The organism is Tamlana sp. 2_MG-2023, assembly GCF_030548465.1.
GTDB lineage: Bacteria > Bacteroidota > Bacteroidia > Flavobacteriales > Flavobacteriaceae > Pseudotamlana.
This window is the reverse complement of sequence record NZ_JAUOSF010000013.1, coordinates 1-55,993: the sequence shown is the minus strand read 5'-3', so window position 1 is coordinate 55,993 and position 55,993 is coordinate 1. Positions and strand designations below refer to the sequence as shown.

34 protein-coding genes, 2 tRNA genes, 1 other RNA gene and 1 pseudogene are annotated in these 55,993 nt (G+C 34.4%); 14 read left to right on the top strand and 24 right to left on the bottom strand.

Features of this window, described 5'->3' with window-relative positions; genetic code table 11:
- Positions 1 to 740, top strand: a 740-nt coding sequence (locus Q4566_RS15325) for an IS3 family transposase (protein ID WP_303423125.1), incomplete at its 5' end; no start/stop codon positions are given.
- A gap of 178 nt (positions 741 to 918) precedes the next feature.
- On the opposite strand, the gene Q4566_RS15320 is transcribed toward Q4566_RS15325, so the two are convergent.
- From Q4566_RS15320 to Q4566_RS15295, 6 genes are all read right to left on the bottom strand, one after another.
- A protein-coding gene (locus Q4566_RS15320) for an IS3 family transposase (protein WP_303423129.1) occupies positions 919 to 2,129 on the bottom strand; the annotation gives its coding sequence in 2 pieces (ribosomal slippage) (positions 919 to 1,844 and positions 1,844 to 2,129; 1,212 coding nt in all).
- 124 nt (positions 2,130 to 2,253) lie between these two features.
- Positions 2,254 to 3,573, bottom strand: a complete 1,320-nt coding sequence (locus Q4566_RS15315; protein WP_303423123.1) for a hypothetical protein — start codon at positions 3,571 to 3,573, stop codon at positions 2,254 to 2,256.
- Between the two features lie 35 nt (positions 3,574 to 3,608).
- Entirely contained in the window at positions 3,609 to 4,487 is an 879-nt protein-coding gene (locus Q4566_RS15310; protein ID WP_303423121.1) for a hypothetical protein, read from the bottom strand.
- Positions 4,488 to 4,797: 310 nt separating this feature from the next.
- Positions 4,798 to 4,872: transfer RNA gene (locus tag Q4566_RS15305), tRNA-Pro, on the bottom strand.
- A 25-nt stretch (positions 4,873 to 4,897) separates the two neighbouring features.
- Positions 4,898 to 4,981: transfer RNA gene (locus tag Q4566_RS15300), tRNA-Ser, on the bottom strand.
- 94 nt (positions 4,982 to 5,075) lie between these two features.
- Entirely contained in the window at positions 5,076 to 7,130 is a 2,055-nt protein-coding gene (locus Q4566_RS15295; RefSeq protein ID WP_303423118.1) for an HD family phosphohydrolase, read from the bottom strand.
- A 208-nt stretch (positions 7,131 to 7,338) separates the two neighbouring features.
- On the opposite strand from Q4566_RS15295, the gene Q4566_RS15290 reads away from it, so the two are divergent.
- The 3 genes from Q4566_RS15290 to Q4566_RS15280 all read left to right on the top strand — a co-directional run bounded on the left by Q4566_RS15290 (position 7,339) and on the right by Q4566_RS15280 (position 9,799).
- Positions 7,339 to 8,517 carry an acetyl-CoA C-acyltransferase gene (locus tag Q4566_RS15290; RefSeq protein ID WP_303423115.1) on the top strand — a complete coding sequence of 393 codons (1,179 nt, stop codon included), beginning with the start codon at positions 7,339 to 7,341 and terminating at the stop codon, positions 8,515 to 8,517.
- Between the two features lie 9 nt (positions 8,518 to 8,526).
- Positions 8,527 to 9,276: a C40 family peptidase gene (locus Q4566_RS15285; protein WP_303423111.1), complete on the top strand. Its 750-nt coding sequence runs from the start codon at positions 8,527 to 8,529 to the stop codon at positions 9,274 to 9,276.
- 79 nt (positions 9,277 to 9,355) lie between these two features.
- The gene (locus tag Q4566_RS15280; protein ID WP_303423109.1) at positions 9,356 to 9,799 is read left to right on the top strand and encodes a hypothetical protein; all 444 of its coding nucleotides are present in this window, start codon (positions 9,356 to 9,358) and stop codon (positions 9,797 to 9,799) included.
- Positions 9,800 to 9,893: 94 nt separating this feature from the next.
- On the opposite strand, the gene Q4566_RS15275 is transcribed toward Q4566_RS15280, so the two are convergent.
- Positions 9,894 to 11,147 (bottom strand): tetratricopeptide repeat protein, encoded by a 1,254-nt coding sequence (locus Q4566_RS15275; protein ID WP_303423107.1) that lies wholly within the window; start codon positions 11,145 to 11,147, stop codon positions 9,894 to 9,896.
- Positions 11,148 to 11,183: 36 nt separating this feature from the next.
- Entirely contained in the window at positions 11,184 to 13,727 is a 2,544-nt protein-coding gene (gene gyrA / locus Q4566_RS15270) for a DNA gyrase subunit A (protein ID WP_303423104.1), read from the bottom strand.
- A gap of 261 nt (positions 13,728 to 13,988) precedes the next feature.
- On the opposite strand from gyrA, the gene Q4566_RS15265 reads away from it, so the two are divergent.
- Positions 13,989 to 16,541 (top strand): ATP-dependent Clp protease ATP-binding subunit, encoded by a 2,553-nt coding sequence (locus Q4566_RS15265; protein WP_303423101.1) that lies wholly within the window; start codon positions 13,989 to 13,991, stop codon positions 16,539 to 16,541.
- 180 nt (positions 16,542 to 16,721) lie between these two features.
- Here Q4566_RS15265 and Q4566_RS15260 read toward each other — a convergent pair whose 3' ends face one another.
- Positions 16,722 to 17,180, bottom strand: coding sequence for an Lrp/AsnC family transcriptional regulator (locus Q4566_RS15260; RefSeq protein ID WP_303423098.1), 459 nt, complete (start codon positions 17,178 to 17,180; stop codon positions 16,722 to 16,724).
- A gap of 161 nt (positions 17,181 to 17,341) precedes the next feature.
- Between Q4566_RS15260 and metE the strand changes: the two genes are divergently transcribed.
- Positions 17,342 to 19,645: a 5-methyltetrahydropteroyltriglutamate--homocysteine S-methyltransferase gene (metE, locus tag Q4566_RS15255; protein ID WP_303423095.1), complete on the top strand. Its 2,304-nt coding sequence runs from the start codon at positions 17,342 to 17,344 to the stop codon at positions 19,643 to 19,645.
- Between the two features lie 189 nt (positions 19,646 to 19,834).
- Here metE and Q4566_RS15250 read toward each other — a convergent pair whose 3' ends face one another.
- Both Q4566_RS15250 and Q4566_RS15245 read right to left on the bottom strand, forming a co-directional pair.
- Positions 19,835 to 21,151 carry an MFS transporter gene (locus Q4566_RS15250; protein ID WP_303423091.1) on the bottom strand — a complete coding sequence of 439 codons (1,317 nt, stop codon included), beginning with the start codon at positions 21,149 to 21,151 and terminating at the stop codon, positions 19,835 to 19,837.
- A 70-nt stretch (positions 21,152 to 21,221) separates the two neighbouring features.
- On the bottom strand, positions 21,222 to 22,043 hold the full coding sequence (locus Q4566_RS15245; protein ID WP_303423088.1) for a M48 family metallopeptidase: 822 nt from the start codon (positions 22,041 to 22,043) through the stop codon (positions 21,222 to 21,224).
- Between the two features lie 158 nt (positions 22,044 to 22,201).
- On the opposite strand from Q4566_RS15245, the gene msrB reads away from it, so the two are divergent.
- Positions 22,202 to 22,681 carry a peptide-methionine (R)-S-oxide reductase MsrB gene (gene msrB, locus Q4566_RS15240; protein ID WP_303423085.1) on the top strand — a complete coding sequence of 160 codons (480 nt, stop codon included), beginning with the start codon at positions 22,202 to 22,204 and terminating at the stop codon, positions 22,679 to 22,681.
- A gap of 7 nt (positions 22,682 to 22,688) precedes the next feature.
- On the opposite strand, the gene Q4566_RS15235 is transcribed toward msrB, so the two are convergent.
- Complete coding sequence (locus Q4566_RS15235) at positions 22,689 to 23,978, bottom strand: NAD(P)/FAD-dependent oxidoreductase (RefSeq protein WP_303423081.1); 1,290 nt, start codon at positions 23,976 to 23,978, stop codon at positions 22,689 to 22,691.
- A gap of 105 nt (positions 23,979 to 24,083) precedes the next feature.
- Here Q4566_RS15235 and lpdA point away from each other — a divergent pair, with 105 nt between their 5' ends.
- Positions 24,084 to 25,475, top strand: a complete 1,392-nt coding sequence (gene lpdA / locus Q4566_RS15230) for a dihydrolipoyl dehydrogenase (protein ID WP_303423079.1) — start codon at positions 24,084 to 24,086, stop codon at positions 25,473 to 25,475.
- A 175-nt stretch (positions 25,476 to 25,650) separates the two neighbouring features.
- Here lpdA and aroQ read toward each other — a convergent pair whose 3' ends face one another.
- Both aroQ and Q4566_RS15220 read right to left on the bottom strand, forming a co-directional pair.
- The gene (aroQ, locus tag Q4566_RS15225) at positions 25,651 to 26,082 is read right to left on the bottom strand and encodes a type II 3-dehydroquinate dehydratase (RefSeq protein WP_303423076.1); all 432 of its coding nucleotides are present in this window, start codon (positions 26,080 to 26,082) and stop codon (positions 25,651 to 25,653) included.
- A 265-nt stretch (positions 26,083 to 26,347) separates the two neighbouring features.
- The gene (locus Q4566_RS15220; RefSeq protein WP_303423073.1) at positions 26,348 to 26,842 is read right to left on the bottom strand and encodes a hypothetical protein; all 495 of its coding nucleotides are present in this window, start codon (positions 26,840 to 26,842) and stop codon (positions 26,348 to 26,350) included.
- A gap of 194 nt (positions 26,843 to 27,036) precedes the next feature.
- Between Q4566_RS15220 and xerD the strand changes: the two genes are divergently transcribed.
- Positions 27,037 to 27,933 carry a site-specific tyrosine recombinase XerD gene (xerD, locus tag Q4566_RS15215; protein ID WP_303423070.1) on the top strand — a complete coding sequence of 299 codons (897 nt, stop codon included), beginning with the start codon at positions 27,037 to 27,039 and terminating at the stop codon, positions 27,931 to 27,933.
- A 265-nt stretch (positions 27,934 to 28,198) separates the two neighbouring features.
- Here xerD and rny read toward each other — a convergent pair whose 3' ends face one another.
- The 4 genes from rny to Q4566_RS15195 form a co-directional block, all read right to left on the bottom strand.
- The gene (gene rny, locus Q4566_RS15210) at positions 28,199 to 29,773 is read right to left on the bottom strand and encodes a ribonuclease Y (protein WP_303423067.1); all 1,575 of its coding nucleotides are present in this window, start codon (positions 29,771 to 29,773) and stop codon (positions 28,199 to 28,201) included.
- Positions 29,774 to 29,832: 59 nt separating this feature from the next.
- Positions 29,833 to 29,958: non-coding RNA, 6S RNA (ssrS, locus tag Q4566_RS15205), on the bottom strand.
- Positions 29,959 to 30,022: 64 nt separating this feature from the next.
- Positions 30,023 to 30,310 carry a cell division protein ZapA gene (locus Q4566_RS15200; RefSeq protein WP_303423064.1) on the bottom strand — a complete coding sequence of 96 codons (288 nt, stop codon included), beginning with the start codon at positions 30,308 to 30,310 and terminating at the stop codon, positions 30,023 to 30,025.
- Positions 30,311 to 30,325: 15 nt separating this feature from the next.
- Positions 30,326 to 30,616, bottom strand: a complete 291-nt coding sequence (locus tag Q4566_RS15195) for a hypothetical protein (RefSeq protein WP_303423061.1) — start codon at positions 30,614 to 30,616, stop codon at positions 30,326 to 30,328.
- A gap of 178 nt (positions 30,617 to 30,794) precedes the next feature.
- On the opposite strand from Q4566_RS15195, the gene Q4566_RS15190 reads away from it, so the two are divergent.
- Both Q4566_RS15190 and Q4566_RS15185 read left to right on the top strand, forming a co-directional pair.
- Entirely contained in the window at positions 30,795 to 32,480 is a 1,686-nt protein-coding gene (locus tag Q4566_RS15190) for a M23 family metallopeptidase (RefSeq protein WP_303423058.1), read from the top strand.
- A 12-nt stretch (positions 32,481 to 32,492) separates the two neighbouring features.
- Positions 32,493 to 34,952 (top strand): TonB-dependent receptor, encoded by a 2,460-nt coding sequence (locus Q4566_RS15185; protein ID WP_303423055.1) that lies wholly within the window; start codon positions 32,493 to 32,495, stop codon positions 34,950 to 34,952.
- Here Q4566_RS15185 and Q4566_RS15180 read toward each other — a convergent pair.
- The gene (locus tag Q4566_RS15180) at positions 34,949 to 36,094 is read right to left on the bottom strand and encodes a cysteine desulfurase family protein (protein WP_303423052.1); all 1,146 of its coding nucleotides are present in this window, start codon (positions 36,092 to 36,094) and stop codon (positions 34,949 to 34,951) included. The genes Q4566_RS15185 and Q4566_RS15180 overlap by 4 nt on opposite strands.
- 109 nt (positions 36,095 to 36,203) lie before the next feature.
- Here Q4566_RS15180 and Q4566_RS15175 point away from each other — a divergent pair, with 109 nt between their 5' ends.
- Complete coding sequence (locus Q4566_RS15175; protein ID WP_303423048.1) at positions 36,204 to 37,121, top strand: hypothetical protein; 918 nt, start codon at positions 36,204 to 36,206, stop codon at positions 37,119 to 37,121.
- On the opposite strand, the gene Q4566_RS15170 is transcribed toward Q4566_RS15175, so the two are convergent.
- Positions 37,118 to 37,678, bottom strand: coding sequence for a Smr/MutS family protein (locus Q4566_RS15170; RefSeq protein ID WP_303423045.1), 561 nt, complete (start codon positions 37,676 to 37,678; stop codon positions 37,118 to 37,120). The genes Q4566_RS15175 and Q4566_RS15170 overlap by 4 nt on opposite strands.
- A complete protein-coding gene (locus Q4566_RS15165; protein WP_303423042.1) occupies positions 37,675 to 37,872 on the bottom strand; it encodes a hypothetical protein in 198 nt (65 codons plus the stop codon). Before Q4566_RS15165 ends, Q4566_RS15170 begins: the two co-directional genes overlap by 4 nt.
- Positions 37,873 to 38,222: 350 nt before the next feature.
- Between Q4566_RS15165 and Q4566_RS15160 the strand changes: the two genes are divergently transcribed.
- Entirely contained in the window at positions 38,223 to 38,507 is a 285-nt protein-coding gene (locus Q4566_RS15160; protein ID WP_368506605.1) for a DUF2752 domain-containing protein, read from the top strand.
- 10 nt (positions 38,508 to 38,517) lie between these two features.
- Complete coding sequence (locus tag Q4566_RS15155) at positions 38,518 to 38,850, top strand: CCC motif membrane protein (protein WP_303423039.1); 333 nt, start codon at positions 38,518 to 38,520, stop codon at positions 38,848 to 38,850.
- Between the two features lie 126 nt (positions 38,851 to 38,976).
- Here Q4566_RS15155 and Q4566_RS15150 read toward each other — a convergent pair whose 3' ends face one another.
- The 3 genes and pseudogenes from Q4566_RS15150 to Q4566_RS15140 form a co-directional block, all read right to left on the bottom strand.
- Positions 38,977 to 39,957, bottom strand: a complete 981-nt coding sequence (locus tag Q4566_RS15150; RefSeq protein ID WP_303423036.1) for a type IX secretion system membrane protein PorP/SprF — start codon at positions 39,955 to 39,957, stop codon at positions 38,977 to 38,979.
- A 35-nt stretch (positions 39,958 to 39,992) separates the two neighbouring features.
- Positions 39,993 to 54,086 (bottom strand): T9SS type B sorting domain-containing protein, encoded by a 14,094-nt coding sequence (locus Q4566_RS15145; RefSeq protein WP_303423033.1) that lies wholly within the window; start codon positions 54,084 to 54,086, stop codon positions 39,993 to 39,995.
- Between the two features lie 451 nt (positions 54,087 to 54,537).
- A pseudogene (locus Q4566_RS15140) lies at positions 54,538 to 55,993 on the bottom strand (hypothetical protein); the annotation flags it as partial.

Sequence of the window (55,993 nt, the reverse complement as noted above, 5' to 3'; positions counted from 1 at the left end):
TAAAAACAGAGCAACAAATCATTAAAATAGTAAAGAAAAGGCGCAAATCCCTACCTAGAGAAGGTGTGCGTAAACTTGAAAAATCTTTATATGATGAGTTTACCAAAGCTAATCTTAAAGTAGGCAGAGACACATTGTTTAACGTCCTTAGAAAGCACAATATGCTAACACTTAGAAAGAAATATAGTTCCAGAACAACCAACTCTTTACATCGATTTTATAAATACAAAAACATTATAAAAGATCTAGAAGTAAATAGACCTAACCAAGTATGGGTAAGCGACATAACTTACATTAGAACCATAAAAGGCTTCTGTTATTTAGCACTAATTACAGATATGTATTCTAGAAAAATTGTTGGTTATGACCTTAGTGACAGCCTGGAATTAAACGGATGCGTAAGAGCGCTTAAAAAAGCCTTATATCAAGCAAAAAACACTGATGGACTTATTCATCATTCAGACAGAGGCATACAATATTGTAGCAATGTATACACACAAACATTAAAAAGAAATATGATAGATATTAGCATGACTGAAGAAAATCATTGTTATGAAAATGCAATGGCTGAAAGAGTTAACGGGATACTCAAAGATGAATTTTATTTAGATCAAACATTCAGCACTATAGCTCATGCTAAAAGCGCTACAAAAAATGCTATTAATTTATACAACCAAGTTAGATTACATTTATCTTTAGACTTTAAAACACCTGAAATGGTATATAAATTAACAGCTTAATTTCAATTTTAACCTGTAGCCATATTTCAGGACGAGACATTACCAAACTGTGTGGAAAACCGAGGTTTTAAATATTGAAAGTTAAAAAAATGGGAGTGAGTAATAGTATTATTTCAATTTCTGAAATAGAAAACAATCCTTGGACTTGCAACAAAAAACTGGACAATTAGTTGAATGACTATGCTGCTAGTTCATGATTATACGTATCTATTTCAAATTCTCTAATGCTTCTGTTTCCTAATAAGGAATGCCTTCGTTTATTATTGTACCATGTTTCTATCCATTCAAAGATAGATAATTCGGCTTCAGAACTTAGTTTATAATTGTGTCTATATACCCATTCTACTTTTAATGATTTAAAAAAGGATTCTGCTACAGCGTTATCCCAACAGTTTCCTTTGCGACTCATAGATTGCATGACTAACCCTTCATAACTTTTAATAATAGAGGTAAACCTTTGGCTTGCATATTGTACACCTCTATCAGAATGAAAAATTAGAGGTTCTTGCAAGGTTGTGTTTTTAATAGCCATGCTCCAAGCTCTTACAATAGTGTTATCTGTAGTAAGATCTTTACTTAAAGACCACCCAACCACTTTTCTATTAGGTAAATCGATAATAACCGTAAGATACAGCCAACCTTGTTTGGTTTGAATATAAGTGATGTCACTTACCCAAACTTGTTTTTCTCGATTAACATCAAAGCATCGGTTAAGTAAATTAGGAGCTATTGGATAATTATGGTTACTATCTGTGGTTGTTTTAAATTTACGTTTTCGTTTAGCAAACAAATAATTAGCTCTCATGATACGGGCTACTCTGGGTTTAGACACCTTATAGCCTAATGCTTCCAATTCTGATTTTATCCTTGGAGAACCATAGCTTTGAAAACTCTTCTCAAATATGCTTCTAACAAGCGAGTTTATCTTTTGGTTTTCTATCCACAACTTACTTGGTCCTGATCGTAACCAATGATAATAACCGCTTTTGCTTACCTTTAATACTTTGCACATCGCCTCAATAGGAAATTTTAATAGGTGTTGTTTTATAAACCTGTATTTTTCTTGTCGCTCACGGAGAAGATGCCAACTGCCTTTTTTAAGATATCACGCTCTAATTCTGCTTCTTTTAAAGCCTTTTTTAAACGATCTATCTCTTTCTCTTCATCAGTCATTTTAGGCTTACCCCGACCAGGAAAACTATTTTTACCGTAATCTTTTAACTCTTTACGCCAACGATAAAGCACAGATGGAAATATACCTAAGTCTTCACAGACTTGCTTTACATTGTCTTTGGCATAACTTAATTCGACTGCTTTTTGCTTAAACTCTAATGTGTAATGTTTCGGTTTACTTCTCACAATTGCTAAATTAATAACTAGAAAACAAATTCTCTCAACTTAGCGTCTAGTCTAATGTAGTAATTCCACAATCCACTTGTAAAAGACGAAGTACAGGAAGATGAAATAAATTACGTGATTTTAGTTTTGGTTATTTATCAAAAACCTATAAATATTAATTTTTTGCTGGTTCGGAAACATTGTTCATTGCTATCATATTATGGGTCCTCAACCTATAGTCTACTTTTTTATTTGAACTTAAATCTATAAAAAGTTCTGAATGATTAATTTTAGAATAATCATTGAAAAAAATGGGCTTTTTATACCTGATTTCCAAATCAGTATTGCCTTTATTTAAATTCGAAAAAATATTCCCACTACAATTGTTAAAACATATGTTTCTTAGCTTTATTTTAGATAGATTAGTCGCATTAATTTTGATGTTTTCGTCAATTACTACGGCGTTATTAAAACCGGAAACAACACTACTTTCTAAACTAAAATAAGTATCCTTACCAATGAAAATAGATTCCTTTATCAAACCCGCCTTAATATCATAATCTAAGTCTTCAGAATCTGTTAAAAGCGTCATGTTTTTGGCTACTACCACTGTTCCTTTTTTCGTAACATCCAATTCATTAGTATTTGTATAAGACGAAACCGCCATACATTTAGATCCAATTGATGAGATATAAGGTGAACGAACAGCCAATGAGTTGTTTATATTACATACTGCACCATATTTAAAGTCATAATCATTTCCTTTAGATTTGTTCGAAACCATTTGGTTCATATTAATTTCTCCTCCAATAACACCAAAGGAATTGCCAGCTGAATAGCTAACCATTACATTATTTATTGTTGTTTTAGCACCTACCCCAGCTAATAACAACCCATTGGAAAAACCTGAATTGTTAGATGCCCCTCCTGCAAATTCAATTCTTACATAAGATATAAATCCAGAGTTTTTTTTCACATTTTCTCCACCAAAATTTGTGTATTTATAGTTTGAGGGTTTAATATTAGCGTATAAAGAAGTTACAGAACTTTTTCCTAATTTATTAGTATAGCCATCTCCAAGTATTATAACACCACCCCAATCTCCAGCTTTTTTCCTTGTATTATTTGAAGTAAAAACAATAGGATCGGATGAAGTCCCTTCTGCTATTATAGCAGCTCCTAATGTTATGGTAAGTGTCGCTTTAGTTTTAAAATCTCCCATAATCACAGTTCCTGGTTCAATACTAAGAATGGCGTTATTTATAACAAATACGTTACCTAACAACAAATAAGTGTGTTTTTTATACAGTATTGTATCTTCGCTAATGTTACCCGTTAATATCTGAACTTTCTCTCCGTAATTAACTCTACTTGGCATAAATTCTGTCCAGTTATTTAGCCAGTTATTTGCACCCGTTATACCTCTTTCCTCTTGAGCGCTAAGACTCCCAGAAACGACTATTAGCAAATATATTATTGAAATAAAATTTTTCATGCCAAAATTATTTTAATTAAACCTAATAGAACTTTTTAACCTTTAACAGAAAAGTTATCTAAAAAACTATTATCAACCAAATACATATCTTCAGTTCTCTTATTTTGAATTAACATTTTCTCATTACTGGAGAATAACTTTTTTCGTGCTATGCCGAACCTATAAACCATTTTTTTCGTTATTAATTGATTTTTTATGAGGCCATTAGTTGGCATTTTCAAAACAAAATATTTATTTACAAACCTAAAATCACCTGTAATGTCTTCAGGAGGTACTATGCTATTCTGTAAAATGTAACCTTTTGTCTTTTTGGCGTCATTATCATTATTTAATTTTTTAGTGTTAGATATTTTCCTTCTTAAAGCAACAGTAGAAGTATATACTGGTTCTTCTGGGGTTTTAATATTATTATCCAGTCTCTCTAAAACTCTATTTAAATGGGCTTCCAAATCATTTATATTTAACCTTAGAAGTAAAAATCCAGCTTTCATTTCCTTATTGATATCATTGTCTGAATACAAAAGCTCTTTGATATTATGCTTTGAGGCAAGAATTTGGGCTTCTTTTAAAAGTATCACTTTATTACCAAAAGGTTCGGCTGAACTATTAAATGCTACGACCTTACTTTTAATTGTAGACATATCAGTGAATTTAATAAAAGCCTTCTTGTATTTTGTGTTTATAGAAATACTATCGGCTAATACATTGTTTAATTCACTAATCAATTTGGTGTATTCTGGGTTTATTACCTCCTCTGTTTTTACATAAGAGACAGCATAGATATCAGATGTAGATTGCCCTTTTAATGTTTGTTTTCTTGTATTAAGTCGGTTAAATTTATAATCTTTTTCTTGAGAATATAAACTACAAACTGAGAGGAATACAAGGACTGATAATAATAATGAAGTCTTCATAATTAATAAATTAAGTTCGATAAATGAGGGGATATTCAAATGTAAAGACGAACCTATTATAACTTCAAAAAAAATCGTTTAACTCCTGTTTTATTAGTTTTAATTGCTCATAATATGAATTCACTTACATTGAATAGATGAAAAAACAATCTAACATTTAATTAGTAATTGAAAAGCAACTTTAAAAATTAACTAACCAATCTTGATGTAAGGCTACTACTTTAAAACACTTAATAAATTATAACCTATTACTTGTAGAAATAAAAAACAAAAAACCTCATAAATCAGAAGATCTATGAGGTTTTTTTTGTCGGGGTGGCAGGATTCGAACCTGCGACCTCCGCGTCCCAAACGCGGCGCGATAACCGGGCTACGCTACACCCCGATAATAGGTTATCTAAAAAATATTGCGGAGAGACCGGGACTCGAACCCGGGCAACACTTACGCGTTGACAGATTAGCAATCTGCTCCATTACCACTCTGGCACCTCTCCTAAAATTTTAATAAGAACTTGCAATAATTTGCGGTTGCAAAAATATATTAAAGAAGCGTATCTCACAACTTTTTTACACCCTTTTTTGAAAAAATTATTCCGGATACTCTATACGTAAATGGTAAATATTTGCAAGCTTGTGTTTTAGCACCTTTTTAATGGATTCTATTTCTTTAAAAGTTATGTTTGCATTAAGAAATTGACCTTCCTCTATTTGCTTATTTATAATATTTTCTACAAAAGCTTCTATTTTTGTGGATGTTGGCTCTTTTAAACTTTTAGAAGCTGCTTCGATACTATCGCACATCATTAAAATAGCCGTTTCTTTACTAAATGGTTTAGGGCCAGGATAACTAAAGTCTAGCTTATCGATATTCATATCTGGAAATGCATTTTTTTCTTGCATATAGAAATAATAAACAACACTGGTTCCGTGATGTGTTCTAATAAAATCGATAACACGATCAGGAAGATTATTTTTTCGAGCTATTTCTACTCCATTAATAACATGATCGGTAATAATTCTTGCACTTTCTTTTGATGATAATTCATCATGTGGATTGATTCCTGTAGACTGATTCTCGGTATAATACGTAGGCTGCTTCATTTTTCCTATATCATGATATAAAGCCCCTACCCTAACCAACATCGCATTAGCTCCAATTTCATTTGCTGAAGATTCTGCTAAGTTCGCCACATTTAAAGAATGATGAAAAGTTCCTGGAGCTTGATTCGCAAGTTCCTTGAGTAGTTTTGAATTTGTATCCGACAACTCTAAAAGCGACACATCTGAGACGAGTCCGAATAGTTTTTCATAAGCATAAATCAAAGGCTGAACAAAAAGCGTTGCCAACCCACATAAAATAAACCAAATAAAAGTTTCCCACTTTAAATCGTCAACACTACCTTCATGAATCACAAAAAATGCAAAATAGGCAATAATATAAATTAAGGTAATTTGTCCTACTGAAATAAATAAATTGGCACGTTTATACAATTCGGAAACTGTTAAAATGGTAACAATACCTGCTATAATTTGAAGAAACATATACTCATAACTATTCGGCACAATAAAACCAATTAGAAGTACTGTAAGCACATGTGAAAACAAACCTAATCGTGCATCGAAAAAAGCTTTAAAAATCAAAGGTAAGATGCAAATCGGAACAATATAAATGTACTTGGAATTATAATTAGCAACTAATGTTGTTATAAAAATGATTAATGAAATATTAAAGAAGATGAAAGTTACTTTAGTATTATTCTCAAAAACTTCCATTCTATATTTCCTTAAAAACAACAGTAACATCAATAATGCTAAGGCTACTAATAATGTATAGGCAAATAAAACCCAATTGTAATTGGCTTCATTCCAAACTTGAGATTCGTATTCAGATTGTAAAGACTTTAAAATTTGATATTTCCCTCCTTCTACAACCTCTCCTTTAGAAACGATAAGGGTTCCTTTTACTACACTTCCTCTTATGTAGGCAATTTTCTCTAAATCACCTTGAAGCGCCTTATCGGTAAATACTTTATTAAACTTAAGATTAGGATGAACAATATCAAAAAACAATGCTACAAACTCTGTTTTAAACTCAGATAAATCGTTTTTGTTTAATACTTTATTTATAATTGGAGTAATGTCATTTTGACCAACCAAGTTAGAATAAAAACCATCTTGAATTTTCTCTCTACCATCCAAAATAGCAATAGCCTGACCTTCAGCATAATCATAATTTTCATCTAATACCCCATACTCATAAAGTTCAGAAATAATGGTTTCACCCGCTTGCAATAATTTTTTAGCTTCAAACCTGTTTAATGAATCAACCAATCTAACTTCAAATTCAGTAAGATAAGTGTCTATCACACTTTTTTCAATGGAATCATTAAGATCAAAATACAATATAGAATGTTCCTTGATTATCTTTTTTTCTTCAGAAATTTCAGCCTCTGTTTTTCTTATCGCAAAATCAAAAGGAGCATATAAATTCTCTGATTGCCAAGGTTTTCCTTTTTCAAAATTGTATTTAAATTTTCCACTTTTAGGAAATAAATACACGATTAAAAAAGTAGTAAAAATGAATAATAGTCCTTTATAAATAAGGGAATGATTTCGGTATAATTTATTTATAAAGTCTTTCATATAGTGCTATGCATTCCTAATTTTATATGAACCTGTAGTATCCATATAATCATTTCGTTAAACATCAAATTTCAAATCTGAATGTGGCTTATAGGAATCAAATGTAATAAATTTATAAGCTTTTATCGTTTTTTATAATAACTGAATCATTCAAAATTCTGCTAAAAAATTGCTATTTTCGCAAGTACCTAAATTAATAATTTCATCCATGGAACAAGAAGTCGTTATAGTTTCTGCCGCAAGAACACCAATTGGAAGTTTTATGGGGAGTTTATCTACCATTTCAGCACCTAAATTAGGAGCTATTGCTATCACAGGAGCTTTGAACAAAATTAATTTAAAGCCTGAATTAGTTGACGAAGTTTTAATGGGAAATGTTATTCAAGCTGGAACTGGGCAAGCACCAGCAAGACAAGCGGCAATTTATGCAGGCATCCCTAACACGGTACCTTGCACAACAGTAAACAAAGTTTGTGCTTCTGGAATGAAAGCTGTTATGCAGGCTGCACAATCAATAGCACTTGGTGACACGAAGATTGTTGTTGCTGGTGGTATGGAAAACATGAGTTTAATTCCGCACTATTTATACACCCGTACTGGAACTAAATTTGGCCCTTCAACGCTTATTGATGGGATGCAAAAAGATGGATTGGTTGATGCCTTTGACCAGAATGCCATGGGAGTTTGCGCAGATGCCTGTGCATCCAAATATGATTTTAGTAGAGAAGCCCAAGACGCATACGCTATACAATCTTATAAACGCTCTCACAAAGCTTGGGAAAGCGGTAAATTTAAGAATGAAGTTATACCTGTAGAAGTGCCTCAACGTCGCGGCGAACCTATAATGGTATCTAAAGACGAAGAGTTTACTAATGTTAAGATAGATAAGATTCCGCAATTACGTCCGGCTTTTACAAGAGAAGGAACGGTAACTGCAGCTAACGCTTCAACTATAAATGATGGTGCTGGAGCCATCGTTTTAATGAGTAGAGCAAAAGCAGATGAATTAGGCCTAAAACCTCTAGCGACTATCAAAAGCTATGCTGATGCTGCACAAGAACCTGAATGGTTTACAACAGCTCCTGCAAAGGCACTTCCAAAAGCTTTAAATAAAGCTGGAATAACCTTAGATGATGTAGATTTCTTTGAGTTTAATGAAGCCTTTTCTGTAGTAGGTTTAGCGAACATGAAATTATTAGGTCTAACCGATAAAAACGTAAATGTAAATGGCGGAGCGGTTTCTTTAGGGCATCCACTTGGTTGTTCTGGAGTTAGAATTATCATTACATTACTTAATATATTAGAACAGAATAATGCAAAAATTGGTGCAGCCGCTATTTGTAATGGTGGTGGTGGCGCATCTGCAATTGTAATAGAACGAAATTAAAAGTATTTAATGCAATACGGTATTTGTCACTTAAGCATTGTTCCGCTACGAAATGAACCTACAGATCCCAGTGAATTGGTTTCACAGGTACTTTATGGTGAAATTTTTAAAATCATAGAACAACGTAAAAAATGGAGTAAGATCAGATTGGCTTTTGATAACTATGAAGGCTGGATAGATAATAAGCAATACATAGAAATTTCCGAAGAAAACTATAAAACCATAAGTTCTGAAAAAATCAAACTTTCTACAGATTTAGTTGAATTTATTGAAGATAAAAATCAGCAAATATTCCCTATTTCTATTGGTTCAACATTAAATGGCCTTTCACTTTTAAATCATATTTATGAAGGGAGTTCTATTCAAAACCAAATAGAAAAGTCTAACATCATTCAAACAGCATTTCTATATTTGAATTCTCCTTATCTGTGGGGCGGAAAAACACCCTTTGGAATTGATTGTTCTGGTTTTACCCAAATGGTGTATAAACTCAATGGTTATAAATTATTACGTGATGCGTCTCAACAGGCTACTCAAGGTGAAGCGTTAAGCTTTATTGAAGAAAGTGAACCTGGGGATTTGGCCTTTTTTGATAATAGTGAAGGTTCTATTATTCATGTAGGTATCATCATGGAAGATAATTATATTATTCACGCTCATGGTAAGGTGCGTATTGATAGACTCGACCATTCTGGAATTTATAACGTTGATAAAAACGAGCATACCCATAAATTACGTGTTATAAAGAAGATCATCTAAACAGGACTCATTTACTAACCTCTTTCATTAAATATTTCTTATATTTAATGAACGTTAATTAATTAAAAATGAGACCATCATGAGAAAAAAATCCCTTTATTTATTTACGACACTAATAGCAATGCTCTTTTGCTTTCAATTTGCGACCGCGCAATACAGAACAAGAGTACATACCACTAACCACAATCAAAGTGTGGGTAAATGGGTGAACCTTGGAACCACTCACGCAAATCATGCTGCCGATCATGATAAAATAAATGTTCCAGGCCCTTATGATTATTATCGAAAACTTAAATTTAAAGTAAGGGATTCACCGTTAAACATACAACGAATGGTTGTGACATATGATGGTGGTGGTGCACCTGAAAAAATAGAAACACGTTTTTCAATCCCTAAAAATGGAGAAAGTCGTATTATTGATTTAAGAGGAGGTAAGCGTAAGTTAAGAAGTATTGAGTTTTGGTACGATACCAAAGGCATATTAAATGGAAAAGCAGATGTTACTGTTTATGGTCTTAGATAAGTAAACCACATTTAGATTAACATCTCATATTAAAAACACAAAAAAAGGACACTTTTCAAAGTGTCCTTTTTTTGTGTTTTTAAGAAAATCATAATTAATTTCCTGCAGCTTCAAGCGCTTCTACCTTCTCTTTCATAGCCTTAGACTTCTCAGTTTCTCCAAGAATACTATAGATATTCATTAAGGTTTTTGCAGCATTGATGTTCGTTTCATCTATTTCTAATGCTTTTGACAAATAAGGAACTGCTTCTTTATACAACTCTTGACGCTTCTCTCTTAATTCATCATAACGATCATTATCTTTCTTAGAAGTCCCTAAACCATTCATTTCTTCAATTAGTGGTTTTTCTTCGGCTAATATTAACGCTGCTAAATTAATATATGCATTCACATAATTAGGATCTAACTCCAATGCTTTCTTGTAGTACATTTTAGCTTCATCAGCTTGATTACTCTCAGCAGCAATTACACCTAAGTTATATTGCAATTCAGGGTTTTTAGGATCCATTGCAATCGCTTCCTTTAAAAGGGACTTAAACTCTGCAGTATTTCCCATTTTATAGTGCACATTAGCCTCAGATAAAATTAAATTAACATCGTTAGGACTTTCAGCTCTAGCATCTTTCATTGCAGCAAGGGCTTTTTCATCTTTCCCTTGACTCACATAAATAAGTGCAATATTTTTTACAATTTCTGGTTTTTTAGACTCTGTCATACGTTCACCTGGCTTAATATGCGTTTTTGATTTCACATATAAATCTCTAGTGTTTTTATCTAAAACCTCTTCTTTCCCAGTTTCTACATTAGTCGCATAGTATTCTTTAGCTACACCTGTATATCCTAATGTCTTAAGTTCTTCATATAAAGTTAAAGCTCTATCATACTCAGGTACACTTACAGACATAGTAGCTGCATAATATAAATAAACAGTATCCTTTGTACTTAATCTATAAGTTTTTTCAAAATAATTTGAAGCTTTTGAAAAATCCTTACCCTCGTAGGCCTTATTACCTGTTGTAACTAAACTAGTTACCATTTTCTGTTTCAAATCTTCAGACTCCTGAATATAATCACCTTCTACTTTAGACAAACTTTCAATAGCTGCATCAATATCCTTCATTGATCCCTTACCATTGGCGTAAAGCGCTTCGGCATTTAGGTAGTAATATTTAGCTTTAAGCTTACCATCCATTTCGTCTTTTAACGCCTCTGCTTGACTAAGTGCGGTTTTAGCTTCTGAAAAATTGCTTGATTTAATAGCTTTTTCGGCTGTTTTCAATTCCTTTTTTTGTGCAAATGAAAATGCACTAATTGAAATAACTAAAGCTACAATAACTTCTTTCTTCATTTTATAATATATTTAATTTTATAATTTTGATTTTAATTAATCATCAAGAGTTGTGCCACCGTCATTAGTGTCAGTGTTTTCAGGAGTTTCTTCCCCTTCTATTAACTCTACTTCATCTTCGTCATGCATCACTTTCGCAACAGCAGCAATCGAATCGTTACCTTTTAAGTTTATCAACTTAACACCTTGAGTGGCTCTTCCCATAACTCTTAAGTTTGCAATAACCATTCTAATTGCGATTCCAGACTTATTGATAATCATTAAATCATCATTATCTGTAACACTTTTGATAGCTACTAAGCTCCCTGTTTTTTCTGTTATAGAAATCGTTTTTACACCTTTACCTCCTCTATTAGTAACTCTGTATACTGGCTCACCATCTTCTGGATCATCAATATAAGTACGTTTACCGTAACCATTTTCAGAAACTACCAAAACAGATTCTTCTTGAGAATTCTCAATAGTAACCATGCCAATAACTTCATCTTTGTCATGAGCTAATGTAATACCACGAACTCCAGATGCACCACGACCCATTGGACGTGTTTTAGCTTCCTCGAAACGAATGGCTTTACCTGATTTTAGGGCCAACATCACTTGACTGTTTCCAGTCGTTAATTTAGCTTCTAATAACTCATCATTATCTTTAATTGTAATCGCGTTGATTCCATTGGTTCTCGGACGAGAATATTGCTCTAATGCGGTTTTCTTAACCTGACCATTTTTAGTAGCCATTATCACATAATGACTGTTGATATATTCTTCATTCTTTAAATCTTGAGTACAAATAAACGCCATAACTTTGTCGTCTTGCTCAATGTTTATAAGATTCTGAATCGCTCTACCCTTAGATGTTTTACTTCCTTCTGGAATTTCGTAAACACGCATCCAGAAACACTTACCTTTTAAAGTGAAAAATAACATGTATTGGTGGTTAGTACCCACAAATAAATGCTCTAAAAAGTCCTCATTACGAGTGGTTGAAGCTTTTTGCCCTACGCCACCTCTATTTTGAGTTTTGTATTCTGTAAGTGAAGTACGTTTTATGTAACCGGCATGAGAAATAGTAATAACAACCTGCTCATCTGGAATCATATCTTCAATACTTAAATCGCCGCCTGCGTATTCAATAGTTGAACGACGCTCATCACCGTATTTATCTCTTACAACCTCTAATTCATCTTTAATGATATTCATTCTACGCTCTTTGCTAGCTAAAATATCTTTAAGATCTGTTATGGTTTTCATGATTTCTTCATACTCTGCACGCAATTTGTCCTGTTCTAAGCCAGTTAATTGACGAAGACGCATTTCAACAATCGCTTTAGCTTGAATTTCAGAAAGTTTGAAACGCTCAATTAAATTCGCGCGGGCTTCATCAGCATTTGAAGAGGCTCTAATAATCTTAATAACTTCATCAATATGATCAGAAGCGATAATTAATCCTTCTAAAATGTGTGCTCTTTCTTCCGCTTTGCGTAATTCGTAAGTCGTACGTCTCACGACAACTTCATGTCTATGCTCAACGAAATAATGAATTAATTCTTTAAGGTTTAACAACTGCGGACGCCCTCCTACAAGTGCAATGTTATTAACACTAAATGAGGATTGTAACGCTGTATACTTAAACAAAGTATTTAATACAATGTTTGGAATTGCGTCACGCTTTAAAACATATACGATACGCATTCCGTTTCTATCAGATTCGTCTCTAATAGAAGCAATACCTTCAAGTTTTTTATCGTTTACCAAGTCAGCAGTTTTTTTAATCATATCTGCTTTGTTCACTTGGTACGGAATCTCATTTACAATAATACATTCACGACCATTAACCTCTTCAATATTGGTTTTTGCACGCATAACAATACGTCCGCGACCTGTATGAAAAGCTTCCTTTACACCATCATACCCATAAATAGTTCCTCCTGTTGGAAAATCTGGAGCTTTAATATGAGTAATAAGCTCATCTATTTCAATGTCATTATTTTCAATATAAGCGATGGTTCCGTTTACAACCTCCGTTAAGTTATGAGGTGGCATATTTGTTGCCATACCTACTGCGATACCTGAGGCACCATTAACTAAAAGTCCCGGAATTCTAGTTGGTAAAACTGTTGGTTCCTGAAGCGTATCATCAAAGTTGAGCTTATGATCTACAGTTTCTTTGTCAATATCTGCCAACATGTCTTCCGATATCTTACGCATACGGGCTTCCGTATAACGCATTGCTGCAGGACTATCACCATCAATTGAACCAAAGTTTCCTTGTCCGTCTACTAACATATAACGTAAACTCCATTCCTGAGCCATACGCACCATAGCATCGTAAACCGATGTATCACCATGCGGGTGATACTTACCTAAAACTTCTCCAACTATTCTTGCGGACTTCTTATGTGCTGAATTTGCTCTAACACCCAGTTCATGCATACCATAAAGTACACGTCTATGAACCGGTTTTAACCCATCTCTTACATCTGGTAAAGCACGAGACACAATGACTGACATTGAATAATCAATGTAGGCCGACTTCATCTCATCCTCAATATTAATAGGGATCAATTTCTCTCCTTCTGCCATAAATATTCTTATTTAATTTTATGTCTTTTTCAAAACATGCTAATATAAGACTTTCATGAGTCATGGCAGGACAATCGAGCGTATTTTTTCATGTAATTTATTAACAATTATAACGACTATATTATTAATAAGTTATGACGAGTAAAATTTTGATATTATGAAGTTTTTTTCGTCAATTAGCAATTTACAGACAAAAAAAGGTACAGTTTTTGTCTTTGGTAAAATGTTTTATTATTTTTAATGCAGAAAGGACAGAGATTTATGGATGATAATTTTTCCCCAAGAGTAAAAGATGTGATTGCTTACAGCAAAGAAGAAGCCCTGCGTTTAGGCCATGATTTTATTGGTACAGAACATTTAATGCTTGGACTTCTACGAGACGGAAACGGAAAAGCGATTAACATATTAAATGCTTTAGACATTGATTTAAACCATTTAAGAAGAAAGGTTGAAATACTAAGTCCTGCAAACCAAAACATAGTCGTAGCTTCAAATCAAAAAAAGAACTTACACCTAACAAGGCAAGCAGAACGCGCTTTAAAAACAACATTTTTAGAAGCGAAGTTATTTCAAAGTACCTCAATAAATACAGCGCACTTACTACTTTGTATTTTAAGGAATGAGAATGACCCCACTACTAAGCTTTTAAATAAGCTGAAAGTTGACTACGACAATGTTAAAGAACAATTTAAACTTATGATTACAAACGACAACGACGATTATATAGACCCAAAAGCCGAATTTCAAGATGATGATGCACATACTGAAGACGATTCTGCAAAAGATAATATTTTTAACACACCTACAGGAAGCAAAACGAATAAGAAGTCTAAAACCCCTGTTTTAGATAATTTTGGACGTGATTTAACCGCTCTTGCGGAAGAAGGAAAGCTTGACCCTGTTGTAGGAAGAGAAAAAGAAATACAACGCGTTTCTCAGGTTTTAAGTAGAAGAAAGAAAAACAACCCACTCCTTATTGGAGAACCTGGTGTTGGTAAATCTGCCATTGCTGAAGGTTTAGCCCTTAGAATCATAAAACGTAAAGTCTCTAGAATTCTATTCAACAAACGTGTAGTTACTTTAGATTTAGCCAGTTTAGTTGCAGGAACGAAGTATCGCGGACAGTTTGAAGAGCGTATGAAAGCCGTTATGAACGAGCTTGAGAAAAACGATGATGTCATTCTATTTATTGATGAAATTCACACCATTGTTGGTGCCGGTGGCGCTACTGGAAGCTTAGACGCTTCTAACATGTTCAAACCTGCTTTAGCACGTGGCGAAATTCAATGTATTGGTGCCACAACCTTAGATGAGTATAGACAGTATATTGAAAAAGATGGTGCTTTAGAGCGTCGTTTTCAAAAAGTGATTGTAGAACCAACCACGGTTGATGAAACCATTGAAATTTTAAACAATATTAAAGGTAAATACGAAGAACATCATAATGTTGATTATACACCGGAAGCCATTGAAGCTTGTGTGAAATTAACAAACAGATATATGTCTGAAAGATTTCTTCCAGACAAAGCGATTGATGCTTTAGATGAAGCGGGGTCCCGTGTTCACATCACAAATATTGATGTGCCTAAACAAATTATTGAGCTTGAAAAACAACTAGAAGGTATTAAGGAAACAAAAAACGCTGTTGTTAGAAAACAAAAATATGAAGAGGCAGCTAAACTTAGAGATGATGAAAAACGCATAGAAAAAGAATTAGCTATCGCTCAGGAAAAGTGGGAAGAAGACACGAAACAGCACAGAGAAATTGTTACGGAAGACAACGTTGCTGATGTTGTTTCTATGATGACCGGTGTGCCTGTAAATAGAATTGCTCAAAAAGAAATTAACAAGCTCGCAGAGCTGCCAGAACAAATTAAAGGTAAAGTTATCGGTCAAGACGAGGCTGTTGCTAAAGTTGTAAAAGCCATTCAACGTAACCGTGCTGGTCTAAAAGACCCTAATAAACCAATTGGTTCGTTTATCTTTTTAGGTCAGACAGGTGTTGGAAAAACGCAATTAGCAAAAATCTTATCACGCGAATTATTTGACAGCGAAGATTCTTTAGTGAGAATTGACATGAGTGAATACATGGAGAAATTCGCCATATCACGTTTAATTGGGGCACCTCCAGGATACGTAGGATATGAAGAAGGCGGACAGCTAACTGAAAAAGTAAGACGCAAGCCCTATGCGGTGATTCTTTTAGATGAAATTGAAAAAGCACACCCAGATGTATTTAACATGCTGCTTCAAGTGCTTGATGATGGGTATTTAACCGATAGTTTAGGTCGGAAAATTGACTTTAGAAACACTATTATTATAATGACTTCTAATATTGGTGCTCGTAAACTAAAAGATTTCGGTACAGGGATTGGTTTTGGAACATCATCTCAAAAAGCTCAAGAAGACGCCAATGCAAGAAGTGTTATTGAAAATGCACTTAAAAAGTCGTTTGCACCAGAGTTTTTAAACAGAATTGATGATGTTATTGTTTTCAACCCATTAGAGAAGGAAGACATTAACAAAATTATCGATATTGAATTAGAAAAATTATTATTTAGAATTGAAGGTCTTGGATACCACTTAACCCTTACGGAAACTGCTAAAGATTATATTGCAGAAAAAGGCTTTGATAAGCAGTACGGTGCACGACCACTAAAAAGAGCCATTCAAAAATATGTTGAAGATGCTTTAGCTGAAGAGATTGTTACCTCACATTTACAGGAAGGTGATAAAATTAAAATCGATTTAGATGAAACCACAGATGAATTAAAAATATCTATTGATAAGGCTGAAAAACCAACTGAATCTTAGATTATTTAATTCACATAAATTACAAATACACAAAAAGCTCGAAATTCTGTTTCGGGCTTTTTTATGATCACAACTTACTTAACTTCCTCACTTGACTCTGCTTGAACCCCAAGGCTAGCGCTCGTTTGAAACGAGTGCCGTCAGGAGTAAGCAACACAAGCACTATCATAAACAATATATTCAAATAGGCACAGCATGCGAATTCTTGATTTCCCCCATAACAAAAGTACTGTGTGCACTTCCTATATTCTTTATGCTTCCTAAGTGATCTAAAACAAAATTCTGATATTCTTTCATGTCGCTCACTAATATCTTCAGGAAGAAATCGTAGTCACCAGAAATATTATAACACTCCACGACCTCCTTCAGTTTTAAAATATCGGTTACAAACTGATTACCAATCGCTCTGGTATGTTCTTTTAAAGTGATATTACAAAACACCATCAAACCTTTATTTAACTTTTCAGCATCTAAAACGGCAATATAATTTTTGATGTACCCTCCCTTTTCCAGCTTCTTAACACGTTCAAAGACCGGAGTTGTCGACAAATTAACTTTAGCAGATAAATCTTTAGTGGTTAAATCAGATTTTGCTTGAAGCAATCTTAATATCCGTAAATCAATTTCATCTAATATCATTGTAGAAATATTTTCTATTAAACCTATTCAAATTCAAAAACTAAAGAATATTAGTCTTAAATTTTAATCTAAAATAGCTATTATATCTAAATATAAACACTAATTATTATAATATATTCTTTAAATATAATTTTGAACAGTAATAAAAACTACAATAAATTATGAAAACCACCATTTTAGGTCACCCAAGAATAGGAAGTAAACGCGAGCTCAAAAAAGCCTGTGAAGCTTTCTGGGCAAACAATATAGATGAAGCATCTTTAGTAAATACGGCTTCTGAAATTAAAAAACAGAATTGGTTACAACAACAAACATTAGGTATAGATGCTATTCCTTCAAACGACTTTTCATTTTATGATCAAGTACTTGACACCTGTTTAACCTTAGGCTGTATTCCAAAGCGCTATAACGCTATAGACAAAGACAACTATTTAGAGCTGTATTTCGCCATGGCACGTGGTTTACAAAAAGACCACATTGATGTCACGGCCATGGAAATGACCAAATGGTTTGACACCAACTACCATTATATTGTTCCTGAATTTGAAAAAGACCAAAACTTCGAATTCTTTTCAAAGAAAATTATTGAAGAATACAAAGAAGCCTTAAACCTAGGCATTAAAACAAAGCCCGTTTTAATTGGCCCCATTACTTTTTTATTGCTTGGAAAGAAAAAAGAACCTGGTTTTCATAGACTAGAGCTTTTACCTCGTTTATTACCAGTTTACTTTGAAATCCTGACCGAGCTGGATGCCTTAAATATTGAATATATTCAGTTTGACGAACCTTGTTTAGCCCTAAACCTAAGTACTCAGGAACGTGATGCTATTGCTTCAACTTATGAGCAAATTGCTACTCAATTTCCAAACATCAAAATATACTTAGCCAATTACTTTGATTGCTACGGCGATAACTTAGACATGGTTCTTCAACTTCCTGTTGATACCCTTCATTTAGATTTAGTTCGTTGTCCGTCTCAACTGGATGATATTTTAGAATCTAAACATTTTAACCCTAAAGCGAAATTAGCCCTTGGACTCATTGACGGAAGAAATATTTGGAAAAACGATTTTGAAAATTCACTAAAATTTATCGAAAAAGCTTCTAAAAAAATTCCGTTAGAAAATTTATGGATCACGGCTTCTTGCTCCCTACTCCACACGCCTTATGATTTAGATTTAGAAACCCAATTATCATCTGAAATTAAACAGTGGCTAGCCTTTTCAAAACAGAAAATTGAAGAAATCGTAACTCTAAAAAATCTATCTTCGGAAGAAAACAGCGCTTATTTATATCTTTTTGAAGAAAACAAATTGGCGAATTTAAACAGAAAGCGATCGAAGCTCATTCATAACAACGCTGTAAAAGCCCGAATTTCAAATTTAAAACCCGAAGACAGCCAGCGGAAAAATGAATTTAGCCAGAGACAAGCCAAGCAAAAGCAATCACTTAATCTCCCCTTATTCCCTACCACAACTATAGGGTCTTTTCCTCAAACTAAAATAGTGAGAAACCAACGACTTCAACATAAAAAGGGAGTACTCTCACAAGAAGCCTACAACCAGTTCATAGCCAAAGAAATTGAAGATTCTATTCGTTTTCAAGAAAGAATAGGCTTAGATGTATTAGTTCATGGCGAATTTGAACGTAATGATATGGTTGAATATTTTGGCGAAAAACTTAACGGATTTGCCTTCAGTAATTACGGCTGGGTACAAAGTTATGGGAGTCGTTGTGTCAAACCACCTATTTTATTTGGTGATGTTTCTCGTGAAAAATCGATGACCGTTGATTGGTCAAAATACGCCCAATCCCTTACCGATATTCCTGTAAAGGGCATGTTAACTGGCCCGGTTACTATATTACAATGGTCTTTTGTTCGAAACGACCAACCCCGAGCTACCACTTGCAATCAAATAGCCTTAGCGATACGAGATGAAGTGATTGATCTTGAAAATAATGGTTTAAAAATCATTCAAATTGATGAACCTGCTATTCGCGAAGGACTTCCGCTAAGGAAAGAAGAATGGCAAAACTATTTAGACTGGGCTGTAAAGGCCTTCCGAATTTCTGCGAGTGGTGTAAAAGACGAAACCCAAATTCATACACACATGTGTTATTCAGAATTCAACGATATTATTTCGAATATTGCCGACATGGATGCCGATGTGATTACCATAGAAACCTCGCGTTCTAAAATGGAGTTATTAGATGCTTTTGTAAATTTCAAATACCCAAATGAAATTGGCCCCGGTGTTTACGACATTCACTCTCCAAGAGTGCCTTCTTTAAATGAAATTGAGGACTTACTTACTAAAGCGAAAAATGTATTGCCTCATGGTCATATATGGGTTAACCCCGATTGCGGACTAAAAACACGAGATTGGCCTGAGACTAAAAAAGCGCTTGAAGTTCTAGTAAAAGCAGCAAAAAAACTTAGAAAATCTGAATTAGAATACGTTTAATTAAGTGTTTTTCTAGAAAATTAAAACATTAAAATACCTTAGAGCTTGTCAGAACCACTTGTAATTTTCACTAATTTTCGGCAAGCTCTTTTTTTATTACAAGAAACTATTATCATATTTCCATACAAATTAGTAAGATCCCGAATCAAGTTCGCTATGACGAGATTAAAAATTTATGATACTAAAATTTTATTCATGACCTACGACCTTCGTGTTGTTTTCTTTAGGTACACGTAACAACAAAATAATACCACCTAAAAAGAACACAAATAAAAACAGAATGGAATTTCGCATACTTCCTGTAATTTGATCAATGCTTCCGTAAATCACCATACCGATAACAATCCCAATTTTTTCAGCAACATCAAAGAAGCTAAAATACGAGGTGGAATCTTCGGTTTCTGGTAAAAACTTAGAATAGGTTGAACGGGCTAAAGACTGTATACCTCCCATGACTAAACCAACAAAACCCGCAGCTATATAAAATTCAGTTGGAGTATGCATAAAATAGGCGTAAAAACAAATGCCTACCCAAATCACATTCACATAAATTAAAGTTTTAATATTCCCAAATTTCGCAGATGCTCTTGAGGTTAGAAAGGCACCCAAGATAGCTACAAGTTGAATCACCAAAATACTCACAATAAGCCCTAATGTTTTTTCATCATCCGTTCCCCAACTTATTTCTTGTTCGCCAAAATAAACTGCAACCAACATGATGGTTTGCACCGCCATGCTAAATACAAAAAAAGCGTATAAATAACGTTTTAGTCTCAGATTACCACTGAGCTCTTTCCAAACGGCACGTAATTCACGAAATCCGTTAAACACAATAGAACGAGTTACTTTTCCGCCTGATGATGTGCCTTTAGGCAAATAGGAAAATGAATACTGACTAAACAACATCCACCAAATACCAACAGAAATGAAAGAATAGCGCATCATTTGCATTTTAGACTCCCCAGAATCTTGAGTCATTACTGCTGCTAAATTCAGTATCAATAAAATGACACTTCCTATATAACCTAGAGAAAATCCCTTGGCGCTTATATGGTCTTGTTGTTCTTTAAAAGCAATATCTGGTAAATAAGAATTATAAAACACCAAGCTCCCCCAATATCCTATTAAACCCATAAAATAAAAAAGCAAACTCAAATGAATTTGTTCCAAATTAAACCAATACAAACCGATACAACCTACGCTTCCTAAATAGCAGAAAAACTTCATAAAATTCTTCTTATTCCCAACATAATCGGCAATTCCAGATAATAAAGGTGACATGAAAACAACCACTAAAAAAGTAAAAGCAGTCACAAACGTTATGAGTGCCGTGTTTTTAAATTCAAAACCAAAAGCAGACACCGTTTTAATTTCTGAGAGAAATAAGGACGAATAGAAAATAGGGAATAATGAAGATGCAATGGTTAAGGTGTATACCGAATTTGCCCAATCATAAAAGGCCCAAGCGTTAAGAAGTTTTTTACTTCCTTTTTTAAGTTTTTCCATAAAAAAAGCTGCTTTAATTTTAAGCAGCTCCTAAAGTAAACAATTATTTTAATTTGACTTGTTAAATCAATTATTCTCTAAATGAAGTCACACCAAATTTCTTGGCCTCAGCAATAGCATGTGGCGCTAATTCCCTTAAATTTGAAATACGTGAATCGTTAGATGGGTGTGTACTTAATAACTCTGACGGCTCTCCTCCACCGCTATTTGCTTTCATACGTTCCCAAAGTGACGCCGCTTCAGTTGGATCATAACCAGCTATGGCCATAATGTATAATCCAATTTTATCTGCCTCGGTTTCATGACTTCTGCTAAAAGGAAGCATAGCCCCTACTTGAGTTCCTACACCATAATATTCATTAAATAAGTTTCTATCATTTTCATCCTGTAAAACAACATTACCGGCAACTGCTCCAAACTGTTGCAACATACCAGCACTCATACGTTGTTGTCCATGATTAGCTAAAGCATGAGCCACCTCATGCCCCATAATAACAGCAACACCCGTTTCGCTTTTTGCCACAGGCAAAATACCTGTATAAAAAACTATTTTCCCCCCTGGCATGCACCATGCATTTTCAGTAGGATCATCAACCAAATGATATTCCCATTTATAATCGTTTAAATAACCATGATAACCATTTGCTGATAAATAACGTTCTGATGCAGCTGCAATACGCTCACCTACTCTTGAGATCATTTGAGCATCTTCAGTTCCTGTAACCACTTTGTTTTCTGATAAAAACTGATCATATTGCGCGAAAGATGTAGGAAATAAATCCGAATTAGGCACTAAAGCCATCGTTTTCTTGCCAGTAAACGGGTTTGTAGCACATGAATAAATAACTACTGCTAAAATTAATAAAGGGAGTAATTTTTTAAGTTTTATCATTCTGAAAAATTGTTTTTAATTGAAACATAATTGAGCGCTAAATTATATTTTATTCTTTAAAAACATTAACGCTATCGCTTTAAATTGTTTAAAAATTAATCGTGTTATGTATTCCTTTTTTTAACGACTGAAGTAAGTGAAAATCAAAACTATATTTTATGAATAAGATATTAATCGTATTTGCCCTACTTCTTTTTAACTGCAATTCTTCTGCTCAGAAACAGAAAGCCGAGACTGAAAACACCTATAAAATTAATAAAACTGAAGCACAATGGCGTGCACAGTTATCAGACATGGCATATCATGTTTTAAGAGAAGCTGGAACTGAACGCGCATTTAGCAGTCCGTTGAACAATAATAAAAAACAAGGTGTTTACGCCTGTAAGGCCTGTAAAACACCGGTATTTAAAAGTGAACACAAATTTGATTCAGGTACAGGTTGGCCTAGTTTCGACAGAGAAATAGAAGGAAACGTGGCCTTTTCAACTGATAATGACCTAGGGTACACAAGAACCGAAGAACATTGTGCAACTTGTGGTGGTCATTTAGGTCATGTTTTTAAAGATGGCCCAAGAGATACCACTGGAGAGCGCCATTGCATAAATGGAGTTGCGTTAACTTTTATACCAAAAGAGTAACTTTTTTTTATTTAGTATCCTTCAATTTTTTCTTATAAGGCCTAATAATTAACCGTGCTTCGCGATCAAAACGAATATAATTGTACACCCAATTTACAAACACTACCATGCGATTTCGAAATCCGATTAAAAAGAATAAATGCACAAACATCCATACATACCAAGCAAAAACACCTTGGAATTTAAAGTTTTTCATATCGACAACGGCTTTATTTCTTCCAATAGTTGCCATAGAACCTTTATCCTTGTATTTAAAAGGTTTCATAGGTTTTTCTTCTAATAAACGAAGCATATTATCTCCTAATTGCTGACCTTGCTGAATGGCGGGTTGTGCCATCATTGGGAATCCAACAGGAAATTCTTCAGAAACTAAACAAGCGATATCTCCTATAGCAAAAATATTTTCAAATCCGTTTATTTGATTATAGGCATTGACTAAAATTCGGTTACCACGTGTCACGAAAGCTTCACCATCCAACCCTTTTATTATGGCGCCTTGAACACCAGCTGCCCAAACCAAGGTTTCAGTTTTAAAGGTTAAGTCTCCATTTGTAGTTGCTGTTGTGCCATCGTAACTTTTAACTCGAACATTCTTCCATACATTTACACCTAATTTTTCTAGAAACTCTTCAGCTTTTTCTGACGCTTCAGCACTCATACCCTTCAGTAAACAATCACTTGATTGCACTAAATTAATTTGAGCCATTCGGGTATCTAAATCTGGATAATCTTTTGGTAAAATACCTTTTTTAATTTCCGCCAAAGCGCCCGCCAATTCAACACCAGTAGGGCCGCCACCAACGATTACAAAATTCATCAAGGCATTTCGCTCATTCAAATCTGAAGTTAGCAAAGCATCTTCAAAATTTTCAAGAATTAAACTCCTTAAATCTAAAGATTGCGGAATGGACTTCATTGCCATACTATGTTTTTCAATTTCTGAATTTCCAAAATAATTGGTTTCAGAACCTGAAGCCACCACTAAATAATCAAAGCTTAAAGTACCGATATTTGTTTTTAGCTCATTATTTTCAGTGTCTACGAACTCTACATCAGCTAATCTGAAATAAAAATTAGGGAAGTTTTTTAAAATTTTCCGAATAGGATATGCAATGGAATCAGGTTCCAAACCGCCGGTTGATACTTGGTATAATAATGGTTGAAAGTTGTGATAATTATTCCTATCTAACAGGACGACTTGCACTTCTTGCTTCGATAATTTTCTAGCTAAAGCGATTCCTGCAAAACCTCCTCCTATAATTACAATACGTGGATAACTTGTTCTTGGTATATTCATATATTAAAACTTCATAACAAAGGTAAGATAAAGATGTAAAAATTAGCATTACTATATTCCATATTCGGTTTCGATTTCGTAAATTCGTATCCTAAAAATTAACACATGAGTAAATACGACATCATCATTATTGGAAGTGGTCCTGGAGGATATGTAACAGGAATTAGAGCATCGCAACTTGGCTTTAAAGTAGCGATTGTAGAAAAAGAAAGCCTTGGAGGAATTTGTCTAAATTGGGGCTGTATTCCAACAAAAGCTTTATTAAAAAGTGCTCAAGTTTATGATTATTTAAAACACGTTGATGAATACGGATTGAAAGCAGAAGCGATCGATAAAGATTTTGACGCTGTAATTAAACGTAGTCGCGGTGTAGCTGAAGGCATGAGTAAAGGTGTTCAGTTTTTAATGAAGAAAAACAAAATCGATATTATTAAAGGTTTTGGAAAAATTAAAACTGGAAAGAAAGTAGATGTAACTGTTGAGGACGGTACAGTAACAGAATATAGCGCAGATAACATTATTATTGCAACAGGAGCTCGTTCTCGCGAATTACCAAATTTACCACAAGATGGTGAAAAAGTAATTGGTTACCGCCAAGCGATGTCTTTACCAAAACAACCTAAGAAAATGATTGTTGTTGGTTCTGGAGCAATCGGTGTTGAGTTTGCACACTTCTATAATTCAATGGGTACCGAAGTCACTATTGTTGAATTTATGCCAAACGTAGTACCTGTTGAAGACGTTGATATTTCTAAAGCATTTGCTAGCTCTTTGAAGAAATCTGGAATTAATGTGATGACAAATTCTTCTGTAGAATCTGTTGATACTTCTGGAGAGGGCGTTGTTGCTAAAGTAAAAACTAAAAAAGGAGAAGAAACTCTAGAAGCTGATATTTTATTATCTGCTGTAGGTATCAAATCTAACATTGAAAACATAGGTTTAGAAGATGTTGGAATTGTTGTTGATAGAGACAAAATCTTAGTTAACGATTTCTACCAAACAAACATCCCTGGTTATTATGCTATTGGTGATGTGGTTCCTGGACAAGCCTTAGCACACGTTGCTTCTGCTGAAGGAATTACTTGTGTTGAGAAATTAGCAGGATTACATACAGAAGCTATCGATTACGGTAACGTTCCTGGATGTACTTACGCATCTCCTGAAATTGCATCAGTTGGTTTAACTGAAGCTAAAGCCATTGAAGAAGGTTACGATATTAAAGTTGGAAAATTCCCTTTCTCTGCCTCTGGAAAAGCGACTGCTGCTGGAACTAAAGAAGGTTTTGTAAAAGTAATTTTCGATGCTAAATATGGTGAATGGTTAGGTTGCCATATGATTGGTGCAGGCGTTACCGATATGATTGCTGAAGCTGTTTTAGGTAGAAAACTAGAAACTACAGGACACGAAGTATTAAAAACAATCCACCCTCACCCAACCATGAGTGAAGCGGTTATGGAAGCTGTTGCTGATGCTTATGATGAAGTGATACACTTATAAGAAGAGGCCCCTCCTAGCCTCCCCGAAGGGGAGGAACTTTAACTCGGACGGGTTTATACATACTAAAAAAAGCGATTCTAAATTTAGAATCGCTTTTTTTATGCTTTATTTTTTAAGTAAATAATGATACGGATTTCTACTCAGACTTTTTGCATATGAGTGAGCATCCCTCCCTTTAGGGGAGGTTAGGTGGGGCTATACTCTGAATCGCCAACTCATAACTCTGCATTCCAAAGCCTAAAATCACGCCTTTAGCATTGGGTGAAATATAAGATTGGTGTCTAAACTCTTCTCTACTAAATGTATTCGAAATATGTACTTCTATCACAGGGGTTTCAATGCCTTTAATGGCATCTCCTATAGCTACTGAAGTGTGCGTGTACGCTCCAGCATTTAGAATTATACCATCATAACTAAAACCAACTTCATGCAGTTTATTTATAAGCTCACCTTCTACATTAGATTGGTAATAGCTCAATTCTATATTTGAATATTTAGCTTTGAGTGTCTCTAAATAATCTTCAAAAGTTAGATTTCCATATATTTCAGGCTCTCTTTTTCCTAATAAATTAAGGTTTGGCCCATTTATAATAATTATTTTTTTCATCTATCTCACTTATATTATTCGTAAAAATACAAAAGTTAAACTATAATAAATGCTTGGTATTGTAACAGATTTTAATATGTCTTATATTTTAAATTTAGATTCACAGCCTCCTAAGAACATTACTACTAATCAAAACCAATTAATGAATGGCTTGTCTTATACATTCAAAAAAAAACAAATGCATCAGAAACCAGTAAATTTAGGGCATAAAAAAACCGAAGCGTACACACTTCGGTTTTCTATCTACTTATATTTGTTTACATTACTAAAACTGGAATAAAATACCGCAATTTAAATTGCCATAATTTATATAATCAGAAATACTTTCATAAGATACGAAAAGTTCTATTCTATTAGCTAAGTCAACTGATACAACTGGTTTAAAATATAAGCCTCCATCTAAAAAATCAGAAAGAGGAATAGCATAGCCTAAATCAATACCACCAGATACCATTCCGAATAATTTAATTCTTGCTGCTCCAGCTACTGGTAAAAACAAAGAATCTTCACTTTGAAATGTACCAAGAACCGTATCATATTCCTTTCCAAAAAAGTTTCTAAATCCAGCCGTACCACCAATAGAAATAAGGTCATCAATATCTGTAAAATAAAAATACGCATCTGCTCCTACAGCTACAGAATAAAAATCGGAGGCATCACCTACAGGAATCCCTACTGAACCTCCTATTTTAAAAGTTTGAGCATTCATTGCTCCGAAAGTGAATAAAGCAATAATTGCTGTAAATAATAATTTTTTCATAATGAATTAATTTTAATAGTTTACCCTATTAAAGTAATACATTTCTGAATAATAACATTTACCCTCATATCAACTTATTAACAATTTTATAAACAAAAGTAAAATAGAACACTTATAATCAACTATATACAAAACAAAAAACAGTATTCTATATGAATTTATTCTCATAAACCTATTTTAGTTAAATTTACCACATGACATGGAAACAAGCGCTTAAAGATTATCAATTGTATTTAAAAATTGAACGCGGATTATCGCTCAACTCAATAAATAACTACGTTTTAGATGTAAAAAAGTTAATTACTTTTTTAGAGAATAACACAATTTCTGTATCCCCATTAAATATCACTTCTGAAGTTATACAACAATTTATATATGACGCCGCAAAACACATCAACGAACGCTCACAATCTCGCTTAATTTCTGGCCTTCGCAGTTTTTTTAGTTATTTAATTTTTGAAGACTACATCACTTTAAATCCGTTAGAACTTATTGAAAGTCCGAAAATTGGCAGAAAACTACCAGATACCTTATCGGAAGAAGAAATTGATGCTATTATAAGCGCCATCGATTTAAGCAAAGCTGAAGGTGAGCGAAACCGTGCTATGCTAGAAACCCTCTACGGTTGTGGTTTACGCGTTAGCGAACTTATAAACTTAAAACTATCAGATCTGTTTTTTGATGAAGGCTTTATAAAAGTCACTGGTAAAGGAGACAAACAGCGTTTTGTACCAATCGTTGATGTGACACAAAAATACATTAACATTTACCGCAGTGAAATTAGAAATCACCTAAATATTCAAGCCGGTTTCGAAGACACCCTCTTTTTAAACCGCCGCGGAAAACAATTAACCAGAGCTATGGTCTTTACTATTATCAAACAGTTGGTTGAAAAAATAGGTTTGAAAAAAAATGTATCCCCGCATACTTTTAGACACTCGTTTGCTACGCATCTTTTACAAAATAATGCTGATTTAAGGTCTATTCAACTCATGTTAGGCCATGAAAGTATTACAACTACTGAAATTTATGTCCATCTAGACAGAAGTCATCTCACTGAAGTTGTAGAGAAATATCACCCTAGGAAGTAGGTGTTGGCTGTTGGCTAAATGTAAAAAACTACCTGAAACTGCAACGTTTAACTTATAAAAATTACAGTTTTTATAAGTTCTTAAAACAGGACAAGAAATCCGTATTCAGTTAAGCTTCTTTATGTGACCCTGAAACAAGTTCAGGGTGACGTGATTAATCAGTGAAGTCTGAGTCTAAAATGCTTTCTAAAATAAAAAATCCAACGTATTGCTGGATTTTTTACTTTATTTTGATAAGATGCCTTCCTTCGAAGGAATATATTTATTACTTCGCGATATTCACAGCTCTCGTTTCACGAATTACCGTTACTTTAACCTGACCTGGGTAAGTCATATCAGTCTGTACTTTTTGAGAAATACTGAAAGATAACTCAGAAGCTTTTTGATCGTCTACTTTTTCACTTTCTACAATAACTCTTAATTCTCTACCAGCCTGAATAGCATAAGCCTTTTTAACGCCTGCAAAACCGAATGCAATTTCTTCTAAGTCTTTTAAACGTTGAATATAACTGTCTAAAACTTGACGTCTTGCTCCTGGTCTTGCTCCCGAAATAGCATCACAAACCTGAACGATTGGTGCTAATAAAGATTTCATTTCGATTTCATCGTGGTGCGCTCCAATAGCATTACAAACATCATCTTTCTCGTTAAACTTCTCAGCCCATTGCATACCTAAAATAGCGTGAGGCGTTTCCATATCTGCTTCAGCATCTGGCACTTTTCCAATATCATGCAACAGTCCTGCACGTTTTGCTAATTTTGGGTTCAAGCCTAATTCTGCTGCCATCACACCACATAATTTCGCTACTTCACGCGAGTGTTGTAATAGGTTTTGACCATAAGAAGAACGGTATTTCATTCTTCCTACCATTTTAATAAGTTCTGGGTGTAAATTGTGTATTCCTAAATCGATAACGGTACGCTTACCTACTTCAATAATTTCCTGCTCAATTTGCTTTTGTGTTTTCTTAACAACTTCTTCAATTCTAGCAGGGTGAATTCTTCCATCGGTTACTAATTTATGTAACGATAAACGCGCCACCTCTCTCCTAACTGAATCGAAACATGATAAGATAATCGCTTCTGGCGTATCATCTACAATAATCTCAACTCCTGTAGCCGCTTCAATCGCTCTAATATTTCTACCTTCACGACCAATAATACGACCTTTAACGTCGTCTGATTCAATATTGAATACAGATACACAGTTATCAACAGCTTCCTCTGTTCCAATACGTTGGATTGTGTTTATAATAACTTTCTTAGCATCTTGTTCTGCTGTTAATTTAGCTTCCTCTAAAGAACTTTGAATGTATGCCATCGCATCATTTTTAGCTTCTCCTTTTAAGGACTCTACCAGCTGCTCTTTAGCTTCCTCGGCAGAAAGACTAGAGATTACTTCAAGTTGTTGTACTTGACTTTTATGTAATTTATCTACTTCTTCTTGCTTCTTTTCAACCACATCAAGTCTGTGATTGTAATCTTTTATTTTATTCTCAAGCGTATCATTAAGTTTTTTAGATTTTGAAAGCTCACTAGACACTTGAGATTCTTTATCACGCGTACGTTTTTCGGCATCTGCCATTTTCTTATCGCGTGCTAAAATCACTTTTTCATGCTCAGACTTAAGTTCTATAAACTTTTCTTTAGCCTGAAGTATTTTATCTTTTTTAAGGCTTTCACCTTCACTTTTTGCTTCCTTAAGTATTAAAGTGGCACTTTTTTTCGCTTCTTTTACTAATTTAGAAGCATTATTTTTTTCTAGTGTCTTAGCTATAATAAAGCCTATTACAAGGCCTAAAATGACACCACCTACTGCAAATATAATTGAGTTATCCATCGTTGAGTTAGTTGATTTTAATATATAAAAAAAGCCTACACCAGTATGAGATTTTGTATAAACTCCTTAAAAACAAGTTTAGGGCTAACAAGCTGATCAAGGGTCTGTTAAATATCAAAATAAATTAATATAACAGCATGCTTTTACAACTTAAACTCACCCTTTTTAAAGAATTAACGTTGAGTTTATCAAAAATAAATAACCAATGTAGGCAGTAACTTTTAGTTTATTTAAAGAACGTTTTAGAGTCTATATGTGTGAATTCAACAAGGTATCCAAAGCTATTAGCTTTTCTTCCACGTGTTCAGACACATTTGCTTTATCTATAGATTTCTGTTCAACTTGAGCTGCAAACTGTAAGGCGCACATGGCCAAAACATCTTGCTTATCTCGAACAGAATAACTTTGCTCAAATTGTTTTATCATAACTTCAATGTTTTTAGCTGCTTTTCGCAAACCTTCCTCTTGACTGGCTTCAATAGTTAAGGGATATACGCGATTAGCTATAGATAGCTTTATTTTAAGCTTTTCTGACATTGATTTTATCTAACTTTAATCGGAGAGTTGAGCAATACAATGATCTATATCTCGAATTAAAGCGTTTATTTTAAGCTTTGTTTCTCTTTTATTATCGTCACTACCAAGTATTGAATTTGCCATTTTTAGCGCTTCATATTTTTCTTCCCAGTTAACAATTTCTGTTTTTTGAGTTGAAATTTCTTTTTTCGAAACCTCTAATTCTTCAGATAATTTCGAATTAGCAAGCTTCAAAAGCTCCATTTTGTGTAATAATTTACCAATCTTGCTTTCTAACGAATCTACAATATCTTCAATATTACTCATTTACAATTTTCAATACTTATCTCACAAAGTTAAGCTTCCTGAGGATAAATAACAATTGTTTTCTCATAAAATTTTAAAAAGCCACATAACGTTATACTAAGTAAACAGTGGCTTGATTTTTGTTTTATTCTTTGCTTTTTAATGTTGTGATTGATATTTTAGCCGCAATACTTTCTCTATGCGAATTATAACTTTAGCCCTATTTGTTTTTACTCTATTCTGTAATGCTCAAAATAATTATCCACAAGATTATTTTGGTCACCCTTTAGAGATTCCTATTGTTTTATCTGGAACTTTTGCTGAGTTACGCTCCAATCATTTTCATTCTGGTATGGATATAAAAACTCAAGGCCGTACAGGTTTAAATGTTGTGGCTTCAGCTGATGGTTTTATAAGTCGTATAAAAATTTCGCATTGGGGCTACGGAAAAGCGCTATACATCACCCACCCTAACGGTTACACAACTGTTTATGCGCATTTATTAAAATTTGCTCCAGAAATTGAAGCTTATATTAAGAAAATGCAATACGAAAAGGAATCTTATGAAATTGAGCTTTTTCCAAGTGCTACTGATATTGTTCTTAAAAAAGGAGAACTTATTGCATACAGCGGAAACACTGGAGGTTCTGGTGGTCCGCATTTACATTTTGAGATTCGCGATAAAGAAGAGCGCCCAATGAACCCGATGCTTTTTGGAATAGACAGCAAGGACAACACAAACCCTGTTATTAAATCTATTTATGTGTATCCTTTAGATGATAAATCGTTTGTTAACCAATCAAACAGCAAACAAAAACTAACCTTAGCGCCATTAAAAGGTGGTGATTATACGACCGAAAATATAAATGCCATTGGAAATATCGGTTTTGGTATTGAAACGATAGACCGGCTAGATTTAGCGCCAAACTCTAACGGCGTTTATAATATTCAGACGTTTGTAAATGGTAGTCCAAACTATGAGCTGGATTTTAAACGCTTTTCTTTCAGTGAAACGAAGCATATCAATCAGCTTATCGATTACGAGAATTATACTTCTTCAAAAAAGCGTATTCAGAAATTATTCAAAATTAATAATCCGCTTAGCATCATAAAACCCATTATTAATGACGGTATTTTAGAAATTCAAGATAAGACGAGTGCCGTGTATAAAATTCGTGTTTCAGATTTTGAAAGCAATTCTTCTTGGGTCACTATTCATATAAATGGTGAAAAGGATAGCACTTCAATGGCCGAAACAGAGAAAATAACACCTTATTACATAAACAGGAATCAAACAACCAATTTAAAAGAAGGGCGTATTGCGGTTGACTTTTATAAAGATACATTTTACGAAGATTTCTATATGGATTTTAAAGTTAATAATGATACCGTTAAAATTCATGAAGATACTAAGGCCACTAAGAAAAACTTCAACATAACTTTTGATGTAGGTCACTATAACACAGCAGACCAAAGCAAGCTATACATTGCGCAACTTATAGGTCGTAATAAATACCCAAGTTATACTTCGACGCAACGCAAAGGTAATTTACTCATTGGAAGTTCAAAAAAACTGGGATTATACACCATCGTCTCTGATACTGTTTCTCCAAGAATTTATGGGGCAAATTTTCAAAATGAACAATGGATTAGCAACTATAATTATTTGAAAATTAAAATTGATGATAAAGAATCTGGTATTTCAAATTATAGAGCCACAATCAATGGTGAATGGATTTTGATGGAGTACGATTATAAAACAAAAACCTTAACGTATGATTTTAGTGACGCCGTTATTTCTGAAACTAAAAACAATTTAAAGCTTATTGTAACCGATAATGTGGGAAATAATTCTACTTTTGAAGCGTTCTTTTATCGAAAATAAACCAACAGACCTTTGAAAGCTAAACTTTTACTAACCACTTCCTTATTTTTCATCATTATTGCAACGGTTTTTTCGCAAACTGCGACCATAAAAGGTGTTATTCTGGACGAAAACAATTTACCTGTTGAAAAGGTAAATATAAAACATAAAAATAATGGTACTGAAACCAACACTCATGGTTTTTATACGCTATCCATTCCAGCAAATCAGGATGTTTCAATAGTTTTTACACACCTTTCTTATAAAACAATTGAAAGCACCTTTAATTTAAAGAATGGCGAAACTTTCGAGTTTAATCCTATAATGAATACTTCTGTTGAACAAATTGCCACTGTGGTAATTAATAGTGGTCAGCGCAAAGAAGTTGAAGGTATTGTGACATTAGATCCTGAAGCCATTAGAAAAATACCTGGAGCCAATGCAGGTGTAGAAAATTTACTTTTAACCCTTCCAGGAGTTAGTAATAACAATGAATTAAGTACGCAGTATTCAGTAAGAGGAGGAAACTATGATGAAAACCTCGTTTATGTAAATGATATTGAAGTGTATCGTCCGTTTTTAATTCGATCTGGCCAACAAGAAGGGCTTAGTTTTGTAAATACTTATATGGTGAAGAATGTAGATTTTTCAGCTGGTGGTTTTCAAGCTAAATATGGCGACAAGCTTTCTTCAGTTTTAGATATCACGTACAAAACCCCTTTTCAATTTGAAGCTAACGCCGATGTAAGTTTGCTTGGGGCCAGTGTTTCTGTTGAAAGCGTGAGTAAAGACTCTAAATTTTCAGCCATTGTTGGAGCTCGTTATCGAGACAATAGTTTGCTTGTGAATGCTAAAGAAACCGAAACCAATTATAAGCCTGCTTTTGGAGACATTCAGGGTTATTTTACTTATAAGTTTTCAGATAAATTTCACTTAAGCTTTTTAGGAAATGCTTCTTTAAATAAATACAATTACGAGCCAGAAACGCGACAAACCAATTTTGGTACACTTACAGATCCTATGGCTTTATTGGTGTATTATGACGGACAAGAAAAAGACCAATACCAAACCTTATTTGGTGCGTTAAAAGGAACTTACTTTGCAAACGAAGATTTAACATTACACTTAATTGCTTCGATGTACAATACGCAAGAACAAGAACATTTTGATATTTTAGCGCAATACCGTTTGGGAGAAGTAAATGCAAATATTGGTGATGAAAATTTAGGAGAAGTTGAATATAGTGAAGGTATTGGTGGGCAACTTACACACGGGAGAAACGATTTAGATGCCCTTATTACCAATATTGAACACAAAGGAAATTTTAAAGTTGAAGACCATCGTATCGAATGGTCTTTAAAATATACCAACGAAGATATTCATGACCGTTTAGTAGAATGGGAAGTTATAGATTCTGCTGGGTTTTCAATACGCCCTACTAATAAACCGTCAAACCAGCAACCTTACGAGCCTTATACGGGATCTTTAGAACCTTTCAATAATGTTCGAGCGACTAATCACACACAAATAAACAGAATACAAGCTTATGCCCAATGGAGTAAACGTAGCGAATTAGGTTCTAGCGAAGTATGGTATAATGCTGGTGTTCGTATGCATAATTGGACGGTTAATGGCGATGGAATTTCTAAAACCAATCAAACTGTTTTTAGTCCGCGTGCACAATTCACCATAAAACCAGATTGGGAGAAGGACATGCTATTTAGAGTTGCCACAGGATTATATTATCAGCCACCATTTTACAGAGAACTTCGTGATATGAATGGCGTTATTCAGCCTGATGTTAAAGCTCAAAAATCATTTCATTTGGTTTTAGGAAATGATTATAGTTTTAAAATGTGGGATCGCCCTTTTAAATTAACCACCGAAGCATATTATAAAAAACTAACCGATGTTAACCCATACACCATTGAAAACGTACGTATAAGATACCGTGCAAATAATAATGCTGAAGCCTATGCTTATGGTTTAGACATGCGTTTAAATGGTGAGTTTGTTCCTGGCACCGAATCGTGGTTTAGCTTTGGTTATTTAAAAACAGAAGAAAATATTGATGGTCGTGGTTATATTCCTAGACCTACCGACCAACGTTTAAAATTCGCCGCTTTATTTCAAGATTATGTACCAAATGTACCTAGTTTGAAAATGTATCTTAACCTAGTTTATAATACTGGAGTTCCTGGAGGATCACCAAGTTACGCCGATCCTTATGAATACCAATCACGCTTACCTGATTATAAACGTGCAGATTTAGGTGTACAGTACGTTGTTACCGATAGAAACAAGCAATTTGATAAAGGTTGGAGAAAACCGTTTAAAGAATTATCATTTGGAATTGAAATCTTTAATATTTTCGATGTTCAAAACTCGATTACAAACACCTGGGTTCGAGATGTTCGTAACAAACGTCAGATTGCCATTCCTAATTATTTAACGCCACGTGTGTTTAATGTAAGAACCACTATGAAGTTTTAGAGATTCACCATCCCTTTTAAAACATCGATTACATAATCTACTTCTTCCTTTGTATTGAAAATGCTAAATGAAAAACGAAGTGATGGTTTTTGCAAATCGGTATCATTTAAAATTTCAGTAAGTACATGAGATTTTTTAGAACTTCCACTTTGGCAGGCACTACCACGAGAACACGCAATACCTTTTAAATCTAATTGAAATAAAAGCATCGCTGCTTTATCTTCAGCTAAAGGTAATCGTACATTTAAAAGTGTATGACTACTTGTTTCAAAATTGGCCGAATTACCATTAAAGGCAATATTAGGAATTTCAGCAGAGCTCTTTTCTATAAAATACTGCTTTAAGCCTTTTAAATATGCTTTCTCTGCTTCAAGATTTTTGTATGCCATATTTAAAGCCGTTTCCATACCAACAATACTCGGTACATTTTCGGTTCCTGCTCTTAATCCACGTTCTTGCTCTCCTCCAACTATCATAGGTTGTAATCCGGAATTTTTTCTAATGAAAGCAAACCCAATACCTTTCGGACCATGAAATTTATGAGCTGATGCTGAAATAAAATCCACAGGAATAGCCCCTAAATCCAAATGGTAATGTCCCACTGCTTGAACCGCATCGGTATGAAATAAAGCATTGTTTTCCTGACACAAACTAGACACACGGTTCAAGTCAAGAATATTACCAATTTCATTATTAATGTGCATTAAACTCACCAAGGTCTTAGATTCAGTTTGTACCAAACGTTCTAAATGACTAAAATCAATATTACCTTTAGCGTCTAAATTAACATAACTCACATTAATATTTTTATCCCGTCCCAGTTTTTCAACCGTATGTAAAACAGCATGATGTTCAATTTTAGAAGTTATAATATGTGTTACACTTAAATCGTTTACAGCGCTATTTATAATGAAATTATCAGCTTCAGTGCCTCCAGAAGTAAAAATAATTTCAGCAGCCGTGACATTTAAATGTTCTGCAATGCTTTTCCTTGATTTTTCTACCAAGCTTTTTGATGCACGCCCAAAACCATGAGATGACGATGGGTTACCAAAATTGTTTTTCATAACTTCAGTAATCGCATCAATAACTTCATCACGTAATAATGTTGTTGCTGCATTATCAAAATAAACCTTTTGCATTTGCTTGACTTAATTCTGTTGAAACCTCAAAAGTACTTGAAATAAAATTATTATCAATATGATGCGTTATAATTTACAATTCCATTATTTTTGCCTAAAATTAGATTCCATGCGTAAACTGTTTTTTACCTTAATTTCATTGAGTTTATTATTCAACATGTCATGTGATGATGGAGACATCATAACCGTTGAATTAGATTTTGAAGATACTTTTAGTAGTTGTGGTGTAAACAATTTAGTGTTTTATAAAACTAAAGACGCCCCTTCAGAATCGTTATCTTTAAAATTAACTGGTGTCACATTAGATGATATATTAACAGTTGATGCCGATGGTATTTTTGAAAATACATATACCATAAGTGCTACTAATCCATTTAACTATAGAACCTATAGTAATGAGTCACTACCAAGTGATTTATTTTGCAGCGACGTACCCAGCGCCGATATAAAAATCATCCAGGATATTGAAAGTACTAGTGGTTTTGCAGATATTAAAACAGTTTTAACTGAAGTAGATGATGATGGTATCCCTTCAGACTTAGAAGATGTTAACGGAAATGGCGACCTAACTGATGATGATACAGATAGTGATGGCATACCTAATTATATTGATTCTGATGATGATGGCGATAATATTTTAACTGCTGATGAAAACCCTGATCCTAATGGTGATGGTGATTTTAGTGATGCTCAAGATACCGATGGCGATGGTATCCCTGATTATTTAGATGCTGATGATGATGGTGATGGTGTTCTAACAAGAGATGAAGAAAATGATTCTCAAGATTTTAATCCTGCAAACGATATTACCAATAATGTTGTTGGTCCCGATTATTTAAATCCGCAAGTGGCTACAACCGTTCCTGCCACAGGTTATAGAGGACATGCATATAGACAATATTACAAGGTTACTACAGTTTTACGAAACATTGATATTGAAATTTTATCGGCTGATGAAGTTGATTTTGGTGAATTAGAAAACAGTACACTTACAAAAGTCGTTATAGGAGCTCCAGTATTTAATTAATTTGAAGCTACATTCTGAAAAATGTAAACTTCGGTAGCTCCTAAACCATATTTTTGGTAATTAGCATCGTAATATTTTACATTGTTGTAACGTCCAAATAAGTACTCCAGTTCTGTTTTAAGCACGCCCTCACCTACCCCGTGAATAAATACAATTTTCTGAATACGTTTTGAAATCGCGAAATCTAATTTATGTCTGGCTGTATCAAGTTGCAATGTAAGCATGTCAAAATTACTCATACCGCGAGATGATTTTACTAAATGATGAATATGTAAATCTACTTCCATTGTAGGTTCATATCTGTCTTTAGCACGCTTATTTACTTGTTGTTTACGCTTAGGTTGTTCTTTTTCTGAAATTACCGCACTAATACTTGATTTTGAAAATAAACCTTTTAAAGAGGCTTCTTTTTCATTTTTAACCAGCTCAAAACTTTGAAAGTCTAACAAAAAACCATCTTCTGTTTCTATAGAAATGGTATCCCCTTTTATATTTGTAATGGTTCCTGATAAATCTTCATCGAGCACCAATACGAAATCACCTAATTTGAAATTCATAAAGCTTCATCGTCATTATTTTCAACTTCTTCTCTCTCCGTTTTACTAGGTACCGTTTTCGCAACCCTATAAATACCAATCATGAGTACCACAATACCTCCTATTAATACATATTGGTTTTGTTCAGCATTGGTTTTTGCATACATCGCAACAAAAGCGCCTACTGCTATTAAAATATAGTTTAAATATTTCATGCTTTATTGAAGATTAATCAGATACAAATTACGGGAAAATTTAGGATTGTTTCCTGTTTATCTAATGATTTGTTTATGCGTTTAATTGTGTGGAAATTTTATTGAAATATCTGAATGTACGAAAGCCTACCTAATTTGTATTTTGTCATTCCTGTAAAGGTTAAGTAATTTAAACTATCGACGAACCTCATAGGTTATTGAAAATTTATATATAATTGAATAATGATAATACGCTATTGATTTTGCCAATATATTAATTGAATTGGGGTTATTAAAATTGTTAATCCCAGATTCCTACAATCATTAATGATCTTTTATTATTTTAGCTATTAGTTAGTTTACGAATTATCATGATGGAAGAGTACATGCTACCTTGTTTAAATAAGAAGTATTTAGGTTTTGAATGCTTTGGCTGTGGTATACAAAGAGCTCTCGCTTTTATCCTGGAGGGTGAATTTATTGCTGCATTTAAAATGTATCCGGCCATTTATACACTTATCCTATTATTTGGTATGATTGGAATTCATGCCTTTAAAAACTTAAAGTTTGGAAACAAAATAATAAATACATTAGCTTTACTTAATGGTTTTATTATCGTTACCAGCTTTATCATAAAAACCTTTATAAATCACTAAATATTACACTATGGAACAACAAAAATTACCAAACTCAACACTCATCTTAGTCTTTGGGATTCTTTCAATACCTTTTTGCGGCTGTTATGGCTTTATAAGCATCATTCTTGGTGTAGTAGCGATCATTTTAGCTAGCAAGGCCTCTAAAATATATGCTGAAAACCCTGAAATGTATACAGGTTATCAAAATGTAAAAGTTGGAAAAATATTAGCTATTATTGGAGTTGTTTTAGGTATACTTTTTATGGCATTTATAGCTTGGATGGTTTCTTATTTCGGAATGGAAGCTTTACAAGATGAAGATTTAATGCGAGAAAAAATGCAAGAATTATTAGGCGAATAACATCCTAGTATTACTATTAAAAAAAGTTGGTTATTACATATACGTAAATAACCAACTTTTTTTAGTTTAAACTATTATAGCGTTTTTATTATAATAACTAAACTTTGAAATTTGTTATAAAAAAGTCTAATTATGTATTGGACTCTGTGTGCAGGGACAATTACTAATACCTTGTAAAAAGTTTATCCCTACAGTTACTAGGTGGGTTCCAGAGTTATAGGCACCAATATCATTTGTGGTAACTTGATAGGCATAAGCAAAGTAAAACATGCCTTTTTGGAAACCAGCCATTGGCCCTATACTTAGTGGTTTTAAGAATTGATCATTTAAGAAACGGTATGACACACCTCCCCAGATATAGTCTTCCCTTCTGTTATAACTTCTTATTTTAAAGTTAATATCTGTACTAGAACGCTTATCTGAACTAAACATTTGATAATATACAGAAGGCTCATACTCTATTCTTCCATATTTTTTACCTAGAGTAATACCCGAGTAAATCTGATAATTAAGTAGCAAGCTCGGTTCTAAAGTTCTAATCGCCTCATCAATATCTTTAGGTAAAATATTATTAGCATTGAAACTTAAAAAATACCCTTTATTTCGATATAGTAATCCGACATCAAAGTTATGATTAGTGGTACGTCTATCGTCTGTAACAAACGCATCTAAAATTGGATTTTCAAAGCCACCATCAAAATTATCTATATTAATTTTAAAACTGTTCATGTTGTATGAAAGTCCAAAAGAAAGGTATTGCTTAGAATAATAATCTAAAATAATATGGTGTGCAAAGGATACTTTTAAACCTGACTGAAGTGTATTTCCGTTCCTATCATTATATAAAGACAAACCAACACCTGTTCTATCAGCAATTCTAACATCACCATAAAACGCTTGGTTGTCTGGTGCATTCTCCAACCCTACCCATTGAGTTAAACCATTAAACCTTAGTTTTACATTATCTCCAATACCCGCATATGTTGGAGAAATAACAAAAGGATTATCTGCTAAGTACTGTGTAAATACAGGTAAGTTCAACTCTTGGCCATAACTTTTCACTACGACCATGAGTACTAGATATATGATAAATTTTCTTATTTGCATAATTTTTAATTCAGCGGTTATTGCTACTAATTATTCTACCTGTAAAGTGTAAAGTGACCAACATAATCCTTATCATAAAGTGGATCATTAAGATTAATCACATACCAGTAATCACCAGAAGGTAATTCTTCACCGTTATAAGTTCCATCCCATGTTTCATTAACAGCTAACGTGGCAAGTTTACGACCGTAACGATCAAAAACTTGAACTGTTAAGTCTTTATATTGGATTGTACAACCAGGACCCCATCCATCCAATACACCATCATCATTTGGTGTAAAGTAATTAGGTATACATACATCGATAAACTCAAAGTAGCGTGTTGCAGAGGCTTCACAACCATAGAAATCTCTTACGGTAACTGTATAGTCTCCAGACTCATAGATTAAGAACTTATCGGTGCTGCTAAATGCACCTCCGTTTAAAGAATATTCATAAGGCTCAACACCACCGCTTACTGTTACTACAATTTGATTTAATACACCATCTTCTAAGATAACTTCTAACTGTGTAATGTGATCAACATCAAATAATCGTGTTTGTTTAATACAGCCATTAGCATGTTTTACATCAACAAATTGATCGACACCTCCAGGTACATCTGTAAATATATTACTTGATTGATAAGGCCCGCCGTTTAATGAATATTCTACTTGGCTTAAGTCTTGAATACTATCATCAACCGTAACAACCACTCTATTTGTAGAGGCATTGTTTATACAATCGTACTCAACCGCAACATGAGGGTCTAGATTTATAGATCCTGGGAAATTAATTTCCCATTCCGACTCACAACCCTGAGCATCAACTACAAACACCGTATGGTTACCTCCTTCAAGTCCATCAAAGTCAAACTGTGTTTGAGTAGCTGTACCAGTAGTATAGTTACCATTAATATCATCTAAAGTCACACTATATGGAAGTGATCCTCCATTAATATCTATGCTAAATGCCCCGTCAAGATCTCCTGAACAAACTTCTGGAATTACAGAAGTTGGTATTTCTGTTAAAATAACAGGAGTAGGTTCTCCAATTGTAAAATCTATAATTTCGAAACACCCAGATTCATCTTGGATAACAGCTTGATAAACACCTACGGTTAGGTTTTCAAAAATTCCAGAATCAAAGAATTGGTTTAATCTTGGTGAAATAGCATACTTAATAATTCCTGTTCCTCCTGTAGCACTAATTTCAATACTACCATCGTCACCACCACTACATGCCACATCTATTTCGAAGTGTTGCACTGTTAATGGAGCAGCTGGTTGACTAATACTAACTTGTCTAGATGTAATAACACAGTCGCCACTAGTTACATACACTTGATAATCTCCTGCTACAAGTTCTGTAAATACGCCTGGGTTATTTTGAACCACTGGCGTAATGTCTGTACCTGATGCATCTTGCAATGTATATGTATAATTTCCTAATCCGCCTTGAGCCTTTGCAACAATAACACCGGTATTGTCTCCATAACAGTTAATAATTGCGTTTGTTACGTCAATATCTACACTTAACAGAGGTAAAGGATCAATTCTTAATCTATTAGATACACCGGACGCACAATTATTAGCATCTCTTATGTAGTATTGATACGTACCAGGATCTACATCAAAAGTAATGGATGTGGTAAAACTACCTGAAATAGTTGCAAAGTTTGGATCATCACTATATTCATAAGCTCCTGTTCCTCCAGTAGCGCTAAGCGTTAATGATGTTTTTGTAAGACAAGTTTGTGTGCTTGCAATAACCAAATCACTTAATATCGTTGAAGGTTCATCTATTATAATATTAGTTGAAGTGGTCGAACAGTTCCAACCATCTCTAACCGTTACGTTATAAGTACCTGCACTTAATCCTGTAAAACTAGTTGTTGTTTGTGGTCCTGTCTGACTGGCAACTGGTGCAATTTTATTTAAGACATATGTATAATTAGAACCTTGACCACCAATAGTATTAGTAACATTTATAGTTGCATTACTATCTCCAAAACAATTCAACACTATCATATCCGGAGTAGCGGTAAATAGAATTGGTGAAGGATCATCAAGTTGAACCGTTGTAGTTGCAATACAACCACTCGAATCTTTAACATTTACGTTGTATTCTCCAGCATCTAAGCCAAGAAATGTAAATGTAGAACTAAATGCCGTCGACGCACCCCCTACTTTTTCTAACTGATATTCATAACCTCCTGGCCATCCACCTGTAGCACTCGCAGTAATGGTACCATTTGCTAAATCACATGTTATATCTGTATGCGTTGCTAAGGCAGCTAAAGCTGTTGTAGGACCATTGATCGTAAAGGCTTTACTAACCTCACAATTTGGTCTGTTATCTAAAGTAGCCGTTATCGTATAGGTTCCTGACTCTAAACCAAAGAGTGTTTCTGGACCTGAATTTAGCGTTGTTCCGTTTGATACTACGGTACCTAAAGCATCTGTAACCTCATAACTAAATGGTCCAGAATCATCTGTAGGTGTTAGATCAATGAACTCAACATTAACAGCACCATCATTAGCACCAAAACAAGTAATATTCACTACATTATCAATAGTTAAATCGAAAGTATTTGGATCGCTTACATAATGGTATTTTCTTAAGATACAGTTTGTATCTGTATTTTCAACCGTTACTAAATAGTTTGCAATATGAAGTCCTTCTGCTCCTGCAAAAACACCTGTCGTGTTTGATTCTGAATATCCTCCAAAAACAGGGGTTCCATCCGATTCAATTTCAACCACTGTATATTCTAAATTAGGAGTCCCTCCATTAGGCGTTACAGAAACTGTAATTTCTTCAAGAGTTGTACATGTAATAGCATCATTAACATTAACCGTTAAGTCTTCAATAGATATAAACGGATTTATATCGACATCGATAGATCTTCCTTCACAACTTTTATCATCGTACACCATAACATAGTAGGTACCTCCTAATAAATCAGTCTCCGTGTAAATATTACTAGTCGAACGTTGAACAAGTGCATTATTTCTATAAAACTCAAATATCGTGTAGTTTCCTGAACCACCAGTAATAGCTGTTTCAGCTACCGTAATAGTTGCATAATTAGATGTGTTTGTACCAACATTACAAGCATATTGAACTACAGCTGGGTCTGGAACAACAATTTGATCAGGTTGACCAACATATTGAGGTGATGTTAATTCACAACCTCTTTCAGAAGTCACGGTAATATTATACGTTCCTTCAGCTAATCCATAAAATACATTCGAAGTTTGAGATATTGGTGTATTAACACCATCATCTAAGGTATAAGTATAAATAGGATTATCATTAGTCGCTGGTAAGTCAACAGTTATAGTTCCATCCATTCCACCATTACAACTTGTCTCTGTAGACGTAGTTGTAAATGTTACCGGTGTTGGAGCTTCTAAAGTAATTGTCGCATCTTTTTCACATCCAGTTATACCATCTAGAATTGTAACGGTATAAGTTGTTGAAGCTGCTAATCCTGTAAATCCTGTTACAGTAGGCGAAGTTCCTATTGAAGGATTAATAGTATAGCTATAATTTGCTAAACCTGAACCTCCAGATCCTGTTACTAATATTTCCCCATCATTGTTTCCACAAGTAGGTAATGAAACGACATCTAGTTTAACGTCAATAGCAGGGTGAACTGTTATAATACCACTATCTGCAGTACAACCGTTACCATCTTTAATTGTTACCGTATAGTCTCCAGGTGTTAAGCCTGAAAATGTTGGACTTGATTGGTAACCGGTTCCTATTGAATATTCAAATGGACCAAAACCTAAAGCAAGATCTGTTGTATTTGTAGCTGTAAACTCAAAACCATTCTCTGATATTGAACAAACTGCATTGGCATCAACAGTTACCGATGGTGCTTCATATTCATCAACAGTTACCGTAGTCATTTCAATACAAATATCATTGGCATCTTTAACATACACATCCCAAACTAAATTTGTACCGTTATTAGTATCAACAGTAATTACATCTCCATTAAGTGAATAATCACTAGCAGAAGGCGTACCTCCTGTAACTACAGCTGCATAACTATAACTTGGTGTACCGCCTAAGGCTGTTACTGTTAATTGAGAAAAATAATTATTACAGTGTACATTAGTTGCTGAAACATTATCAATAGTTAAATCAGTAGGTTCAGTTATAGCGAAATCTGCAGTATCTGTACAACCTGTTGTATCATCTGTAATCTCGATTGTATAGTTACCTGCAATTAAACCAGTTAGATTAACTGTATTTCCTGATGTAGCAATAGTACCTGCTCCAGTAGTTAAAATAGCCGTATAGCTTGAACTTGCAGGTACATTTGAAACTGTAAAAGTTGCAGAACCTTGGTTTCCTCCAAAACAGGCAACGTCAGTATCTACTGTTCCAGTAACATTAATATCTACTGCAGGGTCTACAGTGAAACTTTCATCGTAATAACAACCATTTGCATCTGTTACTCTAAAAGCATAAGTATCTGGAGCTAAACCTGTAAATACATTATTAGTACCATTTGATATTATTGCTCCTGTTGGTGCTAGAATTTCATAAGTATATGGAGCGACACCATGTGTTACACTTGTAATCGTTACTATACTGCTTGGAACAATACAGGTTACTGTAGATTGTGTAAAATCCATATCACTTGGTGGCGTAATATCATCAATAACTATTGAATTAACGTCGATACATCCATTTGAATCTTTTACCCAGTAATTAACAGTTCCAGATAAATTAGTATTATAAGTGTTAGTAGACGAGTAATTTACGCCATCAAAACTATAACTATAAGTTCCAGTACCGCCAGTTCCTGAAACAGTAACTAAAGCATTTTGTTTTACATTACCTGGACCACAAACTAGACCATCAGTTACTACTGCACTAGCTACTACCGCGGTTGGATCTGCTATTACTACTTGTGTTGCTGGTGTAGATTGACAGCTTTTACTATCCATAACAACCACATCGTAAGTACCTGCTGGTAAATTATCAAATACATTTGAACCTTGGAAATTTAACCCATTATCTATACTATAAGTATAAGGTGGTACTCCTGAACTTGCTGTTACCACAATACTAGCATCTGATTCTCCAATACAACTTACTTCCGAAGCGATTGCTGAATCTATTACAGGATAAACTATTGGGTCTACAGTCACTACTGTTGATACAGCTATACACGTTTGATCGTTTGTTATTCTAAATTGATAAGTTCCTGGTGCGGTTGCCGCATATGGTGTACCAAGTATTGACGAGTAACCTAAACCATTATAATTAACTTCATAAGAATATGAACTAGGAGAAACCCCTCCGCTTGGTGTTAATGTGATTTCTGCATCAGGATTAGTTGTACAATCTAACTCCTTAGTAATTACAGCATCTAACACAAGTGGTGTTTCTACCACATAAGTAGTACTCGCAACACAACCATTAGCATCTTTTATAAAAAGATCATAAGTTCCTGCAGCGGTTATTGAAAAAGTATCATTTGTGGTATACGCTCCTGCTACACCACCTGTACCTATCGCGTAGGTTGCATTAGTATCAAAAGTAGTACCTGATAGTGTTATATCAAACGAGTTTCCATCAAAACATTGTTGCGCAACGTTGTTGATTGTTGGCTCGGCATCTTTTGTAACCGTAACATCTTCTTCTTTAATACAACCATATGCATCTTTAACGTATACTGTATAAATTCCGGCTGAACGCTCATAAGTAGAAGCACCATCCCATCCTGGAGTTGAAGCATCTGGTGCAGTTGCTGATTGGTCTAATACCATATACTCATAAGGAGCAGTACCATTTTGAGCTACTGCGGAAATAACACCTAATTCATTACAGTTTTCATTTCTTGTTGAAGACGCTGTAAGGTCTAATTCAATCGCAGATTCAAAAATATCAAAAACGGCTGAAGCTGATTTACAACCATCAAATGAACCTGTTCCATTTTCAGTAAAGACAATATGATAACCTCCCGGTGATAATGTACCCGGATTTGGAATTGTTACAGTAACTGGTGTTCCAGAAACTGACACATTTCCTCCTGTAGCACCCGCCACTGCATTATTTGTAGCATCAAATATTTGATAATCAACAGAACTTGTTGAACTGTCATATCCATCTAATGTAAATGTTACACTACCATCACTTTCTCCTTTACAGGTTACGTGGTGTGGTTCCACCGTAGATGTCATTGATGATGCAGGAGCAATAGCTGTATCTGCATTTTTCACATAATAACAAGTTGTTACAGTGTCATAAACCACAAAGGTATAAGTTCTACCAGGAACTAAATTATCAAATGTTTTTATAGTAGGTGTTCCTATATCGGAAGGGGAATAACTACTCGAATAAGGAGGTATATTTGATTCTAATATAGCAAACTCATAACTTCCACTACCAACAGTTGAAACTACTTCAACTACAGCTGTACCACCACTAGAGCAATCTGAAGTAAATGAAGTTACATCTATTACTAAATCTGAAGGTGGAGAAGCCATTGTAATTTGTTTCGATAAACTACAACCATTAGAATCTACAACATTAACAGTATAAATACCATAATTTATAATTGTAAAAGTATGATCTTCTCTAGCAGTAGCTCCATATGGATTTCCAGCAATAACATCTCCAAAATTATTAGTAATATAATATTCAAAACTCTCTGTACCTCCTGTTACATTTTCTACAGAAATAGAACCTAAAGTTGTTCCTCCGGTACCTACAGTAGCGTCACAAGTAATATCAACTTTAGTAAGGTTAAAATCAATAGGGTCTGGCTCACTAATAGTATGCGTTAGAGTATCTATACATCCTTTATCATCTGTTATAGTAATGGTGTAAACTCCTGCATCTAAACCAGAAGTTTGAGTACCGTAATCTCTTGACTCTGTATCGTTATATACATTATAAACTACAGTTCCAAAGCCTGATGAATGATTTATCTCAATCGAAGCGGTCTCTTCTCCATTACAATTTATAGTTTGAATGTTACTCACGCTATCAATTACTGGAGGCGTTGTAGCATTCACAGTTATTCCTGCTGTTTCAAACTGACATCCGTTAGCGTCTGTATATCTAAATTGGTATGTTCCTGGAGTCCCAGTGCTATACTCTGAAGCAGCTGTAATAGAGCCTGTAATATCTGTATACGTTGATCCTGCATCTGTAGAAACTTCATAAGAATAATAAGGAGCTGTTGTATTTGGATTTCCATCAGAAACTGAAAGTCCAATAATGGCATCTTCATTTCCTAGTTCACAAGTAATATCTTTAACTAAACTTGCACTACCAGTTAAAGGCGTGTAAATATTAACATCACCACTATCAGACGTACATCCATTAGCATCTTTTACACGAACAGTATAAGTACCTGGAGTATTTATCGTAAATGTTGGACTTGATTGATATGTCGCCCCACCATCTATACTATAGGTTAATGGTGCTGTTCCGGTTGCTGTAGCATCAAAAGTAAAGCCTGTTGTCGCCGAACATTGATTTGTTGGTAAGGATGGAATACTTACCGTAGGTGTTGGGTCTGCAGTTAGTGTTACTGTCGTGAATTCAACACAACCGTTTTGATCTTCAACATAAACATCCCAAACAAGATTAGCATTTGAATTCGTGTCTACGGTAACCACATCATTAGTTCCAAAAGTAGTTGGTGCAGTAGCTCCATTAACAACTGCAGCATAACCATAGTTGGGAGTTCCTCCTGATGCCACTACTGTAATTTTAGATGTATCATCAGTACAGAATACATTTGTTCCTGTTGCTGAATCTATAGTCAATGCTGAGGTAGGTCCACCAATAGTTATAGAAGCTGAATCTGTACAACCCGTAGTTTCATCTTCAACTACAAAAGTATAAGTACCTGCTGTTAAAGTTCCCAATGGAACTACAGTAGATGTTTCTCCAGATATAACTGAACCGCCATTGATAGTATAATTATAACTGCTTGAAAAACCTGACACTTCTAATTCTATTGCCCCAGTAGCATCTCCAAAGCACAATACATCGCTATCTTTTCTCGCGATAAGTGCAATTGGTGTAACGTTACCCACTGTATAAGCTTCAGTATATGAACAACCATTATCATCAGTCACTTTAAACACATAGGTACCGGAATCTAATCCTGTAAAAATACCCGTATCTCTTCCTGTTACATTTGTTGTAGCAGAAGCAGGGTTTAAAATCTCATAAACTAAAGTTCCAACACCACCAGTTGATGTTATTGTAACTTCAGAAGATGTTTCTCCTGGTTTACAAGTAATGTCTGAAGCTACAAAGTCTAAATCTGTAGGTGAATCTAAAGGATTAATATCTAATGAATCACTAGCAACACAACCATTCGCATCTTTTACTGAGTAGTTTATGGTTTGCACCGTTCCATCATCATAAACCGAAAGTGTATTCGTATTGCTATAACTGGTTCCTGCATTAAAACTGTAAGTATATGGCGCTGTTCCTGTTGTTGGTAAATCAATGGTTACTACGGCTGCTTGTTCAGCGTTGCTTGAATCACAACTTAAGGTTGTAGCCGAAGCAGTAGCTACCAATGCCGTTGGTGCCGTTAATGTAACCGAACCACTAAAATCACAACCTAAAGCATCTCGAACAATATAATTATAAATGCCATCAGCTAAACCTGTGTATGACGTGTTGGAAGTAAATGTAGTTCCACCATCAACACTATATTGATAAGGCGCTTGCCCTCCTGAAGCTACAATTTCATACGAACCATTCGCGTTTCCATTACAACTTGGCTTAACATCTACAGTTGTGGCTGTTGGATTTGATATAGGGTTTATTATTACTGCATTAGAAAATGCTTCACAATCGTTATCATCGGTTACTCTAAAAATATAGGTTCCTGGTTGATCTGTTAAATATGCAAATGAGTTTCCTGTAGAAGTTGGTGTTGAATACGTTAGGCCGTTATCATCAGAATATGAATATTCATATGATGGGTACCCATCAGTTATATTCACGCTAATACGCGCATCTGGAGCAGGTGAACAATCTAGAACCTTATCTAATTGAATCTGAACATGAACCTGAGGTTCTATAGTTTCTACTGGTAAGGTCACCTCACATCCATTTGCATCTCTTACAGTTATTGTATAAGTACCAGGTGTTAGGTTGTTAAAAGTGTTATCAGAAGCAAAAGGACTTCCATTAATACTGTACTGGTAACCAGGCTGACCGTTTGAAGCTGATACTTCTAAAGTAGCACCGTTTGTCGCGTCATAGCAGTAATTTACATTAACCAAACTCGCTGTTGGCGCCGTCGCTCCTGATAAATTAATATCTGCAGAATCACTAGTACAACTATTGGCGTCTGTTACACGTACGGTATAATCACCTTCTAATACATTAGTAAAAATACCATTCGTCTGCGAATCAATTGTAGAGGCCGTATTAATATCGATTAAATCATAAGTATATGGGGCCGTACCACCCGTAGTTGTAGCTGTTATTGTTGAATTACTAATACAAGTAATAGGTGTAGCATCAATATTTAAAACAATTTCAGCCGGAGTACTGATAGTTTGTGGAATAGACACTTCACAACCCGACGAAGTGGCATCGTAACGTATTTGTACATTGTACGGGGTTCCACCATTATCATCTAAATTTTCAATATCAAATGGAGATGTGGTTACAGTATTCCATGTCGTTCCATTATCAATAGAATATTGATAACCGTTTGTGGTATCAAAATTAGTTGCAGAAATGGTAATGATTCCATCGGAAGCGCCATGACAAGTGACATCAGCAACACTAACAACATCTGCATTAAATGCTTTTTCAGCTTCTATAACTATAGGGAACTCTACTTCGTCGATACAGCTTTTTGGCAACTGATACACTCTAATATCATCTATCGCGACATCGTTACCATTCGTTTGTCTAACCGTAGAACGCACCAGAAATTCTAAAGTGGTATTATTCCCAGGGTTTAAGGTTATTGGCGTTTTTGGATAAATTTCCCACTGTTCTGACTTAGGTACATTTCCTGTAGCAAAACTTGAAATTTCATTTCCTAAACCATCCACTAAAGCAATGGTTAAATTCGGATCATACTTTGTGGTATGACTCTGCATCAGGTTATAAACAAAAAGCTCAAAATTAATAGGTTGATTTGGAATTATATCATTAATAGTCTTTTTGTAAAGTACATCATCTTCTGGTAATTGATCTCCAATATTTACCACCAATGATCGTCCTTTAACATCTACATTATTAGACGTATGATCTCCTGGTTGGCTCCAGTCACCATAAGGAGACTCGATGTGAGCAGTTACAGAATAATCTCCATCTTGAATGTTTTGCTGACCTTTACAATAAGGTGGTGCTTGCTGATATTCAAAACAATAAAAAGCTGTATTGATACCAGGCGATTGGGTGTCATCACCCGAACCAAAAGTTTCTAATAACAAGTTACTAAAGGTAGGAACATCTAATAATTCGTATTGAACGGTTATTGTATGATTACCATCAGGAACATTTAAGAACGTTGTAGGGTCGGTTGTATTCGGGTTTTCTACACCATCAAGTAAGTAGGTGTAATCAAAATTAGAACCTCCGTTGTTCGTCACATTAACTGTCGCATTGGCTGTTCCGTCACAATTGTATTCTGGATTTATATCATCATCAATAACAGGAGCTTCAGGTTCTTGATCAAGAACTATATCTGTCATTGTAAAAATACAGCCCGCCGAATCTCTTATATATAAAGTGTAAGTTCCAGGTAAAACTTCAGCACTATTTGAAAGGGTCCAACTAGACTGATTATCAAAACTATACTCATATGGAGGCTCTCCCCCTTGCGGGTTTGTTATTCTTACTGTTCCTTCTCCATTAGTACCACAACCGGCCAATTCTGACACACCTGCAGAAGCTGTTAGAGCATCATCAGGTCCATCAATAATAACGTCAGTCACTGGACTTAAACATTCTACACCATTCAACGAATATTTAATCCTGGTTGTGTAAGTCCCTACAGATAGGTTTGGAAAAATTGCATTGCTAGCATAACTCGCTCCATTATCAATACTATATTCAATCGCATAACCATTAGCATTGGTCACGTCGAATTCAATTTGTGCAGAAACATCACCATAACATGCTAAATCCGTACCAGCTACAGTAAAAGTTGGAGGTGCAATTTGCTTAACATCTACTGTTACATCTGCAGTACAACCGTTCGCATCTGTAACTCTATAATTATAGATTCCTGGGGTATCCACTTCAAAAAGTCCAGTATCTTGAATATTATGAGGTTCGCTTAAATCAACAAAAGAATAATCTGGAACTCCTCCAGAAGCGGTAATACTAACTATTCCATTCTCACAAGTAATTGGCGAAGATGAAGTACTTAAAAGTAAATCGTCTGGTGCAATAATGTCCACCGTATCTGTAAAGATACAACCATCTTCTAGTGAAACTTTAATATCATAAGTTCCAGGCGTAAGGTCGCTAAATTCAAAAGTTTTATCTGCAACCCAATTTGAATCTCCTTTATTACTACCGCCTTCGGTAATCTCATAGCGGTATTTATTATTATTCCCACCATTAACACTTAATTTTATACGACCATTTACATCGCCGTAACATGTTGTATTAAAAGAAGTAACCTCCAATTGAGGTTCAAATTCATCAATAGTAACGTTATATTCGAACACACAAGGGTTAACATCAACTCCCTCTTGCTTAATTTTTACATTATGTATACCCGGGGTACTAACTTCATAACTATTTTCTTCACTGTAAGCACCACCATCGAAACTAAACTCGTAACCAGAAGGTATATTATTTACGGTAATATTTCCTTTAGTGTTACAAATAATGTCCTGAGTTACAATATCAGGGTTTAATAAATTGGTATAAGAATTAAAATAGAATTGATTAAAACATCCACCTTCATACTCAATAGTTAATCGGTATTCTCCAGATTCTTTCAAATCAAAATTAGGTCCGGCACTTAAAAAATTCCATTGACATGCAGAATCTGTGTTAGCACAGTTTTCTTGTGTAACAGCATTACAACTTGTTTCATCAAGTTTCTCCCAAATTATACTTTCGTAATTCGTTAATGAGGTTTGAATATTTCTAACATCATTTAAACCACACAAATAGAAATTAGGCAATTGAGAACCATCATTACCACACTCTACAACTTCATCTGCATAAGGAGCAACTGGATTACCAACTAGACCACCAAAATAGGTTACTTCGAACTGTTTATTAGTGGATTGACAAGGAGCTATAGCTGTATTTCTAACGTAATAGGTACCTGTAGAAGTTATATCTAGACTTTGACCTGTTCCTAAGTTTTGACTGCTATCATTAAAGTTTGGATCTGTAGACCATAAATAAGAGTCGTAACCATCAGGTGCAGTAATCTCAGTACTTTCACCACATAAAATAACATCTTCCTCAAAAGTACAATGATCAATATCAGCCAAAAAGTTAGTGGCTTGTGGGGCTAATATACAGTTATTACTTTCGTTAAATTCGTAACTAGGTTCTTCAGTGATTTCATATGTGTTATTTGTTACCCCTCTGTATGTTGCAAAAGCTTGATTTCTAATAATGTTTGAACAGGCGTCACTAAGCTCATTACAGGACTGAACAACCTTTACACTAAATATTATTTCTGAAATATCAATATCTGTAGGCCCTTCTTTTTTTGTAACTAAATGATCAGGTATTGTAAACACCATTTCTTTTGTTGCAGCATCATAAGTATGCGTAATTCCTGGCGTTACAAAATCAATATCTCCTGGGTAATTGAAATCAATATTAATAGGGAGTGCATCTCTAATGGTTAAACCTTGAGCGTCATCATTACCAATATTCTCAATAGAGATAACATATTTTAACTCGTCGCCCAAATCTACAACGCCTCCTCCAATATCATCGCCTGCCGCATTCTGAACGGCTTTAGTTAATACCACTTTTGGCTCAATAATATCAACAGCAAAAGTTGTAAGAAATGGACCAATACCATCACCTGAAGTTGTAAGTTTTAATGTTCCTGCCGTTTCATCATTAGGAAGAACAGCATTTCCATTATTAGGTAATATTATATTTTTAATATCAAAACCTAGTGAATTCTCACTATTTGGGTTTCTATCGGTCATATAAACTCCTTCGCGAGTAATCCTAGAGTTAAAAAAATTATTATTTGGGTTTAAAGCATCAAATAATGGTGTAAAATTAGAATTTGAACTTGCTTTAAACTGAAACGTATCGCCACCTAGACCTAGATCTCCCTCTAAAGAAGCAACACCAATCTTGGCATTAACCGGAAGACCATTTGGTAAAGTTTGAAAACCAGAAATATTTATATCTATATCAGCTTGTGAACTTTGTACCACAGCATATCCATCAAAAGTTGAAATAAACTTGCTTGGTAAATCTGGACTCTCGTAAATTACTACAAGTGTCCAACCACCTGCACAGCCACCATTTCTTTTCCCTTGAGTGGCTCTCAAGTTTCCAACAGTATAGGTTCCATCAGCATCAGTTAAACCTTGTAATAAACTTGTAACATTTTTATAACATACAATGGGACCATCTTTTATTGGACCTTCCTCAGTTATATAATCAGCAGTTAAACCATCTAGAATAATTTCGTCTCCAGTGGCCTCTAAGTCAATATAGCCTCCTGTAGGTAATTTGAATTTTATTTTATTCCAATCGTCTTCTCGAGGTGTCCCTCCAAAAGAAGAACCAGTACCAGCTCCAACCCCATTAGGGTAAGCAGAAGCCCAATACAAACCAGCATAAATTATTTGTTTACAAGTTATATTCGTATTTAAACCCGCAGAACTTGAACTAAATGTACTAGAATCTCCATCAATATCAATATATTCAGCATCAACATTATTATTATTGGTACCGCCATTGTAAGGAAGGTCATAAGTACTTCCTTTTCCTTTGATAATACTATTACCAATTAGCTCAATATCCCCTTTTACACGAATGCTTGTTTCTCCAGGAGCCAATTCACGTGCTGTAAAAGGTACAGCAACTTGACCAGCGGCTTCTTGTGCTATTAAAGCCATAAAAAACAATAAAACGAATGTGACATTCCATTTTTTTATAACAAAAAGTGGTTTTGCCATTATTGACAAAAATGCGCACAAAAAAGGTGTAAACTTCGAAAAAGTAGTTTTTTTCATGTTGGTTAGGTTTGGGGCGTTTACTTAGATTATTCAACTGAATAACACAATATAAACCAAGCTATATCACGCTTCTACGGCACTTCCAGCACATGGAAACATGTATTTAAACTGTATTTTTGGTTTTTTAACGGTTTTTAACGTTATAAATATCGTAAAATATTTCGGAACAGAACATAGAGTTTATAAAAATTATGCATTTTATCGATAAAACAACACCTTTAGTATGGAATAATGAAAACTTTAGTAGAAATAATCCTACATACTGGGTTTTATTAAATATTACTCTTAAATTTTTATATGATTATAAGAGAAAAAACCCTTAAATAATTCACAAAAAAACATCGACTATTTAAGCCGATGTTTTTTCAAAAACTTTAACAATTTCAGAAATCTACTTTTCTATCTTAACTATAGACATCTTACCATTGAATGATTTATTTCCTTTCTTGTTTAATGCATTTTGAGCATCATTCATAGAGTCATAGTTTTCATAATAAATATAGTATTTACTAGTATTTACATCAAAGAAGAAATTGATATCCTTTTGTCCTGCAGCTACTGCTTTACTAAGGAACTCATCTCTTTTATCAATGTCAGAATGTACAGCCACTACCATATAATACCCTTCATCGATATTCTTAACTCCTTTAACAATTTGAATATTACTTAATTCCTCGCCGTAATCAAAATCGTCTGCTGTTATTGGTTCAGAACTTAATGGTGTATTTTGTCTAATAACATTAAGTGCTGCTCTATCTTTTTGATACCTTTCTTGATCATTATCATAAAGTGCTCGCTTAATTCTACGTTTTCTCTCCTCTTTAATCTCTTCTTTCAATTCTTCAATTTTAAAGATGGATCCCTCTCTTATTTTGAAAACTTCAACCTGCTGTGCTTTTAACTCTTCAATTTTTCTTTTGTAGAATTTATTCGTTGCATCGTTTACATCAGGAACATCACTTAATCGCTCTTTATAAATCCTATCTAGTCGTCTAATCTTATTGTTTTGAGCAGCTACAATATTGTCTATTTGCATAGTTAAATTCTCCAATTCTCTGTTTTCTGCAGAAATACTTTTAAATGCTTTCGGAGCTTTAACAATACCTTGTTCGCTTAAATTATTTTCTTCAATTAAATCGTCTAAATCCTGTTGTTTAATAGCAACTTTTTCCTTCAATTGATCAATTAACTCTTGTTGCTCCTTACTTGATTCAAATGCCGATCTCGCAACGTCATTCATCATTTTAGTAGCCTCATCAGTAGGTACAATAGCTCTTAAGTCTTCTTCTTTTTGTGCTTTCAGTTTAGCTGCTTCTGCTAATGCCGCTGCTTCTTCAACCTTAAGACGCTCGGCTTCACTTATCAGATTAGCTTCTTTTTCTATTCTCAAACGTTCCGCTTCGGCCAACGCTGCCGCTTCTTGTTCCGCCTTAACTCGTGCTTCTTCAGCTAAACGTGCCTCTTCTGCTTTTCTTAATCGCTCTTCTTCTGCTAAAGCCAATGCTGCTTGTTCTTCTTGAAGACGTCTTTCTTCTGCTAATCGCTCTTCTTCTACTATTCTTAAACGTTCCGCTTCGGCCAACGCTGCCGCTTCTTCTAAACGTGCCTCTTCTGCTTTTCTTAATCGCTCTTCTTCTGCTAAGGCCAATGCTGCTTGTTCTTCTTGAAGTCGTCTTTCTTCTGCTAATCGCTCTTCTTCTGCTATTCTTAAACGTTCCGCTTCTGCCAACGCCGCGGCTTCTTGTTCCGCCTTAACTCGAGCCTCTTCTGCTAAACGTGCCTCTTCTGCTTTTCTTAATCGCTCTTCTTCTGCTAAGGCCAATGCTGCTTGTTCTTCTTGAAGTCGT

What these genes read in the sequence shown, in the direction of transcription:
- Q4566_RS15315 (WP_303423123.1), bottom strand. Translation starts at nt 3,573, where the DNA reads ATGAAAAATTTTATTTCAATAATATATTTGCTAATAGTCGTTTCTGGG.
- Q4566_RS15310 (WP_303423121.1), bottom strand. Translation starts at nt 4,487, where the DNA reads ATGAAGACTTCATTATTATTATCAGTCCTTGTATTCCTCTCAGTTTGT.
- Q4566_RS15295 (WP_303423118.1), bottom strand. Translation starts at nt 7,130, where the DNA reads ATGAAAGACTTTATAAATAAATTATACCGAAATCATTCCCTTATTTAT.
- Q4566_RS15290 (WP_303423115.1), top strand. Translation starts at nt 7,339, where the DNA reads ATGGAACAAGAAGTCGTTATAGTTTCTGCCGCAAGAACACCAATTGGA.
- Q4566_RS15285 (WP_303423111.1), top strand. Translation starts at nt 8,527, where the DNA reads ATGCAATACGGTATTTGTCACTTAAGCATTGTTCCGCTACGAAATGAA.
- Q4566_RS15280 (WP_303423109.1), top strand. Translation starts at nt 9,356, where the DNA reads ATGAGAAAAAAATCCCTTTATTTATTTACGACACTAATAGCAATGCTC.
- Q4566_RS15275 (WP_303423107.1), bottom strand. Translation starts at nt 11,147, where the DNA reads ATGAAGAAAGAAGTTATTGTAGCTTTAGTTATTTCAATTAGTGCATTT.
- gyrA (WP_303423104.1), bottom strand. Translation starts at nt 13,727, where the DNA reads ATGGCAGAAGGAGAGAAATTGATCCCTATTAATATTGAGGATGAGATG.
- Q4566_RS15265 (WP_303423101.1), top strand. Translation starts at nt 13,989, where the DNA reads ATGGATGATAATTTTTCCCCAAGAGTAAAAGATGTGATTGCTTACAGC.
- Q4566_RS15260 (WP_303423098.1), bottom strand. Translation starts at nt 17,180, where the DNA reads ATGATATTAGATGAAATTGATTTACGGATATTAAGATTGCTTCAAGCA.
- metE (WP_303423095.1), top strand. Translation starts at nt 17,342, where the DNA reads ATGAAAACCACCATTTTAGGTCACCCAAGAATAGGAAGTAAACGCGAG.
- Q4566_RS15250 (WP_303423091.1), bottom strand. Translation starts at nt 21,151, where the DNA reads ATGGAAAAACTTAAAAAAGGAAGTAAAAAACTTCTTAACGCTTGGGCC.
- Q4566_RS15245 (WP_303423088.1), bottom strand. Translation starts at nt 22,043, where the DNA reads ATGATAAAACTTAAAAAATTACTCCCTTTATTAATTTTAGCAGTAGTT.
- msrB (WP_303423085.1), top strand. Translation starts at nt 22,202, where the DNA reads ATGAATAAGATATTAATCGTATTTGCCCTACTTCTTTTTAACTGCAAT.
- Q4566_RS15235 (WP_303423081.1), bottom strand. Translation starts at nt 23,978, where the DNA reads ATGAATATACCAAGAACAAGTTATCCACGTATTGTAATTATAGGAGGA.
- lpdA (WP_303423079.1), top strand. Translation starts at nt 24,084, where the DNA reads ATGAGTAAATACGACATCATCATTATTGGAAGTGGTCCTGGAGGATAT.
- aroQ (WP_303423076.1), bottom strand. Translation starts at nt 26,082, where the DNA reads ATGAAAAAAATAATTATTATAAATGGGCCAAACCTTAATTTATTAGGA.
- Q4566_RS15220 (WP_303423073.1), bottom strand. Translation starts at nt 26,842, where the DNA reads ATGAAAAAATTATTATTTACAGCAATTATTGCTTTATTCACTTTCGGA.
- xerD (WP_303423070.1), top strand. Translation starts at nt 27,037, where the DNA reads ATGACATGGAAACAAGCGCTTAAAGATTATCAATTGTATTTAAAAATT.
- rny (WP_303423067.1), bottom strand. Translation starts at nt 29,773, where the DNA reads ATGGATAACTCAATTATATTTGCAGTAGGTGGTGTCATTTTAGGCCTT.
- Q4566_RS15200 (WP_303423064.1), bottom strand. Translation starts at nt 30,310, where the DNA reads ATGTCAGAAAAGCTTAAAATAAAGCTATCTATAGCTAATCGCGTATAT.
- Q4566_RS15195 (WP_303423061.1), bottom strand. Translation starts at nt 30,616, where the DNA reads ATGAGTAATATTGAAGATATTGTAGATTCGTTAGAAAGCAAGATTGGT.
- Q4566_RS15190 (WP_303423058.1), top strand. Translation starts at nt 30,795, where the DNA reads ATGCGAATTATAACTTTAGCCCTATTTGTTTTTACTCTATTCTGTAAT.
- Q4566_RS15180 (WP_303423052.1), bottom strand. Translation starts at nt 36,094, where the DNA reads ATGCAAAAGGTTTATTTTGATAATGCAGCAACAACATTATTACGTGAT.
- Q4566_RS15175 (WP_303423048.1), top strand. Translation starts at nt 36,204, where the DNA reads ATGCGTAAACTGTTTTTTACCTTAATTTCATTGAGTTTATTATTCAAC.
- Q4566_RS15170 (WP_303423045.1), bottom strand. Translation starts at nt 37,678, where the DNA reads ATGAATTTCAAATTAGGTGATTTCGTATTGGTGCTCGATGAAGATTTA.
- Q4566_RS15165 (WP_303423042.1), bottom strand. Translation starts at nt 37,872, where the DNA reads ATGAAATATTTAAACTATATTTTAATAGCAGTAGGCGCTTTTGTTGCG.
- Q4566_RS15160 (WP_368506605.1), top strand. Translation starts at nt 38,223, where the DNA reads ATGATGGAAGAGTACATGCTACCTTGTTTAAATAAGAAGTATTTAGGT.
- Q4566_RS15155 (WP_303423039.1), top strand. Translation starts at nt 38,518, where the DNA reads ATGGAACAACAAAAATTACCAAACTCAACACTCATCTTAGTCTTTGGG.
- Q4566_RS15150 (WP_303423036.1), bottom strand. Translation starts at nt 39,957, where the DNA reads ATGCAAATAAGAAAATTTATCATATATCTAGTACTCATGGTCGTAGTG.
- Q4566_RS15145 (WP_303423033.1), bottom strand. Translation starts at nt 54,086, where the DNA reads ATGGCAAAACCACTTTTTGTTATAAAAAAATGGAATGTCACATTCGTT.